Annotated in this window: 46 protein-coding genes and 1 pseudogene; 44 read left to right on the top strand and 3 right to left on the bottom strand. The window is 27.4% G+C overall.

Translation table 11 applies throughout. The features are described 5' to 3' along the window. The first annotated feature begins 197 nt into the window (after positions 1-197). From ABGF45_RS07230 to ABGF45_RS07180, 11 genes are all read left to right on the top strand, one after another. Positions 198-326: a Flp family type IVb pilin gene (locus ABGF45_RS07230; RefSeq protein WP_408125234.1), complete on the top strand. Its 129-nt coding sequence runs from the start codon at positions 198-200 to the stop codon at positions 324-326. 421 nt (positions 327-747) lie between these two features. After that, positions 748-1305, top strand: coding sequence for a TadE/TadG family type IV pilus assembly protein (locus ABGF45_RS07225; protein ID WP_408112771.1), 558 nt, complete (start codon positions 748-750; stop codon positions 1303-1305). Further along, a complete protein-coding gene (locus ABGF45_RS07220) occupies positions 1295-1801 on the top strand; it encodes a TadE/TadG family type IV pilus assembly protein (protein ID WP_408112772.1) in 507 nt (168 codons plus the stop codon). The genes ABGF45_RS07225 and ABGF45_RS07220 overlap by 11 nt, the downstream gene beginning before the upstream one ends. A gap of 197 nt (positions 1802-1998) precedes the next feature. Then, positions 1999-2316 carry a hypothetical protein gene (locus ABGF45_RS07215; protein ID WP_408112773.1) on the top strand — a complete coding sequence of 106 codons (318 nt, stop codon included), beginning with the start codon at positions 1999-2001 and terminating at the stop codon, positions 2314-2316. Between the two features lie 18 nt (positions 2317-2334). Further along, positions 2335-3123, top strand: a complete 789-nt coding sequence (gene cpaB / locus ABGF45_RS07210) for a Flp pilus assembly protein CpaB (RefSeq protein ID WP_408112774.1) — start codon at positions 2335-2337, stop codon at positions 3121-3123. A gap of 11 nt (positions 3124-3134) precedes the next feature. Next, positions 3135-4343, top strand: a complete 1209-nt coding sequence (locus tag ABGF45_RS07205; RefSeq protein WP_134711897.1) for an AAA family ATPase — start codon at positions 3135-3137, stop codon at positions 4341-4343. After that, positions 4343-5692 carry a CpaF family protein gene (locus tag ABGF45_RS07200; RefSeq protein WP_134768856.1) on the top strand — a complete coding sequence of 450 codons (1350 nt, stop codon included), beginning with the start codon at positions 4343-4345 and terminating at the stop codon, positions 5690-5692. The genes ABGF45_RS07205 and ABGF45_RS07200 overlap by 1 nt, the downstream gene beginning before the upstream one ends. Positions 5693-5700: 8 nt before the next feature. Further along, a complete protein-coding gene (locus tag ABGF45_RS07195; protein WP_134768857.1) occupies positions 5701-6630 on the top strand; it encodes a type II secretion system F family protein in 930 nt (309 codons plus the stop codon). An 8-nt stretch (positions 6631-6638) separates the two neighbouring features. Beyond that, a complete protein-coding gene (locus tag ABGF45_RS07190; RefSeq protein ID WP_408112775.1) occupies positions 6639-7571 on the top strand; it encodes a type II secretion system F family protein in 933 nt (310 codons plus the stop codon). After that, a complete protein-coding gene (locus ABGF45_RS07185) occupies positions 7568-7903 on the top strand; it encodes a DUF192 domain-containing protein (RefSeq protein ID WP_134711893.1) in 336 nt (111 codons plus the stop codon). The genes ABGF45_RS07190 and ABGF45_RS07185 overlap by 4 nt, the downstream gene beginning before the upstream one ends. 11 nt (positions 7904-7914) lie before the next feature. Continuing rightward, positions 7915-8976, top strand: a complete 1062-nt coding sequence (locus tag ABGF45_RS07180) for a hypothetical protein (RefSeq protein WP_408112776.1) — start codon at positions 7915-7917, stop codon at positions 8974-8976. 1248 nt (positions 8977-10224) lie between these two features. Here the strand turns inward: ABGF45_RS07180 and ABGF45_RS07175 are convergent. Beyond that, positions 10225-11565: an MATE family efflux transporter gene (locus ABGF45_RS07175; RefSeq protein WP_134711891.1), complete on the bottom strand. Its 1341-nt coding sequence runs from the start codon at positions 11563-11565 to the stop codon at positions 10225-10227. Between the two features lie 79 nt (positions 11566-11644). Next, the gene (locus ABGF45_RS07170) at positions 11645-12088 is read right to left on the bottom strand and encodes a nucleoside 2-deoxyribosyltransferase (protein ID WP_134711890.1); all 444 of its coding nucleotides are present in this window, start codon (positions 12086-12088) and stop codon (positions 11645-11647) included. Between the two features lie 275 nt (positions 12089-12363). On the opposite strand from ABGF45_RS07170, the pseudogene ABGF45_RS07165 reads away from it, so the two are divergent. The 9 genes and pseudogenes from ABGF45_RS07165 to ABGF45_RS07125 form a co-directional block, all read left to right on the top strand. Then, positions 12364-12450, top strand: a pseudogene (locus ABGF45_RS07165) (IS200/IS605 family transposase); the annotation flags it as partial. A gap of 112 nt (positions 12451-12562) precedes the next feature. After that, positions 12563-13744: a cation:proton antiporter gene (locus tag ABGF45_RS07160; RefSeq protein WP_408112777.1), complete on the top strand. Its 1182-nt coding sequence runs from the start codon at positions 12563-12565 to the stop codon at positions 13742-13744. 65 nt (positions 13745-13809) lie between these two features. Beyond that, positions 13810-14487 (top strand): YczE/YyaS/YitT family protein, encoded by a 678-nt coding sequence (locus tag ABGF45_RS07155; RefSeq protein ID WP_408112778.1) that lies wholly within the window; start codon positions 13810-13812, stop codon positions 14485-14487. An 11-nt stretch (positions 14488-14498) separates the two neighbouring features. After that, complete coding sequence (locus ABGF45_RS07150) at positions 14499-15500, top strand: aromatic acid exporter family protein (RefSeq protein ID WP_408112779.1); 1002 nt, start codon at positions 14499-14501, stop codon at positions 15498-15500. Beyond that, positions 15497-15958 (top strand): tRNA (adenosine(37)-N6)-threonylcarbamoyltransferase complex ATPase subunit type 1 TsaE, encoded by a 462-nt coding sequence (gene tsaE, locus ABGF45_RS07145; protein ID WP_134744423.1) that lies wholly within the window; start codon positions 15497-15499, stop codon positions 15956-15958. Before ABGF45_RS07150 ends, tsaE begins: the two co-directional genes overlap by 4 nt. Further along, entirely contained in the window at positions 15939-16619 is a 681-nt protein-coding gene (gene tsaB / locus ABGF45_RS07140) for a tRNA (adenosine(37)-N6)-threonylcarbamoyltransferase complex dimerization subunit type 1 TsaB (RefSeq protein ID WP_134744422.1), read from the top strand. The genes tsaE and tsaB overlap by 20 nt, the downstream gene beginning before the upstream one ends. Positions 16620-16628: 9 nt before the next feature. Further along, the gene (rimI, locus tag ABGF45_RS07135) at positions 16629-17072 is read left to right on the top strand and encodes a ribosomal protein S18-alanine N-acetyltransferase (RefSeq protein ID WP_408112780.1); all 444 of its coding nucleotides are present in this window, start codon (positions 16629-16631) and stop codon (positions 17070-17072) included. Continuing rightward, a complete protein-coding gene (gene tsaD / locus ABGF45_RS07130) occupies positions 17069-18088 on the top strand; it encodes a tRNA (adenosine(37)-N6)-threonylcarbamoyltransferase complex transferase subunit TsaD (protein WP_134711883.1) in 1020 nt (339 codons plus the stop codon). Before rimI ends, tsaD begins: the two co-directional genes overlap by 4 nt. Beyond that, positions 18081-20285 carry an ATP-dependent helicase gene (locus ABGF45_RS07125; protein ID WP_408112781.1) on the top strand — a complete coding sequence of 735 codons (2205 nt, stop codon included), beginning with the start codon at positions 18081-18083 and terminating at the stop codon, positions 20283-20285. Before tsaD ends, ABGF45_RS07125 begins: the two co-directional genes overlap by 8 nt. A gap of 1026 nt (positions 20286-21311) precedes the next feature. Here ABGF45_RS07125 and ucpA read toward each other — a convergent pair. Next, complete coding sequence (ucpA, locus tag ABGF45_RS07120) at positions 21312-22109, bottom strand: SDR family oxidoreductase UcpA (RefSeq protein ID WP_134711881.1); 798 nt, start codon at positions 22107-22109, stop codon at positions 21312-21314. Positions 22110-22886: 777 nt separating this feature from the next. Between ucpA and ABGF45_RS07115 the strand changes: the two genes are divergently transcribed. The 24 genes from ABGF45_RS07115 (at position 22887) to ABGF45_RS07000 (ending at position 43862) form a co-directional block, all read left to right on the top strand. Then, complete coding sequence (locus ABGF45_RS07115; protein ID WP_134744541.1) at positions 22887-23207, top strand: hypothetical protein; 321 nt, start codon at positions 22887-22889, stop codon at positions 23205-23207. Between the two features lie 850 nt (positions 23208-24057). Further along, the gene (locus tag ABGF45_RS07110) at positions 24058-24264 is read left to right on the top strand and encodes a hypothetical protein (RefSeq protein ID WP_134744540.1); all 207 of its coding nucleotides are present in this window, start codon (positions 24058-24060) and stop codon (positions 24262-24264) included. Positions 24265-24274: 10 nt separating this feature from the next. After that, on the top strand, positions 24275-24445 hold the full coding sequence (locus tag ABGF45_RS07105) for a hypothetical protein (protein ID WP_167554119.1): 171 nt from the start codon (positions 24275-24277) through the stop codon (positions 24443-24445). A gap of 13 nt (positions 24446-24458) precedes the next feature. After that, entirely contained in the window at positions 24459-25082 is a 624-nt protein-coding gene (locus ABGF45_RS07100; RefSeq protein ID WP_134744539.1) for a hypothetical protein, read from the top strand. 571 nt (positions 25083-25653) lie between these two features. Beyond that, on the top strand, positions 25654-26118 hold the full coding sequence (locus ABGF45_RS07095) for a hypothetical protein (RefSeq protein WP_134744538.1): 465 nt from the start codon (positions 25654-25656) through the stop codon (positions 26116-26118). A gap of 102 nt (positions 26119-26220) precedes the next feature. Continuing rightward, positions 26221-26379: a hypothetical protein gene (locus ABGF45_RS07090; protein WP_167554120.1), complete on the top strand. Its 159-nt coding sequence runs from the start codon at positions 26221-26223 to the stop codon at positions 26377-26379. A 10-nt stretch (positions 26380-26389) separates the two neighbouring features. Further along, positions 26390-26569: a hypothetical protein gene (locus ABGF45_RS07085; RefSeq protein WP_134744537.1), complete on the top strand. Its 180-nt coding sequence runs from the start codon at positions 26390-26392 to the stop codon at positions 26567-26569. Continuing rightward, the gene (locus ABGF45_RS07080) at positions 26557-27096 is read left to right on the top strand and encodes a signal peptidase II (RefSeq protein WP_134744536.1); all 540 of its coding nucleotides are present in this window, start codon (positions 26557-26559) and stop codon (positions 27094-27096) included. The genes ABGF45_RS07085 and ABGF45_RS07080 overlap by 13 nt, the downstream gene beginning before the upstream one ends. A gap of 317 nt (positions 27097-27413) precedes the next feature. Further along, positions 27414-29624: a peptidase domain-containing ABC transporter gene (locus tag ABGF45_RS07075; RefSeq protein ID WP_209021625.1), complete on the top strand. Its 2211-nt coding sequence runs from the start codon at positions 27414-27416 to the stop codon at positions 29622-29624. Next, the gene (locus tag ABGF45_RS07070) at positions 29624-31174 is read left to right on the top strand and encodes an efflux RND transporter periplasmic adaptor subunit (protein WP_408112785.1); all 1551 of its coding nucleotides are present in this window, start codon (positions 29624-29626) and stop codon (positions 31172-31174) included. Before ABGF45_RS07075 ends, ABGF45_RS07070 begins: the two co-directional genes overlap by 1 nt. Before the next feature lie 71 nt (positions 31175-31245). Then, on the top strand, positions 31246-32124 hold the full coding sequence (locus tag ABGF45_RS07065; RefSeq protein WP_134711871.1) for a helix-turn-helix transcriptional regulator: 879 nt from the start codon (positions 31246-31248) through the stop codon (positions 32122-32124). 201 nt (positions 32125-32325) lie between these two features. Next, a complete protein-coding gene (locus tag ABGF45_RS07060; RefSeq protein WP_134711869.1) occupies positions 32326-32523 on the top strand; it encodes a hypothetical protein in 198 nt (65 codons plus the stop codon). A 28-nt stretch (positions 32524-32551) separates the two neighbouring features. After that, positions 32552-32944, top strand: coding sequence for a hypothetical protein (locus ABGF45_RS07055; RefSeq protein WP_134744546.1), 393 nt, complete (start codon positions 32552-32554; stop codon positions 32942-32944). Positions 32945-33664: 720 nt separating this feature from the next. Further along, positions 33665-35662 carry an NAD-dependent DNA ligase LigA gene (gene ligA / locus ABGF45_RS07050; RefSeq protein WP_134744545.1) on the top strand — a complete coding sequence of 666 codons (1998 nt, stop codon included), beginning with the start codon at positions 33665-33667 and terminating at the stop codon, positions 35660-35662. Next, the gene (locus tag ABGF45_RS07045; protein ID WP_134711866.1) at positions 35662-35943 is read left to right on the top strand and encodes an aspartyl/glutamyl-tRNA amidotransferase subunit C; all 282 of its coding nucleotides are present in this window, start codon (positions 35662-35664) and stop codon (positions 35941-35943) included. The genes ligA and ABGF45_RS07045 overlap by 1 nt, the downstream gene beginning before the upstream one ends. Before the next feature lie 7 nt (positions 35944-35950). Beyond that, positions 35951-37345 carry an amidase family protein gene (locus ABGF45_RS07040; protein WP_134711865.1) on the top strand — a complete coding sequence of 465 codons (1395 nt, stop codon included), beginning with the start codon at positions 35951-35953 and terminating at the stop codon, positions 37343-37345. Next, positions 37342-38763, top strand: a complete 1422-nt coding sequence (gene gatB, locus ABGF45_RS07035) for an Asp-tRNA(Asn)/Glu-tRNA(Gln) amidotransferase subunit GatB (RefSeq protein WP_134744544.1) — start codon at positions 37342-37344, stop codon at positions 38761-38763. Before ABGF45_RS07040 ends, gatB begins: the two co-directional genes overlap by 4 nt. Continuing rightward, on the top strand, positions 38760-39356 hold the full coding sequence (gene rdgB, locus ABGF45_RS07030; RefSeq protein WP_134711863.1) for an RdgB/HAM1 family non-canonical purine NTP pyrophosphatase: 597 nt from the start codon (positions 38760-38762) through the stop codon (positions 39354-39356). The genes gatB and rdgB overlap by 4 nt, the downstream gene beginning before the upstream one ends. A gap of 1 nt (position 39357) precedes the next feature. Continuing rightward, a complete protein-coding gene (locus ABGF45_RS07025; RefSeq protein WP_134711862.1) occupies positions 39358-39834 on the top strand; it encodes a metallophosphoesterase family protein in 477 nt (158 codons plus the stop codon). 52 nt (positions 39835-39886) lie between these two features. Beyond that, on the top strand, positions 39887-40864 hold the full coding sequence (locus ABGF45_RS07020) for an aldose epimerase family protein (protein WP_134711861.1): 978 nt from the start codon (positions 39887-39889) through the stop codon (positions 40862-40864). Positions 40865-41186: 322 nt separating this feature from the next. After that, positions 41187-41660, top strand: a complete 474-nt coding sequence (locus ABGF45_RS07015; RefSeq protein ID WP_134744543.1) for a hypothetical protein — start codon at positions 41187-41189, stop codon at positions 41658-41660. Positions 41661-41678: 18 nt separating this feature from the next. Next, positions 41679-42683 carry a hypothetical protein gene (locus ABGF45_RS07010; RefSeq protein WP_408112366.1) on the top strand — a complete coding sequence of 335 codons (1005 nt, stop codon included), beginning with the start codon at positions 41679-41681 and terminating at the stop codon, positions 42681-42683. Continuing rightward, positions 42680-43678, top strand: a complete 999-nt coding sequence (locus tag ABGF45_RS07005) for a hypothetical protein (RefSeq protein WP_408132176.1) — start codon at positions 42680-42682, stop codon at positions 43676-43678. The genes ABGF45_RS07010 and ABGF45_RS07005 overlap by 4 nt, the downstream gene beginning before the upstream one ends. A 7-nt stretch (positions 43679-43685) precedes the next feature. Beyond that, a complete protein-coding gene (locus tag ABGF45_RS07000; RefSeq protein ID WP_134744603.1) occupies positions 43686-43862 on the top strand; it encodes an ATP-binding cassette domain-containing protein in 177 nt (58 codons plus the stop codon). Positions 43863-43966: the final 104 nt, after the last annotated feature.

The following is a 43966-nucleotide window of genomic DNA, read 5'->3' as shown; positions in this document are numbered from 1 at the left end:
GGGGGGGAAGAAGATAGGCAAGGCATGGAAATCTTAGCATTAATCTCAGTAGCTGTAATAGCAGTTTTAACATTAGTAGGTGGAGAATTAAAAAATATTTTTACTAGAATCTCAACTGATTTAGGAAATGCATCAAAAGCACAATAACCCCGCAAGAGCAAAAAGAGAAAAAGGTGTGTGGAGAAGATAGGTAAGGCTTGAGAATCTTAGCATTAATCTCAGTAGCTGTAATAGTTGTATTGACATTAATGGGAGAAAAGTTAAATGAAATTTTCAAACAAATTTCTGATAAATTAGGTACAGCAGCAAAACCACAAGGAAGATAACCCCGCAAGAGCAAAAAGAGAAAAAGGGAGTGGGGAGAAGATATGTAAGGCTTAGAAAATCTTAGCATTAATCGCAGTAGTTGTGATAGCAGCATTGACATTAGTAGGGGAACAAATTAAAACAGTCTTTAATAATATTGCTGGAAAATTAACAGAAGTAACAAAAGCAAATCCAGGACACTAATAACCCCGCAAGAGAAAAGAGTGTGGGGAGAGATAGGAAAGGCTAGATAATCTTAGCATTAATCTCAGTAGTGGTAATAGCTATATTGGGTTCAATAGGTGGAGAATTAAATAAAAAATTTCAATCAGTATTAAGTGCATTACAAGGAAATGGAAGACACTAACCCCGCAAGAGCAAAAAGAGAAAAACAAACAAGTATATTTAATAACATTATTAAAATAAGTAAAAGGAGGGAATTTGAAAAATAAATTAAAAAAAGATTTAATAAAGAATGAAAGCGGACAATCCTTAGTTGAGTTTGCTTTAATACTGCCTATTTTAATAATTTTATTAAGTATGGTGGTGGACGTATGGCGAGTATATGACACTAAACTTTTATTACAATCAGTGGCATCAGAATGTGCCATACATTTAGCTGAAAAAGATGATGTATATAAATTAAGAAATAAAGAACTTGAATTAAAACAAAATTTAAATGAATTGATTGACAAACAATATGGCAATAGACTTGACAGTAGAAAGAGAAATGTAACCGTTTCTTTAAAAGATGAAATTATTGAAGAAAAATTCACATATCATGTAGATAATAATACTAATTACAGAGGTAATGGGCCTAAAAATGGACTTGCTCAAACAAAAGAAATTACTAAAAAATACAAAGATGCTTCAATAAAAGTAACCTATGATGTAGATTTCTGGATGCCATTAACAAGATTATTTTATGGAGGAGATAAGGCGAGTGTTTCATCCGAAATTACAACAAGATTATCCGAAGGAGATGAAAATGCTAGATAAACTATTTAGATTAAAAAAATCAGAAAAAGGGCAGGGCATGGTAGAGTTTGCACTTGTATTTCCTATGTTCATATTTATTTGTCTTTTTATAATAGAAGTAGGCTGGATAGCATATAATTATATTTCGTTTGATTATACCTATAGAGTAGCATCATGGGAGATTAGACCTCAATATGATAGAGAATCTAAATATCCAAGTCCATTATATAATCATAATGTTGAAGATTTAATTTATACAAAACTAAAAGAAAATGGTTTAAGTACTTCAGGGATAAAAATTACTAGTGCATCTATAACATTTGAGACAAAAGATGAAGATGTTGTAACGATTAATGGATATACTGATAAATCCAGAAAATATTATATGGAAATAAAGGGGAATATGACGAAAAAAGTTCCTTTGATTACACCCGTAGGAAAGATGTTTATGGGAAGTAGTTTCCCTTTAACTAAAAAATTGGATAAGTTAAGACTTTTAGAATCAAAGGCTTTATAGGAGGGATAGTGATAAAAAGATTAAGAAAAGAAGAGAGAGGCGATATCCTTGTTATATTCGCCGTCATGTTTACCGTCCTTATCATGATCATCGCCCTATCGACAGATGTTGCCATTTTATATGCTCGAAGAGCTCGCATATACGAAATCGGAAACGTCATGAGAAGGACACGTTTCACAAAGGGGCAGGAGTTTTTCATGAATAGTGATAATCCCGGAAAAGAATATGCAGATGCCTTTAATGATTATGCTTCAAAAAATGGATTTAATGGAGAGTTAAAAGTTACTTATAATGAAAAAACATCTAGTTATGATAAACGAGAATTTGATATTAATATGGAATTTGAGGAAAAAGTAGAAACTAGTGTATTAAAGTTTGTAGGTATAAAAGAGGTCCCTATAAAAGTAGTTATAAAAGGATCGGGACATAAAGATAGAAGTAATATCTGGAAACCTAAAGGTGAAGATTGGAAAAAATACACAGCAATATACAAAAATGGAGAAAAAATAAATTAAATTTAAAAGGTGGTAAAAATGAAGAGAGTAAAAATCATAGCAATAGTATCAGCAGTTTTATTTATGCTGTTTACATGGATATATATATCAGGATTGACAAATAAAAAAAATAATGAAAATTTAGTGGAAATAATCGTTCCTAATAAAAACATTGTAGCTAATACAATTGTAAATGGGGAATCATTGAAGAAAATCAAGGTAGCAAAAAATAGTGTAAATAAAAATGCTATCAAGGATACAAAGGATATAGTAGGCAAAATGGCTAAGGATACTTTATATGAAAATGAACCTATAATAAAAGAAAGAGTTATAAATAAGGAAGAAAAAGCTCCAAATTATGGTTTGGCATATGTTATATCTGAAGGTAAAAGAGGTATGAGTATCGCTGTAGGGCTACCTGAAGGGGTATCAAACTTCTTAAAAGTAGGAAACTATATCGATGTATTTCATATCGGAAAATTTGATTATCACGTAGTTGGTAAAAATGGTTCGGAAAATGATTCTAAACTAACAAAACAATATTCGACAATACTTTTACAAGATGTTAAAATAATCGGTTTGGAAACAGCAATAGAAAAAACATCAGATAAAAAAGATGCAAAACCTACTGCATATAAAACAGTTACACTTGAATTAAAACCTGAAGAGTTTTTAAAATTAACATTGGCAATTAAGAGTGGTGATGTATGGTTGGGATTAAGACCTGAAGGTGACCACAAAAAAGTAGATGCAACAGATATGTTATTGGATAATATAATTGATAAGGCTAAGTTGATTAAGTCGATTAAGCAAGAGTTTGAGCGTTAAAAGGGGGAAAAATGGCTATAAAAGTATTATTAGTTGGAGAAAAAATCGATGAACTTGAAAAAATAAGTAAAAAGTTAGTAGATGATAGTTTTGAAATTGTAGGAGCATCGATGGATTTATCAAATATTTCAGATGAAATATTTCAAAATAATCCTGATGTAGTTATAATGTCCTGCTCAGATTTGAGTTGGGTATTTAGAGCATGTCAAAAAATTTATCTTTTACACCCAAGTGTTGTAACAGTAATGGTATCAGATGAAAAATCATACGACATTGTAAAAAAATCTATTGATGCAGGTGCGACAGCTTACATTTCATTATCGGAACCGGTTGACAAATTTAATGAAGAGTTAAAGAAAGTTTATTTCAATGAAAAATCAAGAAGAAAAATGATAGTTGATAATTCATCATTAAAAAGAAATGCAGAGATAATAACCGTATTCGGTACTAAAGGTGGTATGGGTAAAACAGCCCTAGCTGTAAATTTAGCAGTTGAATTATCTAAGAAAAAAGCTAAAGTTGCGTTTTTAGATTTGGATTTAATGTTTGGTGATGCCCACACTTATTTAGGATTGGAAGCTAAGGAAACTATTGTAGAGTTGTTACAGGAAAGAAAGATACCTACTATTGACAGTATTAGAAGCTATTTTGTATCCCATTCATCAGGATTACAATTGCTATGTGCACCGTCAAGTCCGGAATATTCCGATTCAGTTTCCGGAGTATTGATTGAACCTATAATCAACGCATTGAGAACACATTTTGATTATATCGTAATTGATACAAATGTAGGATTCTCCGATTTAAATGTTTTAATTTTAGAAGAGTCAAGTACCATCCTATACTTTACAGGATTAGATATTTCGATATTAAATAATTCTAAAAAAGGTTTAATGTACATGAATTCAATAAATGTTAGTGAAAAAGTTAAACTTGTAATCGGTAAGTCAATCAAGGGCGATATTACAAAAGAAGACGTAGAAAATATAATGAACAAACCGGTGTTTGCTTCTATTAGTGAAGATTATGAAGAATCTGTAAAAGCCTTAAATGAAGGTGTGCCTATAGTAACATCAAATTCAAAATTACAAGTTGCTAAAGATATAATTGAAATCGCCGATTCATTTAACAGTTCAGAAGTAAAAGAAGATGAAGAAAGCAAAAACTCGATATTTTCAAAGTTGAATTTTAGTAAATTTAAATTTGGAGGTAAGAAATAATGCCTTCATTACAAGAAAGATTAGAACAAGCCAGAAGAGTTTCAAAATCTGATGTTAATAGCTTAAGAAGATTAAATAGCAATACTCAGGATATTTATCTTGATGAATATGTTGATTTTAAAAATAATGTTCATAAAGAGATTTTATCAAGAATCACACTTGGAAGTATTATAAATGCTGATGACAAGCAAGAAATTCTTGAAAATATTAAAGATATATCGGATCTTTTGGGAGAAAATATACCAAATACAATTAGAAAAAAATTAATAGAACAAATTTATGATGAAACAATCGGACTTGGACCATTGGAAGTATTATTAAAGGATGATTCAATCTCTGAAATAATGGTTAATGGACCGGATCAAATTTATGTAGAAAGAAAAGGTAAGCTTGAGCTTACTCCTATAAAATTTAGAGATAATAATCACGTATTAAATATTATAGATAGAATTATCTCCCCAATCGGTAGAAGATGTGATGAAAGCACACCTATGGTTGATGCCAGATTACAGGATGGTTCTCGTGTGAATGCGATTATTCCTCCGGTTTCATTAGTAGGGCCTTCGATTACTATAAGAAAGTTTTCTAAGACTCCTTTAGCAATTGCCGATTTAATAAAATACAATTCACTTTCATATCAAATGGCTTCATTTTTGGAAGCTTGTGTTATAGGAAAAGCAAACATCATGGTATTTGGGGGAACTGGTAGTGGTAAGACTACGTTGTTAAATACTTTATCCGGCTTCATTCCGGAAAATGAACGTATAGTTACCATAGAAGATGCTGCCGAATTACAATTAAAGCAACCACATACCATAACATTGGAAAGTAGACCTGAAAATGTAGAAGGTACAGGTGCTATTACGATTCGTGACTTAGTAAAAAACTCACTTCGTATGAGACCTGATAGAATTGTTGTAGGGGAAGTACGTGCCGGGGAGGCATTAGACATGCTTCAGGCTATGAATACAGGACACGACGGGTCATTGACAACTGCCCACGCAAATACAACAAGAGATTTATTAAGCCGTTTGGAAACAATGGTACTTATGGCTGGTATGGGACTTCCATCAAGAGCCATCAGAGAGCAAATTTCATCTGCATTTCACATTATCGTGCATCAATCAAGATTGAGAGATGGTAGTAGAAAGATAATGAAAATCTCCGAAATTTTAGGTATGGAATCTGATACAATTATTTTACAAGATATATTTGTATTTAATCAAGACGGTTATGATACAAATGGTAATATCAAAGGAAAATTTGTATCAACAGGAATTAGACCTAAAATTTTAGAAAGACTTGCTGATGAAGGAGTAGTAATTAACGATGATTGGTTTAAAGTATAGGAGATGATATGAATTTATTTAATTTAATAATAATGTTTTTAATGGGATTATCCTTATATTTTATCATTGTTGCTTTATTTAACGCTAAGGACTCAAAAAAGTCTTTTCTAAAAAAAAGATTAGCAAAAATTTCAAATTTGAATAATAAGGCAGATGCCTCAAAAAACAAAAAAAGCATACTTTCGTTTATATTAGTTTCAAATGATTTCAAAAAAGATTTAAGAGCTTCAGGCATTAAGCTAAAAGCAGAAGAGTATGTTGCAATATGGGTTGCATTTACTGTTTTACCGATTTTACTACATTCATTATTAAATGGATTTAGTGTAATTTCCGTAATATTTGGAATTTTAGGTTTTTTTGTAGTCCCATTTTGGACAAAAATTTCTAAAAAGAAGAGAAAACAGGCATTCAATAATCAACTTAATGATGCTTTGATGATTATCGCCAACTCTTTGAGAAGTGGTTTTACCTTTAGACATGCTATAGCAAGAGTATCAGAAGATTTGCCTGATCCTATAGGAGAAGAATTAAAAAGAGTTATAAGAGAAGTTAACTATGGGGTAAATTTAGAAAAATCTCTTAGAGAATTAGCGGAAAAAATGGAAAGTAGAGAGCTGGATATGGTTACATCTGCCGTTTCTATACAACAAAGATCAGGTGGTAACCTTGCTGAAATTTTAGATAAAGTATCTAAGACAATTTCAGATAGAATTAATATGAAGAAAAAAATAAGAGCTCTTACAGCTCAAGGTAGAGTAGGTGGAATTGTTATAGCAATGATACCTCCATTCATCGCTTTGGCATTAAGTTTTATAAATCCGCAGTATTTGAGTCCGTTTTTTAATACCGCAGGAGGAATAGCAATTTTGATATTTTCAGTAATTTGGGAAATTTTAGGATTTATTGTTATTAATAAAATGGTAGATATAGAATATTAGGAGTACGGATGTTATATATAATAGTGTTTTTAATGGGTGTTTTGGCTTATTCCTTAGTAATAATATTACTTGGGAAAAAGTCTTACAGAACACAGATGTTAAAAGATAGAATAGATAAATATAGAAAAGTAAGTTTAGATAAGAAAGATGATTTTGATGAAGATTTACCTTTTTCTGAAAGAATTATAAAGCCTATTGCTGAAGAAATAATCAAGGCAATATCAAATATATTTCCAAAAGGTGAAAATGAACAAAATCAATTACAAGAAACTTTATTCCAAGCGGGGATTAAAATGCCTGCTAGAGAATATAATATAATGAAAATATTAGTTTCTTTATTATTTGGTGTATTTGGATCAGTATTTTTTTCATTTAACGGTGGAGTTAATATATTTAAAAATATCCTAGGATTTATCGGTGGTACACTTTTCGGATATATAATAATGGTTTATTTATTACAAAGAAGATTAAGAATAAGACAAGAAAATATGGAAAAGCAATTTCCGGAGTTTTTAGATTTATTATGTGTTTGTATTGAATCGGGATTAGGATTTGACCAAGCGGTACAATATGTTGTAAAAGAGTATAAATCAGAGTTATCCGATGAGTTTAAGACCGTTGTAAGAGATATTTCTTTAGGTAGTACAAGAAAAAACGCATTGCTTGAATTACAAAAAAGAGCAACATTTGAACAGTTAAAAACATTTAACTCAGCAGTTATTCAAGCTGACGAAATGGGAATTTCACTAAAGAAGATTTTAAATGCTCAGTCATATAATGCAAGAGAAACAAGAAAACAAAAAATTGAAGAAGAAGTTCAAAAGCTTCCGGTAAAAATACTGTTTCCAATGTTGTTTTTCATATTTCCAATAATATTTGTAGTATTGCTATATCCTGCAATCACATCAGTTTTAGGTACTTTGTCAGGAACAAGTATATGATAGTTAATGTTTACAGCAATACTAAAAAATTAGAAGGTCCTATATTTTTAGCTGATAGTTTCTTTTCAAGATTTAAGGGTTTGATGTTGAAAAAAAGTATCAAAGATGAAGAAGGAATATTTTTTGAAAAAGTTAATAGAATTCATACATGTTTTATGAGATTTACAATAGATGTTATTTATTTTGACGAAAATTATAAAGTTTTATATATAGAAGAGGTGAAACCCTGGAAAATCGGTTCCAAGGTAAAAGGAGCTCATCATTTATTAGAATTGAATAGTGGAATGGGAAAATATTTTAGAATAGGTGAGTTTGTAAAGATTGAGAGATAAGGAGAAGTGTTATGTCTGATAAGGATGAAAAGTTAGATTCGGAATTGACTAATGAAGAAGAAAAAAAATCAAATGCTTCTAATATTAGTATTTTTGAAAAAATTAAGAACAGAAGTTTAGATAATTTGTTGGAAAATAAGTTAGATACAGTCTATTTCAAAAAGGGATATTCTAAAGAAAGTGTTAAGAGTTATGTAAAAAGTTTACTTGATGAAAAAGAATATCAAAAAGATAATTTTGACGAAAGATATAATGAATTACTAGAAGAAAAAGACAATTTATTAAAAGAAAAGGAAGTTTTGGAAGCACATCTATCCGAAACATCACAATTATTGGAAAAATTTGAAAAAAACAGTTCCTTAGAAAAACAAAAAGAAAACGAAATAATAGAACAATTAAATGAAGAAATAAACAGTATCAATAAGAAAAAAGAAGAATCAGATAATAAGGTCAAAGAGTTACAAGTAATTATTGATGATATAGAAAAAGAGTACAAAGAATTTCTAGCAAAACAAGACAATCATATAGAAGAAAAGTTAAACCAAAAGATAAAGAAATTAGAATCTGAAAATAAAAAACTGAAAAAAGATATAAAAACTTTTGGTGAAAATGCACAAAATTTATCAACAAATGATTTAAGTATTTTAAGAAATGAGTTATCCTCAAAAACTTTAGAATTGGAAAAAGTAATTTCTAAGTTAAACGAAGTAGAAAATGACTTAGAAATAATGAGTGCAAAAAATAAAGAATCAGAAGCCGAAGTTAAGTTATTAAATAAAAAAGTAAACACTTTAACCGAAGAAAAAAATAAATTAAACTTAGAAATCATTGATTTCGAGAAAAAATTAGCAGAAGAAAAAAGTAATCATCTACTAGAAATCAAAAAATTAGTAGAAGACTTTGAAAATGAAAGAAAATATTACAAAAACATTTTAGATGAAAAAAATGCCGAAATAGTAAAATTAAAAGAAACAAATAGTGAAATTACAAGAGAAAACAAATCTCTTAAACAAAAAATTTCCACATATGTTTCCGCAATTAAGCAATTTGTAAAAAACATTGATTTGATTTAATCATTTATACAAAATTTTAAGAAAAAACCAAAGACAGAGATAAGGATTCGGTTCTCCGAAAATACCCCTTGACTCTGTCTTTGGTTTTTATTGTCTTTTTTAAAAAATAAAAAAAAGACAAGAATTGACCTTTTTAAAAAATAAAAAAAAGACAAGAGGAAAAACACCTCAACTCTGTCTTTGGCTTTTATTGTCCATTAACTATAATCATAATCACAAAATAAGCGGTAATTATGATTTCAATATTTAACTATGGTGTTAATGATAAAATAACAATGTTATATTAAATTCTATATTAATTTTGAAATCGAAAATAATAAATCATGTAATTTTTATGTTTTTTTGATTTACAGGTAATGTGAGCTCGGCAGCCTTCGGCAATTCATGCATTGAGATTATTTTTCAATATTACAGGTAATGCCATCCGCACAAATTCATGTATCTCAAATATTTTTACAATTTACAGGTAATGCGAGCTCGGCAACCCTCGGCAATTCATGTATTGCAAATTTCTCTTTCATTTACAGGTAATGGCTGCCCCGCAAATTCATGTATCTCAAATATTTGTACAATTTACAGGTAATCTGAACTCGGCAGCCTTCGGCAATTCATGTACTGCGATTATTTTTTAATATTACAGGTAATGGCTGTCTCACAAATTCATGTATCTCAAATATTTTTACAATTTACAGGTAATGTGAGCTCGGCAGCCTTCGGCAATTCATGTATTGCAAATTTCTCTTTCATTTACAGGTAATGGCTGCCCCGCAAATTCATGTATATCAAATATTTTTACAATTTACAGGTAATGTGAGTCGCCTTGTTCATGTATAATGAATATTTCTTTGATTTACAGGTAATGTGAGCTCTTAAACGACTAAAACTACTACTAAAACCACTACTTAAAACTACTACTAAACCACAATCTTTAAGCAAGACAGATAAAATGATATTTTGGCTATATATTTAAGAGATGATTCCTTAAAATTTTTCCTAAAAATTTTGCCTTTGAGCATTTTAACAGTCTAACCATTAACATCTAAGCATTTATAGAAAATCAGTGTATCTGCCCATTTTAAAATCACATTTAACAGTCTAACCATTAACATCTAAGCATTTTATAGAAAATCAGTGTATCTGCCAATTTTAAAGTCACATTTAAAATCACATTTAACAGCCTAACCATTAACATCTAAGCATTTATAGAAAATAAGTGTATTTGCTCATTTTTAAATTACTCTTAATGGCCTAGATTTTAATATCTACCCATTTACCTTGCTTAAATCTGTGTCTTAAAAGGATGTATCTTGAAAGTTGGTCGAATGTTATACCTATCCAAATTCCCATTAAGCCAAGGCCTAATACAGAGGTAAATAGTATTGTTGCACCCGTTCTAATTATAGTAACAGATATTATTGATGTTATAAGTGTATATTTTACATCTCCGCCTGCTCTTAGGCATCCGCCATAAATTATTTGAGAAATTTGTAAAATAAGAATGATCATGATAAATCTGATGGTCATTATGCCCATTTGAATTATATTTTCCTCTTTAAAAAAGTTCATCATTATTTCTCGTGAAAAAATAAATAGTATTATTGATAAAATAATGGATATTGCAAAACCGATTCTTTGACATATATGGCCAAATTTGAATGCCAGATTTTTATCTTCTTTTCCTAATGCGTTGCCTGATAGTGCAACTGCTGCAACTTGCATTCCGTCACCAAATGAGAAGCTTACTGATAATAAGCCCATAGCTGCATTGTGTGCTGCAAATGGTGCAGTACCTAATTTGGCAGCTGTGATTGCTGTAGCTAAGAAACCTATTCTCATAAATATGTTTTCAATAAATAAACTTATACTTAAATTAAAAATTGATTTAGCAGCGTCAATTTTTGGTTTAATTTTATGCTTTATAATATATTTAACATTTACAAAACTTATAATTTTAAAAATAGAGGAAATACTCATGAAGCATGCGACTAATGAGCCTAATACTGTTGCATAAGCTGCACCTTTTATGCCTAATTTTGGAAATCCAAAATTACCATTTATCAATAGAAAATTAAAAATCACATTAATTATTGATGATGTAAGATTTGTTGAAAATGCTATTTTTGTATTTCCTGTACCTCTTTGGGCTGCATTTATACACATTGCGATAATGTTAAAAAACATGCCGGCAATTATTATGTCAAAATAAGTTTTAGCCGGGATATGTGTATCGGAATTGCTTCCTGCGAAAATCATTAAATCATTTGAAAAATAAATCGTAACAATTGTTATAAGTATACACAAGATAATGCTTATAGAGATTGCTGTTATGAAAACTCTATTTGCACCTTTTCTATCATTTTGACCTTTTCTTCTGGCTATTAAAGCAGATACTGCTGTATTTATCGCAAAAAATATAGCATATGCTATAAATTTGGGTTGATTTGTTAAGCCTACTGAAGCAATCGCATAACTTCCAAGAGTCGCAACCATCATGGTATCTATTAGAGCTGCCATTGCTAGGAAAAAACTTTCTAAAACAGAAGGCCATGCCATTTGTAATGCTCTCTTGTAGTACAATTTATCTTTCATTTCATTCCTCTTTCTTTTGTTAACAATATATAATAATACACCTAAAATTTTTAATTATCAAATATAAAAAATAATTGTATTAATTTATAAAGTTTTTTATAATCTCGATTGCCTCATCAAAATTTTTTACAAAATGTCCGTGCTTTAAAATAGCTCCAAGTACATAGTGGTTCATACCATATGTGGGAATGTCATATTTATTTGAAGAGCTAAGTCTAATATCGGAATTAATTCCGATGATTAGTTTTGTGTTAGTATATATTGCAATTCCAAGTTCCACCATCACCCCCGGATCTTCATTTGTAAGATCAGCGATAAATATATCGGCTTCTTCTACGGCTTTGGTATCACCTTCGAATATTGATATTGGGGTTGGCAAGCTTTGCTTATTTTCATTAAATGGTTGATCGATTGGGTTAAAAATGTCTAATTGTGGAAAATTTTCCCTTAACAATTTTCCTTCTAGTTTTCTTTGAGCAACTTCGGCTTCATTAAAAAGTGAGCCTGCAACGTATAATTTCATATATCCTCCGAAAATTTATTTACAATAATTTTATCATATAAGAGATTAAAAAATAATTAAAATTTTGAAATACAATTTAATTTTTTTAAAATATAAATGAAAATTATTGTGATTTTATTAAAACCTGCGAAAACAAAAGTTGTTTAGTTGTGGGTTGACCACAATAAAACTGCCGGATATCGGGAAAATTATTAGTCTAATCTCCAAGTAAAAAACTCCTAATGTGATAATATGTAGTCTACCAAACTGCACAATAACACAAAAGGAGTTATCATATGAATAATAACAGTTTATCACATACAAGTTAGAATTGTAAGTACCATATAGTATTTTCACCAAAATATAGAAGAGAAATAATATATGATGGAGGAATAGTGTACATTCTTATATAATCAAATTTGTACATTTTTATGTTGTAATTTTTGTACATTTTTTAAGATAATATATAGTATAATAATGCTTATGGAGGATATTATGATTATATCATTAGCAATTATTTTTTTATGTGGTCTAATTTTTGCTAAGATTTCAGAAATATTTAAGTTACCTAGATTGCTAGGTATGCTTATAGCTGGGATTTTGATTGGGCCTTTTGTTTTTAATTTAATTGACTTAAGTGTTTTAAGGATTTCATCAGATTTTAGAAAAATTGCTTTAGTTGTAATTTTGATAAGAGCGGGATTGACTTTAGATTTTAAGAAAGTGGTAGAGGTGGGACGCCCTGCGTTACTTATGTCGTTTTTACCGGCAACATTTGAAATTTTGGCATATACATTTTTAGCAAAATTTATATTTGGAATTGATGTGTTAAGTGCTGCTATTATGGGAGCGATTTTGTCAGCTGTTTCGCCTGCTGTTGTAGTACCGGGAATGATAAATGTTATAGAAAAAGGTTATGGAAACAAAAAAGGGATAAGTCAATTAGTTTTAGCCGGTGCCTCATTGGATGATGTATTTGTATTGGCTATTTTTTCAAGTTTGATTGGTTTTAGTACGGGAGGGAATTTCTCGGTATATAAATTATTGGATATTCCCATTTCTATAGTTAGCGGAATTTTTATAGGTGCTATTATAGGATATGTATTAAGTATCGTTTTATCAAAGATAGAATTAACTAATAATATTAAAGTTTTATTTATTTTTTCCACATCTATATTACTCGTTGGACTTAAAAATGAAATAGGGAAGTTATTTGCTTTTTCAGAAATGTTGAGCGTTATGACTCTTGCACTTGTATATTCACTAAAATCTGAAAATGATGTTATCTATTCTCTTAAAAATGGATTTAGTGGAATATGGAGTGGATTCGAGGTGTTATTATTTGTATTGATCGGAGCACAGGTTGATATAAGATATACTCTTGGAGCGGGTGCGTTAGGATTATTATTAATTTTTGCTACGCTTGTGTTTAGAACCTTGGCAGTAAATATTTGTTTGATTGGTACAAATCTAAACCTTAAAGAAAGAATGTTTTGTATGATTTCGTATTTGCCAAAAGCAACGGTACAAGCCGCTATTGGGGCAATACCGCTATCACTGGGGCTACCTAATGGCACATTAATTTTATCTATTGCAGTATTGGGGATTTTAATTACGGCACCCGTTGGAGCTATTGGGATAGAAACTACCTATCGAAAGTTGCTTAGAAATGATTAAGATTACAGCGTTAAAGTGGTATTACAATTTCTTTTTTGATATAATTTAATAGATAGGAGAGATAGATGTTTAAAAGATTTTTAGCTATGTTAGTTTGTATTTGTGTTATAGGGATGGCAATTGCATTGTCGATAAAAGCAGGAATAGGATTAGGACCGTATGATGCATTGTCTACGACATTATCTAATATTTCACTTATAAAAGTCGGCAGTATAACTATTATTATAAACGGCATGTGTATTTTATTACAGATATTGCTTTTAGGGAAAAAGTTTAATAAATTACAGTATTTACAATTAGTTGTAATATTTGTATTGGGATATGTAATTAATATTTTTTATTATAATGTATTTACTTTTGAAGTAACATCATATTTTAGTAGAGTATTATTATTTGTTTTAGCTACGGCTATATGCGGATTTGCGGTAGGAGCTATTATGAATATAAATGTAGTTTATACAGCTCTTGAAGGATTTTTAGATGCTTTGGCATTAAGAACCCATGGGGATTTTCTCAAGTATAGATGGGCATTTGACGTATTTGCGGTTGTGATGTGCTTGCTGTTGTCATTTATATTTAATTCTCAATATATAATAAGGGAAGGAACCATTATTGCGTTGGTGATTTTTTCTCCAATATTGGGAGTTTCTATGAAGTTTCAATATCCCTATTTCAAAAAATGGGGCTTGTTACCTGAAAATAAAAAAGATATGTTAGATGAATTGGAAGAGAAAACAATTTAGATTGAGGAAATATGGAAAGATTTAAGAAGTTTGATTTATTATTAAATGTACAAATAGCAATCGCCTTCAGTTTATCTATAATATTTTCTCAATTTTTTAATCTGGAAAATTCAATTACAGCAGGAGTGATAACTTTACTTTCAATTCAGATAACAAAAAAACAAACAATAGTTATTGCTATAAAAAGAGTATTTGGATTTTTTTTGATGTTGGCTTTGATATTAATATTTTTTAATTTCATAGGGTATAATTTGTATTCATTTGGGTTATTTGTATTTGTATTTGCGATACTGAATTCTTTTTTTAATATCTCTGTTGGACTTGCACCAAATGTTGTTATGGCAGGCCATTTTTATGTGAAGATGAGTACCGAATTTAATTTCATAATTAATGAATTAGCTATCTATTTAATTGGTTTAACAATGGCGATTGCTGTAAACTTAATAATTCCAATAACTAAAAAAGATAGTAATACTGATAGAAATAAATTAGATAATCATGTCAAAAAGTTACTGTTTTATATATCTGATTTATTAAAACAATCATATATGATAAATAGTAAAGTTATTGATCGAGAAATATATCAAATGTATATAGATAAAAAAATTAAAATTATAAATGAATTTATAAACGATTTAGAAATTAAAACTATTAGAAATTTTGAAAATACACTATTTAACAATGATGTCTATGATATAGAATATTTACAGATGAGAAAAAAACAGATAAATATTTTGACTAAAATATATTTTGAGTCAAAAAGATTAGATTCAAATTTTGAACAAACACATGTAATTTCAGAGTTTATTTTAGAAATTATTGATGATTTTGATGAGCAAAATACTGTTGTTGGATTGATTACTAAAGCTAAATTGTTAATTAGTGAATTTAAGAGTAATGATTTGCCTAAAACAAGAAATGAATTTGAAAATAGGGCAATTTTATATGTTATAATGAAAGACTTAATAGAATTTTTGAGAGAAAAATATATTTTTAAAAATAGGAAGTTATGAAAAGAGAAATAAAAGATTTAAGAGAATTAGAAAATTTTGGAAAAAAATTAGCAAAAGAATTAAAATTTGGGGATGTCATATCCTTAAAAGGTGATTTGGGAGCGGGTAAAACTACACTGGTTCAATTTGTTGCAAAGGAATTAGGCGTTGAGGATTATGTTACATCTCCAACATTTTCTATCGTAAATATATATGAGGGACAACAAAAAATTTATCATATGGATTTATATAGATTGGAAGATCCGGAAGAATTGGAACAAATAGATTTTGAAAATTATTTCTATCCTGAGGGCATTACTTTTATTGAATGGGCGGAAAAAGGGGGATATTATCTACCTGAAGATATGATTGAAATTTCAATAGAAATAGGATTGAATAAGAGAATTATTTATATAGAAGAAAATAATATTAGAGCTAAAGAAATTGGAGAAAAATTAAATGAAGATTTTGGCGATTGATACATCAACTATGATGTCATCAATAACTATCATGGAAGATAATAGAATAATTGGAGATTTTAGTATTAGTCAAGAAGAAACTCATTCAGAAATGCTTGTACCATTAGTTAAAAGAATGCTTGAAGATTTGAAGATTAATTTATCCGAAATTGATGTTTATGCTGTTGCTAAAGGACCGGGTTCATTTACAGGATTGAGAATTGGGGTTGCTTCAATAAAAGCAATGGCTCAAGTTTTTGATAAGCCAATTATAGGAATTTCAACATTAGAAGCTATGGCATTTTCAATATTAAATGATAATAAAATCTTATCTATAATTGATGCTAGAGGAAAGAGATATTTTACCGGACTTTATCAATATGTTAATGGAAAATTAGTTTGTTATTTTGAAGACATAATTCAAGAAAATAAGTTAATGCAAATTGTTGAAGAAAATGAAAAAATAACCATTGTTGGTGAAGCTATCGGAAAACTCCCGGATACACTTAAAAATAGCGAAAAGGTAGTTTTAGCACCTGCCAGTTTAAATAATGCAATAGGGAGAAATTTATGTGTAATTGCAAAGCAAAGGTTTAAATCTGGAGAAATTGAAAGTTATTTTGATATTGCACCAAATTACTTGAGAAAATCTCAAGCAGAAGTTAATTTGATTAATAAATAAGAGGAAGTTTTGAGTAATAGAGAATTTGTAGAAATAGATGAAAAATACATAGATTTTTTAGTAGAAATGGAAAAAGATTTTCAAAATCCTTGGCCGTTAGAAGGTTTTTTCTTGGAAATGGAAAATGAATATACCAGATCAATCGGGTTATGTATTGATGGTATTTTAATTGGATATATGTTTTATAGTGAGTATATGGATGAAATCAATATAAATCATTTTGTAGTTGATATTAATTATAGAAAAAAAGGTTATGCAAGTGAAATCATGCAAGAATTATTTAATAGATTAACCAAAAAACAATTAATTTATTTAGAAGTTAGAACTGACAATACTGCTGCTATAAATTTATATAAAAAATTTGGATTAGAAATTATTAATACCAGAAAAAATTATTACACTGATGGACAAGATGCATATATTATGCAAAGGGATAGAAAGGAAGAATTATGAGAATTATGGGAATCGAGTCATCATGCGATGAAACAAGTATTTCAATAATTGAAGATGGAAGAAAAATTTTATCGAATGTGATTTTTACTCAAATTGATACTCATAAGGTATATGGTGGAGTTGTACCGGAAATTGCATCAAGAGAGCATATTAAAGCGATTAGTTATGTTGCAAAGCAAGCTTTGGAAGAAGCAAAATTAGGATTTGAAGATATTGATTTGATTGCGGTTACAAAAGGCCCCGGCTTAGTAGGAGCATTATTGGTAGGTATTTCATATGCAAAGGGATTATCCTTAGCACTCGATAAACCTTTAATCGGTGTGAATCATATGCAAGGGCATATTTGTGCCAATTATTTAGAATTTCCTGATTTAGAGCCGCCGTTTATTTCTTTAGTTGTTTCAGGTGGACATACATATTTAGTAGATGTGTTATCATATACAGATTATAAAGTTATCGGAAAGACTAGAGATGATGCAGCCGGGGAGAGTTTTGACAAGGTTTCAAGAGCTTTAGGATTTGGATATCCGGGAGGCCCCGCAATTCAAAATGCAAGCTATAAAGGTAATAAGGATGCAATATTTTTTCCAAGAGTAATGTTAGAAAAAGATTCTTACGATTTTAGTTTTAGTGGATTAAAAACCTCTGTTTTAAATTATTTAAATCAAGAAAAAATGGCAGGAAATGATATAAATCCTTATGATGTTGCAGCAAGTTTTCAAAAAGCTGTTAATGATGTTTTAGTTGAAAAATCGCTAAGACTTTTAAGAGAAACTCGAAGAGATAAATTTGTGTTATCAGGTGGGGTTGCGGCAAATAAAGACTTAAGAGAAAATTTAAAATCACAACTATCTGAAATGAATGTTAAATTATATTATCCATCATTAAAATTATGTACTGATAATGCGGCAATGATTGCATCTGCGGGATATTATAATTATCTAAAATATGGTGCTGATAATTTAAGAGTTAATGTAATTCCGAATTTAGGTTTAGAAAAGGAGAACAATGACTAATTTACTTAAAAATTTAAACGATCAACAACAAGAGGCTGTTATTACAACTAATGGACCTATTTTGATAGTTGCCGGAGCCGGTTCAGGAAAGACTACCGTTCTTACTAGAAAAATTGCATATTTAATAGAAGAAAAAAATATTAGTGAATTTAATATTTTAGCATTCACATTTACAAATAAAGCTGCTAATGAAATGAAAGAAAGAATAGGAAAAGAGCTGGATAAAGACATTAGTCATATGTGGATAGGTACATTTCATAGTATTTGCTCAAGGATTTTAAGAAGAAATATTGATAAAATAGGCTACAAAAGTAATTTTAGCATTTATGATACCTCAGAAACAAAAGCTTTAATTAAAGAAATAATGAAGGAATTAAATATTGATGAAAAATATAATCCGATAAATTCAATTATTTCGGCTATTTCAGATTATAAAAATAAATTTAAGACGCCGGAAGAAGTCATTGATAAAGCAATATACGAAAGACAGCGTAATATTGGAGAAATTTATAAGATTTATGAAAGAAGAAAAAAATCAAATAATGCTTTGGATTTTGATGACTTAATTCTAAAAACTGTCAGTTTACTAAAAAAAGATCAAGAAACAAGAGATTATTATGCTGAAAAATTTAAGTATGTATTTGTAGATGAATATCAAGACACAAATAGATCTCAGTATGAACTGATTAAATTATTTGCCGGAAAATATCAAAATATTTGCGTTGTAGGCGATAGTGACCAATCCATTTATTCATGGAGAGGGGCAGATATTACAAATATTCTTAATTTTGAAAAAGATTTTAAAAATGCTTCGGTTATATTATTGGAGCAAAATTACAGATCTACAAAAAATATTTTGAATACGGCTAATGATTTAATTAAAAATAATATTGAGAGAAAAGAGAAAATATTATGGTCTGAAAATCATGATGGGCACAGCATAGTATATAGAAATTCTTCATCCGAATATGATGAAGCGGATGATATTGTAATGAAAATACATCAAATGTATAGTGCCGGATATAACTATAAAGATATGGCGATACTTTATAGAACTAACTCCCAATCTCGTGTGTTGGAAGAAAAATTGATGGCTGAACGCATACCTAATAAAGTTGTCGGTGGGCTTAAATTCTATGATAGACGTGAAGTTAAAGATATACTTTCGTATTTGGCATTTATAGCAAATCCTGATGATGACTTGTCATTTAAGAGGATAGTAAACATTCCTAAAAGAGGAATAGGAGCTACTACAATTTCTAAATTAGATATTTTTGCAAAGAAAACAAATCAAAGCATCTTTGATGCAATTTATTCTGAACAGTTAGAAAAAGAGATTTCAAAAGCATCTGTTACAAAATTGAGAAGTTTTGCTGATGAAATGTTGTCATTTATAAATCTAGTCGATGATTATTTGATAACGGATTTAGTTGAAGATGTTTATGTAAAAACCGGATATAAGAAAATGTTGGAATCTTCTATAAAAATAGAGGATAGAGCCAGAATAGAAAATATCTCTCAACTTGCAACCGCCGTTGCTGAATTTGAAAGTAAAAATCAGTCTGCTAAATTACACGATTACTTACAAAGTGTTAACTTGCTTTCAGATATTGATAAAACCAATGATGAAGACGGAGTGAGTTTAATGACCATTCATGCAGCTAAAGGGCTTGAATATGATGTAGTATTTTTAAGCGGTATGGAAGAGGGGATATTTCCAAGTTTAAGAACAGTAGAAGAAGGTGGATTAGAAGAGGAAAGAAGACTTGCCTATGTAGCAATTACCAGAGCCAAAGAACGTCTATTTATTTCATCAGCCTCAACAAGAATGGTATTTGGCAGATCTCAATATTCTAAAAAATCCAGATTTATTGATGAAATAAAATCTCATTTAGACGAAGAAACCCCAAAATCTTTTGATGATCAACCAAAAGGCTTTAATTATGCTAACTTTTATGGAACATTTGAAGAAAAAAGAGAGCGAATTAAACGAGAAGTTTTGGACAAAAAACAACAATTTGATGATTCATTAAATATGAATTTTAATATTGGAGATAAAGTATCTCATAAAAAATTTGGAAATGGAATGGTTATATCTGTGACTCCAAAACATGATGGCGACGAACTTTTAGTAAGCTTTGATAATAACGGACTAAAAAGATTAAATGCTAAATTAGCGAGATTAAAAAAAATATAAAACAAAATTACAAAAATATATTGCTTTACGTAATTCTTTTTGTGATTATATAAAAAGGAATTCCCAAGATATAGAAAATTTAGGGAATTCCTTTTGAATTTTTAGAAGAAAGAATTAGCTATATATTTTGTATTATATTTTTCTCTAATTTTATTTTGTAAATGCCCTATAAAAAGATAGAAACATAGAAAAGTTGGGATTTAATTTAAATAATGAAGTAATAGGTGGTTTTAAGGAAATAAGAAAGTGGTAAAAAGCTGAGGTGAAATTTTGTTGGAAAATTGAAGTATAGCCCTAGCAAATTTCGGATATTGAAAAAAGCAGGGGTCAAATTTTATTGGAAAATTGAAGAATAGCCCTAGCAAATTTCGGATATGGAAAAAAGAAGGGGTCGAATTTTGTTGGAAAATTGAAGAATAGCCCTAGCAAATTTCGGATATGGAAAAAAGGAGGGGCCAAATTTTGTTGGAAAATTGAAGGGATAGCCCTAGCAAATTTCGGATATGGAAAAAAGAAGGGGTCGAATTTTGTTGGAAAATTGAAGAATAGCCCTAGCAAATTTCGGATATGGAAAAAAGAAGGGGTCGAATTTTGTTGGAAAATTGAAGAATAGCCCTAGCAAATTTCGGATATGGAAAAAAGAAGGGGTCGAATTTTGTTGGAAAATTGAAGAATAGCCCTAGCAAATTTCGGATATGGAAAAAAGGATGGGCCGAATTTTGTTGGAAAATTGAAGTATAGCCCTAGCAAATTTCGGATATGGAAAAAAGCAGGGGTCGAATTTTGTTGGAAAATTGAAGAATAGCCCTAGCAAATTTCGGATATGGAAAAAAGCAGGGGCCACAATGAAAAAATGTAGATAAAAATAGCCCTAGCTAATTTTGAATATAAAAAAAGCTAGGGCGAATTATTGTTTTTTATACTTTTTATGGCCTATCTAACTTTGGATATAGAAAAAAGCTAGTACTAATTTCAATTAAAATGCTACCTTTAGTAATTCTCTTTTTTATAAAAAATTTACCAATTTTAATTTGTGCCGATTGACATTGTTTCAGGAAGTGTTGCACCTCCATCAATTACAATTTGTTCTCCGGTTATATATGAGGCCTCGTCACTACCTAAGAATGCAAATAATTCACCAACTTCTGTAGGTCTAGCTAAACGTTTCATTGGTACGCCTACTGCTATATCATTAATTGCTGCTTCTGGATTTTCAGGATTTGATTCAACAGCCATTTTTTCAACCATAGGAGTTCTTGCATAACCTAATTGTGAACAGTTAACTCTTATATTTCTGTTTGCATATTCTATCGCTAAACATTTTGTTAATCCGACTAATGCTGATTTTGTCATGGCATATGCTGCTTCACCTGCGTCTGCAACGATATCTCCTGTTACAGAGGAGGCTATAACTATTGCCCCTTTTCCTTGTTTTAACATATATGGAATAACTGCTTGACATGTGTTCCATACACCTTTAATATTTACATCAATATGAAAATCCCTCATTTCGTCAGTGAATTCTTCAAATGGAGCTAATCTACATACTCCTGCATTACAGCATGCTATATCCAATTTTCCAAATTTTTCAACCCCATTTTTAGCTGCTTCAATCATTTGAGCTTTATCAGCAACGTTTCCTATATATGTAACTATTTCTGTATTGTATGTTTCTCTGATTTTTTCGGCTGTTTCTTCGACAATCGGATCTAAGTCAACCATTATTAATTTTGCACCATATTTCGCATATACCTGTGCAATTCCTTCACCTAAACCTAATGCAGCACCGGTTATTAGTGCAACCTTACCTTCTAATTTTTTCATTAAAATCCCCCCTCAAATTTTTATATTTAGTGTAAGTAGGAACATTCACGTATATTATAGTACTTAAAACATTATTTGTAAACGTATTTCTAAGTTTTAAGTAGCTTTAATATAATTTTGATATAAATTTTAAGAATCAATTGATAGGGATGATTGTTATTCGGCGTGATTAAAACTATGTATTTTAGGCAATTTATTTTAAGACTATTATAAATAATAATTTTCAATGAAAAAAATATAATGGTTTAGTGTTTTATGATAAAAACATAGAAAACGTTGATAAAATATGCATATTATGCTATCTGACTTTTTTATTTAGATATAAAAATATGGTGCTAAAACCTATGGATTATTAATTCATACTTAAAGTGTTTATGCGGTGTAACTAGTTTTTGTTTTTCTTCGGATAATTAGTTATAGATGTATTCGATATTTTTATTGGATATAAATTTGTAATTCCTACTTATAAAATTATGGCAGAAATGTGATAAAATGTTAATGCCAATATTGTTACATTTTTTTTATAATTAAAAGCAGACAGATTTCAAAATTTTCCATGTTTTGTCCGTAAAATTTTGAATATTTTGAAGAAAATAGCAGACAAAAAGCCTTTATTCGGCATTTTTGTCCGTAAATTTTAAGTAGGAATGTGAATTGCTTCGATAAAAGCAGATGAAATTAATGAAATTGAACATTTCATCCGTAAAATAGTCAAAAATAGGGATGAAATTTTTTAGTGCTGATTTAATGAAAAATTATATACATCAAAAAGCTTAGGTGTTACTTCTTTTAGATGTTTTTGAAAATTTAACAGTTGAAGAAGTAAATAACAAAACAACTGAAGTAATTGGAAAAGATTATAAAGTAGTTAAAACGGATATATCGGATGATGGAAAAACAATAATAATAAGTGTAGTAAAAGTTGTTGTTGAAAAACCAGAGGAACCAAAGAAACCGGAAGAACCAAAGAAACCACATGTAGACAATCCTGAAACAGGAGATGCATTTAATCCAAGCGTATATGCAGGTATTATGTCCGTTGTGGGAGGTTTATTAACATTCCTTGGAATAAAAAAAGAAAAGAAGATTAAAAAATAAGTAAGAAAAATTTTTAATCACAATATGAGATTAAAAATAGGTTAACTAAAAAAATAACGATATTTTATTTATACATCAAATGATTAAAAAGTAAGAATTTAATTAATATTCTTAAAAAAATATTATTCTATAAATATAGATACATATATAATTAAGAGGTATTTAATTTAGTTTTTTAGTCAAATACTAACAATACAAGTAGCATTGGCAAAGAATTAAAGTAACACATAGAGAGAATTAGAGTGTAAAAATTCTAATTCTCTTTTGTATTCATACAAGAAAAAATAAGTTTTTTACCATTTCAATCTTTGTTTAGTTTAAAGTTTTTCAAAGCTTTTTGACAAAGTGAATTTATCTGCCAACACTATTTGTTCACTATGGTTATTTATTGTAGAATTCTATAATATAAAATAGCTTAAATATAATTAGATAAGATTTAAATACAAGTAAAAATAATATATAAAAAGCTATAATTAGCCTAATAAAAAATAAGTGGGACAAACAAGTACCAGCCTAATTATTGATAATAAAAAAATAATAATTTAACATAGTATATATTAAATTATAAATTTTAATTAAGTATTAATCTTAGAAAATGAACTAAAAAATATATTGAAGAAAATGGATTTATACAAAAAACACCAGTATATACAGTAACAATAACAGATTTAAGTAAAATAAAAACGATAGATGAGTTAGAAAAAGTAGAAATAGACATATATGTTGGAGTTGAAAGAAAAAATTAAAACTACAACATTTATAAAATTTTATTATGGTATTAAATGCAGTTGTTCAGGTCGACATGATTAATTGCTTAATATAAAAATATAATTTAAAAGAGAGGTATATTATGGTAAATAATACATTTGTAGAATTAAATAATTTTGAAACAGAAAATCTGGATGGGGGAAAAAACATAGCAAATGTTATTGGTGGAACAGCCGGGATAGTTGGTATTGCATGGGCACCAGTTGTTGCTTTAACTCTAGGACCGGTAGCAGGTGTTGGAGTAGGAGTTGCAGGAATAGGAGCACTTATAAATTTAATTAGTAAATAGGAGGGGGAATATGGTAGAGTTAAAAAGTAGTGAATTATATATAGTTAATGGTGGAGATAATTTAGGGAATGGATTTTTACTTGTTGGAACTATTATTGCATCAATCGGGACAGGTGGGGTTCCAGGAATTTTAATTGGTGCAGGGATAAGGATAGCTGGATATTTAAGCACTTTTGAATAAATAAGGATTGTTTATGATTTTGGAAAATAAAAAATATTATGGGTATTATAAGAAAAATCTGAAACAATTAATTAGACCTATATTATTTATATTAGGTTTATTTATCATATTTCTTTATGCTAAGTACATTGGAGAATTCAAACATAGAAATATATATATTTTTTTAATGGAAATTTTTTTAGTTACTTTTTTATATGATATGTTTTGGAAAATTTTTAAAAATAATAAAACGAACTATATCATATCAGATTCAAGTAAAAAGTCAATAAAAATGTTTAAGAAATTGATAGCTTTAGCTTATATCTTGTTGATATCAGTATTTGTTTTAAGTTTAATTTATAAAATAGAAAACAATATTTTTACACTAATAGTCATATTTACATTTGCACCAGCTGCTATTTACTTTCAATTACTAATAGTTATTTTTTTTGACGAATATTATTATTCTGGAGAATATAAAATATTTTATAAAGAAATAGATAGATTAAAAATTCTAAAAGAAGTAAGTTCAACTGATGGTTTAGCAGTATATTTTGAACTAAAAAAAGGGAATGAAGTAATAGGATATGATAAAATGATGCTTGATAATTTTTTGTTATTAAAATCTAAAATTGAAGAAAATAATAAAAAAATTTAGCAAATGAGTAGCATGAAGTATATATTATATACTAAGTTGCAAATTTGTGTTTTCCCAAAAATTTGTACTATCTATACGCTATCATGGGCATTTCATAATTCTGTATATGTGATTGTTAAAGATAAAAGTAAATAATAACAACATACTTAGTTTATATTTAAAAAAATTAATATAAGAGAAATGTTAAAAAATAGAGTACAGAGGTATTTTTGATTTAATAAATGAAGAAATTTATAAAATCACAGTCTAATTATATTAAGATAGTTGGTGATTAATAATTGCGTTATTTTATATAAGTTTGGATATATTTTAGAAAAGTTTTTGCAAATATATAAATTATAAAATAAATAATAATTTATACATAATAGCCTCATATAAAAGTGAGGCTATTATAATACAAAAAAATAGATATCATAAAATTTAAAATGGGACAAACAAGTACCATCCCAAGTATTGACAAAAGAAAAATAATCATCTATCATACAATTATAAAATAAAAAAAATTATATTTATTCCATATTTAATGAATCAGAATATATGTGACAACAAATTTAAATTAAAGGAAAGACATATGATTTTAGAAAATCAAAAATTTCAGGCAACTAATGTTTTGAGTTTTAGGGCAAAAATGACAGTTGATGACTTTAATAATAAAATATTAGAATTACAAAATTACATAAAAAAAAATAACTTACAAGAGATAGGGCATAAATTTTCTACTGTATATTTATTTGATAGTTCGATTATAGATATGGAAGTATTTGTTCCGGTAGATAGAAAAATAGATGTAAGAGATAACTATAATTTTATCGAAGAGTTTACTTTAGAAAATGCACTAAAATATAAAATGGTAGGAAATCCAAATAAAAGTCAAGATGCATTTAATAAACTAAAAAATTATATTGAAGAAAATGGATTTATACAAAAAACACCAGTATATACAGTAACAATAACAGATTTAAGTAAAATAAAAACGATAGATGAGTTAGAAAAAGTAGAAATAGACATATATGTTGGAGTTGAAAGAAAAAATTAAAACTACAACATTTATAAAATTTTATTATGGTATTAAATGCAGTTGTTCAGGTCGACATGATTAATTGCTTAATATAAAAATATAAAATAAGGAGATAATAATATGGAAAACAAAAATTTTGTGGAATTGAAGGAGAATGCTTTATTCGAAGTTCAAGGTGGAGAAGTTGTAACTGCAATAGTAGGTTTTGTAATAATAGGTTTTTTACTTGGGAACGTAAGAGGTTGTGCAGCTGAAGATAAAAAGAATGGGTATAAATAAGGAGAATTTTATGGAAAAGAAATCATTTGCAAATTTAACTAATGAAGAATTAGATATAGTAAATGGCGGAGGAATAGATATAAAAATTGATTTTGGAAAAATAAGTCCTTGGGAATGGGGGAATCAATTTGGTAGAGATGTTTTATATCCTTACATTTGGAGACCTATAAGTCGTTTATGGAGAAAATAAAAAAAAGTAATTTATTAGTACTAATGTTAGTATTTATTGACCAATTTAGCAAAATTATTGTAAATACTTTTTTAAAAAATAATTCTTTTAGAATATTTGGTGGAAAAATAGGATTTGATTTATATTTAAATAAAGATTATATGTCTGTTTTTAATCATGATTTAAATCTTAATTTAAGCATGTTTACATTAATTATAATAAATATTTTTATCTTGGTATTTTTAGTTACTTCCTATACATATGTACTAAAAAATAAAGGATTAAATAATTTATTGAGAATTTTATTACTTATATCGATAGCTGGAGCTATATGTTCTTTAATTGACAAAATCTTTTGGGGAGGTAGTTTAGATTTTATAGTATTCTTTGGTTATATAATTGATCTTAAAGATATTATGCTTTATATTGGATTGGTATTATTTTATATAATCTATTTATTTAAGTACGAGATAAAAAAAATAGATTTGAATGAAATTCAATCCTTGAGTATTAAGGGTTATTTTCAATATCTTAGAAATATATTTTAAAAAATAAAATTAAAGACGCTTTTTTATCTTAAAGATTTAAAGCGTTTTTAATTTGTAGATTAAAAATAATTATTTGAACTAAATAAACTTTTTCAAGATAAGACTTCAGAAAATTGGTAAAAAACTTTCTTCCCTATAGATGGAAAAAAGAATGTTGATAATTAAATTAGTACAAGGTTAGGATAGTTTACACAAAACGTTTGATACTACCATTATTATAAGTTTAAATTAATTTATGAATAATTTTTAGTGGTTAGAATTATTACTTTAAATTATCTATAAAAAATCAAGTACTCTATTTAAACGGAGAAATGAACATGAAATATTACTGTATTAAACAACATGATATAACTGATTGTGGAGCAGCATGTTTGGCAACAATCAGTAAACAAAATGGATATAAAATTGGAATTACAAAAATAAGAGAAGTTGCAGGCACTGATAAACAAGGTACAAATGCATATGGAATTATAAAAGCAGCTGAACAATTAGGTTTTAGTGCTAAGGGAGTTAAAGGAAATAAAGAAGCTTTCTTTACAGAGTTTCCACTCCCATGTATTGCTCATGTAGTAGTAAATGGAAGTTTACTGCATTATGTTGTTATTCACAAAATAACAAAAAAACAAGTAATAATTGCAGACCCTGGTAGTGGTATAGTTAAACTTAGACCGGAAGAATTTTTTGGTGAGGTTTATGAAAATGGGAAACCACCTAAATATCAATGGACTGGCGTTTTAATATTACTTGTAAAAAGTGAAAATTTTAAAAAGGGAGATGAAACAAAAGGATTATTTTCGAGATTTTTTAGCTTGTTAATACCACAAAAAGCCTTAATTTTTAATATTTTTATTGCATCACTTATATATACATTTTTAGGTATATTAGGAGCTTTTTATTTTAAAGAATTGTTAGATAATGTATTACCGAATGCATTATATAAAACACTTATGACATTATCTATAGGTGTTATTTTGCTAAATATATTTAAGGTATTATTAAATGCTTTTAGGACACATTTATTATTATATTTAAGTCAAAAATTAGATATAGCATTACTCTTAGGATACTACAGACATGTAATTGATTTACCTATGAACTTTTTTGGAACTAGAAAGGTAGGGGAAATTATATCCAGGTTTAATGATGCGGGAAAAGTAAGAGATGCAATATCCGGAGCTACCCTTACAATTATGATTGATACCTTGATGGCTATTGCCGGAGCTATTATATTATTTAATCAAAATTCTAAGCTATTTTTCATTACTATAATTATGATTATTTTATATGTTATTATTGTAGTTCTATTTAATAAATGGTATGAAAAATTAAACAGAAATCAGATGGAAGATAATGCACAGCTTACATCGTATATGGTAGAGTCGTTAAATGGTATTCAAACTGTAAAAGCATATAATTCTGAAAGAAAAGTTAAGCAAGAAACAGAAACTAAATTTATTAAGTTATTAAAAAGTGTATTTAACTTAAGCTGGGTAAGTAATTTTCAAACATCATTAAAAACATTTGTTGAATTAATAGGTGGAGTTGTTATTATTTGGGTTGGAGGAATTAGTGTAATTAATGGGGAAATGACAATAGGTTCATTGATTACATTTAACTCACTTTTAGTATATTTTTTAGATCCTGTGAAAAATTTAGTTAATCTACAACCACAAATGCAAACTGCTGTAGTTGCTGCTGATAGACTTGGGGAAATATTAGATTTGGAAGCTGAAAAAACAGAAAAAGAATATAAAAAGTTAAAACCTGATAGTTTATCTGGAGATATAGAAATAAAAAATGTTAATTTTAGATATGGCACAAGAAAGTTAGTATTAGAAAATATAAATATTGATATTAAAAAAGGACAAAAGATTGCATTTGTTGGAGAAAGTGGTTCAGGAAAAACTACTTTGTCTAAATTATTATTAAATTTATATGAGTCTGAATCAGGAGATATTTTAATAAATGGAAATAATATAAAGGATATACAGTTAGAAAAATTAAGAGAAAAAATAGCCTATATACCACAAGAAACATTTTTATTCAGTGGAAGTATTTTAGAAAACCTTGCATTAGGATTAGACACTTATACATTAGAAGATATATATAAGGCATCAAAAATGGCACAAGCTCATGATTTTATAAATGAGTTACCACTTAGATATGAAACTAGACTTGAAGAAAATGGCTCTAATTTATCTGGAGGACAAAGGCAAAGACTTGCAATAGCTAGAGCTATGTTAAAAAATCCTGATATATTAATTTTAGATGAGGCTACAAGTAATCTAGATTCTATTACAGAAAAAGCACTGGATAGGACAATTCATGAGTTTGCAAAAGATATTACAACAATTTTTATTGCTCATAGATTAAGCACTATAAAAGATAGTGATATGATATATGTATTTGAAAAAGGAAAAATAATTGAGAGAGGAACTCATGAAGAACTAATAAAACTTGGTGGAAAATATTCTGAATTATCTAAACAACAGTCTTTAGAGCTTGAAGGAAGAGAGGAGGATTTATAATGAAACCTATAATAATTGATACGGATAAAATGTCAGATAGTACAGAGGTTTATAATTCAAAACCAAATCCTTTTCTAATATATTTTATTTATTTCGTATTGCTTATGATTTTAATAGCATTTGGATGGATGTATTTCTTAAAAATAGATGTAGTTGTAAAGGCAAATGGAATTTTTAGAAGTAGTGTTGAGCAAACAGAGTTAAGTAGTGAAATAAGTGGAAAAGTTGTTAAAGTTGATATGTCAGAAGGAAAATATGTAAAAAAAGGAAATGTTTTAATTGCATTAGATTCATCTTCTATTGATAAAAATATTAATGATAGAAAAAGTATAGGAGATGATATCGAAAAGAGATTGGAAATATTAAAAGCCTATGAAAAATATTTAAATGGAGATATAAATTCATTAGACGAGTATAAAAATAATAAATATTATGATGAATTTATTAATAAAAAGAAGTTATTGGAACTAAGTATAAAAAATAATAAAGATAATAGTGTTGAAAATACTAAATCTCAACATAAATCTGAAGTAAATACTCTTAAAAATGAAAATGAAAAAAATAATTTTGAAATAACAAATTTAAGAAAAGTGCAGAAAAATATAGAAAATGGAGTTAATAAATTTGATAAATCGCAAATTTATTACTATAGTATTGTAAATAGGTATTTATCAAATTATAACTCAAATAAAATTAATTTTGATAATAAAATTTCTTTATTAAATGATGAAATTAAAAGTTTAGAAAATCAAAAGTTAAATTTAGAGAACAATGACAATATTTATGAGATAGATAAAAAAATAAATAGTTTAAATGAAAATATCAAAAATATAAAAAATGAAAAAGAAATTTTATTAAAAAATTTAAAAATTGAACAAATTGCAGCTATTGAAGAACAAATAAAAATTTTAGAAAATAAAAATGACTCATTAAATTCAAGAAAAATATTATTAAGTGAACAAATAAATCAGATAGATAATTCTGAAAGAAAAGATTTAAAGGAAATTAGTAAATTAAGCGAATTAAAAAATATATCACAAGAGATTTTATCATATGAAAATAAAAATAAGGAGAATAATATACAATTAGAACAATATAATAAAGAAAAAGAAAAGTATATTATAAAAGCAAAATCATCAGGATATATTTATATTAATCAAGAATTAAAAGAAGGAAGTTTTGTAACGCAAGGAGCAAATATATGTAGAATATTATCTGAAAATTCAGGGGAATTTTTTGCTGAAATTTATGTTGAAAATAAAGATATAGGTAAAATTAATAATTCACAAAACATAAAATTGGAGATTCCGTCATATCCATCACAGGAATATGGATATTTTGAGGGGGAAATAAATTATGTATCAAAAGATGTAAAATTTGATAAAAATTCTGGAAAATCTTATTATTTAATAAGAGTCAATTTTAAAAACGAAGATTTAATAAGTAAAAATATTAAACTTATAAATGGCATGTTTGTTAAATCTAACATAATTTTGGAGCAAAAAAATATTTTGTTATATATTCTTAATAAATTAAATTTTTTTGATTAATAACGATAATGATTGATGTTATAATTGAAATAAATTATTATATAATTATATAGTACTAAAGGGAGTGTTTTATGATGGAAGAACAGAATTTTAGAATATATATAAAAAATTTAAGAATGCAAAACAATCTATCAATAACCGAAGCTGCAAAGTTAGCATATATGAATAGAAAGACTTTATCTAGGCTGGAAGATGGAAATACAAAAATATCTATAGATAATTTAATTGCTTTATCAGCTGTTTATAAGAAAGACTTAATTCAAAAATATAATGATTACATGCATTATGTTGATGATGAAATTATGGAAAAAATGAATATTATTGAAAATAAATTGGTAGATATGGAATATAACGATTTATTAGATGATTTAAAAATTTTTGAAAAATTTTTAAATAAAAATTTGTATATTATTCAATATTATAATTTTATAAAAGGAGTTTATTATTTAAGATCTAAAGAAAAAAATATAGATTTAGCATATAAATTATTTTTAGAAGTATTAACCACAAGTAACAAAAATTTTAATTTAGATAATTATTTAAATTTTAAATATTCAATATTGGAATTTAGATGTCTAAAGGAGATAGCAATTTGTTTTGAAATTAAAAAAAATAAAAAAAAATATCAAGATATAATATATTTTTGTAATAAAAATGTTATACCTATTTCAAACACATATTTTTCTATAAAATTAAATTATATAATAATTCAATTAAACAAAAATAAATTCTTAGAATGTATAAATGAAATCGAAGATTGTATATGCAAGATGAACAAATATTCATACCGTGATTATTTACCTTATTTTTATTATCTGAAATATCAGGTTTATGATAAAATGAATGATAAACAAAATGCAGCTAAATCCTTAGATAATGCAATTTCAGCATGTGATTTGTTTAATAAATTAAATTTGAAAAAAATAATATTTAAGAAACATGGTATTTAATAATAAAAAAAATAAAAAGTTGTTTCAAAATCAAATAATAAGGCAAATACAAAAAGTTGGAATTAAATTTAAGATTATTTGACAAATACCCAAAGGGCAAAAGTGGTGCAGGATGGTATGGTGCATTAGGAATGCTTGGAGAAGGAATCACATTACTTGGTAAATTGAAGAAGTAAGATAAAAAATGATTAGGAGGCTAAAATGGAACTATTATTGGAAGAGGATTTATTACTTATAGAAGGTGGTAAAAATTGGTTGTATATTATAGGTGGAACTATAACTGCTGTAGCAGGAGTAGCAGGAACCGTATTAGGACCTGAACTCGGATCAAAAGGTCTTGGAGTTGCGGGAGTAATAGGTGGTGTAACTACCGTGATTGAGGGATGGAATGCTGATTAAATATTACATAAGTTGAATAGAGGTAATTATGAAAATAAAGAATGTATATAAGACTAATGTAGTATTTGCTTGTATTTATTTTACAGTAGTTTCTTTAAGTACAGTAGGAGCTGCTTTAACTGGAAACATTAATTCTAACAATTTAGAAATAAGAACGATTTTTTGTTTTATATTTTCAGCAATCATGTTATTTATAAGTTTAGAAAATTATAAAAATCAAAGAAATATTTTAAATGAAAGCATAAATTCTATATTGCTTAAAATTGCAATTATATTATTTTATATTTATATTTTGTTTTCATGTGCATTTTATATTTATGAAACCATATCGACAACTATGGACGTCGGAGCTCGTCATATGGCTTTCGGGGCTTTAATTATGTTGCATGCTGTAAATAGTACTATAAAAAAGAATAATTAATTTTAAATATGTATGTATTAAGAACTATTATATTAATATTTTAATCATTAATTGCTGAAAAGATAAATCAAGTTTCTCTAAAAATAGATACAAATAATAAAAAGATTGATTTTCTTATGAAAGAGTATTTTCTGTTATTCAAAAATCATTAGAGCTACTTTACAAAAAAGATATTATGATTCTTTGCCCGAATATATCACAAAGGATAATAGAACTAGCCTTAGAAGAATTACAGGACAATGAAAAGATAAGCAGTGGTCGTTCAACAAAATATATAAAGATTTAAATTCCATGTAAAAAGTAAAACAGCTAAAATAATAAGCACTTAAAAATGAGTAAAAATTAATCTCAAAAATTTAAGTGCTTTTTTAATATCAATTACTTGACATTTACAGCATACATGAAAATCTTCTAAAAACGCGCTCTCATAGATTTGTCAAACACCCATAGGGTATGAGTGGTGAAGGATAATTTATCCACCAACACTACTTGTGCACTATGGGTATTTATTGTAGGACAATTAAACTTAAGGCATTTAAGAAACTAAGTGTTGTTTATATGTTAATCATAGATGTTTATTTTAATAACATCATTATATTTTCCTATTTTAAGATATGTTTGACAACTCTAAAAATATATTGTTTTCAATTGATAAGCACGTTTTATATATCAATATAATGTGCTATAATAATAGTGTTGATTAATCTAAATGGAGATATTATGAGTGATATTGAAATAAAAATTAAAAATTTAATAGAGCGTATTAAGGAGCTTAATTATCATTATTATACACTTGATGAACCTTTAATTTCTGATAAGGAATATGATAAATTGTATGATGAACTTAAGAAATTGGAAGAGGAAAGTGGGCTAGTTTTTGAAGATTCACCAACTCAGATTGTTGGGGATAAGGTGCTTGAAAAATTTGTAAAACATGAGCATTTGGGAAGATTGTATTCACTAGATAAGGCTCAATCTTTTGAAGAAATTGAAGATTGGATGAATAGAGCTGAAAAGTTGAGATTACAATATAATGCCGGGGCAAATGATATTCTTCCTGAAATTGAGTATATTGTAGAGCTAAAATTTGATGGACTTACAATAAATTTAACATATAAAGATGGAAAACTTGAAAATGCAGCAACTAGAGGAACTGGAGTAATTGGGGAGGAAATTTTACCACAAGTTTTAACTATTGATTCAATTCCTAGGACTATTGATTTTAAGGGTATTGTTGAAGTTTCGGGGGAGGGTGTTATGCCTTTATCATCTCTTGAAAAATATAATAATACGCATGAAGATAAGTTAAAAAATGCGAGAAATGCGGCAGCCGGGGCTTTGAGAAATCTTGATGCATCAGTTACACGAAGTAGACATTTAGAATGCTATTTATATAATATTGGATTTATTGACCAAGATGTAATAAATTCACAGGACGAAGTGTTTGAATTTCTTGTATATAACAAATTTAATACATTTCCATTTAGAAAAAAGGTTCATACTTTTCAAGAACTGGTTCAGGTAATTACAGAGATTGGAGAATATAGAAAGACGATTGATGTATTAACTGATGGAGTTGTTATTAAGATTAATGATTTTAGAACTAGGGATGTTTTGGGATATACAAATAAGTTTCCAAGATGGGCTATAGCATATAAGTTTGAAGCTGAACAGTATGTGACAAAAATTAAAGAAGTAATATGGAATGTAGGTCGTACAGGGAAAGTTACACCTGTTGCAATTTTAGAGCCTGTTGATATTGAGGGAGTTACTGTTTCAAGGGCAACATTGAATAATTTTGATGATATTCAGAGAAAAAAAGTAAAAATCGGGTCTGATGTATTGATTAGAAGATCTAATGATGTAATTCCGGAAATATTAACTGCAATAGATGAAGATAACAGCAATACTGTAGATATTGAAAAACCTCTATTTTGTCCGTATTGTCATTCAGAGCTGTTTTATGATAATGTGCATATTTACTGTCAAAATTCACTAAATTGTAAACCTCAGTTAAATGCCAGACTTACTCATTTTGCTTCAAGAGAAGCTATGAATATTGAGGGATTGTCTGAAAAGACAATTGATAAAATGATAGAAGTTCTTGATATTAGTGAAATTGATGAACTTTATGATATTACTAAAGAGGAATTATTTAAGCTTGAAGGATTTAAGGATAAAAAAGCTGATAATATTTTGGAGGCTATTGAAAAATCAAAAGAAGTTAAATTAAAATCTTTCATATATGCACTGGGAATTCCAAATGTAGGGGTAAAGACTGCATCAGATTTGGCAGATGAGTTTAAAACTTTAGATAAACTAAAAGAGGCTAAATTTGAAGATTTAATAAATGTTTCCGATATAGGAGAAATTACTGCAAATGCAATAGTTGAATTTTTCCATGACGAAAGGATAAAAAATGGATTAGATGATTTAATTTCAAAAGGGATTAAATTTATTGAAACAAGTGAAACAAAAACTGAGGAATTAAAGGATTTAGTAATGGTTGTAACAGGTACTATTGAGGGTTATAATCGAAAAGAAATAGAAGAAAAATTAAAATTGAAGGGTGCAAAAGTTACATCATCTGTATCAAAGAGTACAGATATTTTGCTTGCCGGAGAAAAGGCAGGTTCAAAATTAGCTAAGGCACAGCAAAATAATGTAAAAATTTATCAAGGTGAAGAATTAATAAAGTTTTTAGAAGGATTAGAATAATGAATGTAGAAAGATATTATAAAAAGGCATATTTGGATTTGCCAAGTGATGAATCTGAAAGAAAAATTGAAATCGAAAAGTTTGAAAAAGTTGTAAAAATGGCAGATAAATTATTAGATGTTGATACTTCTGAAATGCAAACATATGAAATTACATCAGAATTAATTTCTCCTCTTAGAGATGATGAAATTAAAGAATCAACTGATAGAGAGTTAATATTTGCAAATACACAACATAGAGAATATGGGTATTTTAAATTAGATAATATTATGGAAGATTAGGTGAAGCATGGATATTAAGACATTACACAAAAAATATAGAGATGGTGAATTTACAGTTGAATTATACATTTCAAGTCTTTATGATTTAATTGAAAAAAATAATTATAATACTTATCTTACATTAAATAAAGAAAAAGCGTTAGAAAAAGCAAAAAAATTAGATGAAAAGATTAAAAATAAAGCTGAAATAAGTGGATTATTTGGTGTTCCGGTAGCTGTTAAGGATAATATTCTTACTAAGGATTTGAGAACAACAGCATCTTCAAAATCATTAAAAGATTTTGTGCCATTTTTTGATGCGGTAATAATGGAAAGACTTAAAAGTACAGATGCAATTATAATTGGTAAGACAAATATGGACGAATATGCAATGGGTGGCTCATCAGAAACTTCGTATTTTGGGGCGACAATAAATCCATTTGACAACACCGTAACTCCCGGTGGTTCATCATCAGGCTCAGGTGCAGCACTTGCAGCTGAAGAAGCAGTAGTAGCTTTCGGTAGTGATACCGGAGGTTCTGTGAGAAATCCGGCTGACTTTTGTCACGTTATGGGATTTGCACCTACATACGGAGCAATTCCAAGATATGGAGTAATCTCAATGTCAAATAGTTTGGATAGAGTAGGGGTAATGGGTACTACAGTTTCAGATATTAGAGAATTATTTAATATTGCAAGAGGAAAATCAGAGCTTGATTTTACTTCATTAGATATTGAAGAATTTAATGGAAAAGTTGAACTGAAAGATTTAAAAATAGCCGTTATAGAATTAAAGGATGAATATAATGTAAATCCACAAATTAAAGAATTATTTGATGAAACAATTGAAAAATTGAAATCCTTAGGGGCAAACATTGATATCGTGTCATTAAATTATTTGGATTTAATTAATGATGTATATACTGTAATCATGGCGATTGAAGTAGAATCAAATATTGCTAAAATAGATGGATTAAGGTATGGACAAAGCGTAGAAAAATATGATTCAACAGAAGATTTTTATGTGAAAAATAGAACAGATAATTTTGGGGAAGAAGTTAGAAGAAGGATTGCACTTGGTAATTTCTTTGCTTCAAAAGATAATGACCAAAAATACTATAAACAAGCTATGAAAATAAGAGGTGCTGTAAGAAGTCAAATTGATAAATTATTTGAAAATTACGATGCATTAATTACACCTACAACAATTGATTTACCTAAAAAAGTAGGAGAATCAAGTGCTGATTCATATGCATCATTTGATGTAGGTATGTTTAATATGCTAACAAATTTATCTGATATTCCATCAATATCCATTCCTATGAAAGAAGGAGTATTAGGTTCAATTCAAATTGCAGGTAAGAGATATGATGATATGAGACTATTAGCAATTGCTGAAGAAGTAGAAGGAGGTTTAAAGTGAAAACAATTGTAGGTTTAGAAATACATACAGAACTTTTAACAAAAACAAAAATGTTTTGTTCATGTAAAAATGAATTCGGACAAGCTCCAAATACTTTAGTCTGCCCTGTATGTCTTGGTATTGTAGGGACATTTCCACGAATTAATAAAAAAGCACTAGAATTAGCTATTAGGGCAGGTATTGCATTTGATTGTGATATCAGACAAGTAATGAAATTTGATAGAAAAAAATATTTTTATCCGGATTTAACAAAAGGATTTCAAATTACTCAACAAGATGAGCCATTTGCAGAACACGGATTTTTAGAAATTGAATCAGGTGAAGAATTAAAGAAAATTAGAATCCAAAGAATACACGTTGAAGAAGATACAGGAAAATCAACACATACAGATGATGGAAAGACTCTTTTAGACTTTAATAGAGCAGGTGTTCCACTTATAGAGATAGTTACTGAACCTGACATTTCAAGTGCTGAAGAAGCAAGAGCGTTCTTGGAAAATCTGAGACAAAGACTTAGATATATTGAAGCATCTGATGGAAAAATGGAAGAGGGTTCATTAAGATGTGATGTTAATGTAAATATTAAGGATGATGAGGGAAATAGACACGCAATAGTTGAAGTTAAAAATCTTAATTCATTCAGAGCTGTTGAAAGGGCTATTCAATATGAAGAAAAAAGACAGGCTGAAAACTTGAAAAAAGGAATTACATCTTCAAAAGAAACAAGAAGATGGGATGAAGCATCAGGTACAACAATTCTAATGAGAAAGAAAGATGAAGAAAATGATTATAGATTTACTGTTGAATCAGATATGCCAAGAGTAAGTTTATCAGATGAATTTATTAAGGAAATTAGAGATAATTTACCGGAATTACCAAGAGCAAAGAAAGAAAGATTTATTAAAGAGTATAAATTAACTGAATATGACGCTAATGTTTTATCCAAAGATAAAGAACTTTCAATGTACTTTGAAGATTTAGTTTCTGAATTTAATGAACCTACATTAGTTTCGTCATGGATATTAACTGAAATGATGAGAAGACTTAAAGAATATGAAATTGAAATCTCACAGGTGAAATTATCTAAAGAAAATTTTGCAAAATTATTAAAATTAGTGAAAGATGGCAAAGTTTCAAATAATTCAGGGAAGAAGATATTTAGAGAAATTTTTGAATCAAATGAAGATCCGCAAAAAGTTATGGTTGAATTAGGATTGGAACAAAATAACGATTCTGATTTCTTAGTAAATCTGGTAAATGAAGTACTTAATGCAAATCCTCAATCAATCGAAGATTTTAAAGCCGGTAGGGATAGAGCATTAGGATTCTTGATGGGTCAAGTTATGAAGCAATCAAAAGGCAAAGCTAATCCACAAGAAGCAAGCAAGATGATTAAAGAGGAGTTAGAAAAACGATGAGATTAATTCTTTCAAGTTCAAATAAAGATAAAATAAAAGAAATAAAAAAAATAATCGGACACAATCATGAACTTCTTTTGAAGTCAGACCTTGATTTAGAAGATTTTGATGTTGAAGAAACAGGGAAAACTTTAAGAGAAAATGCTTATATCAAAGCAAAGGCTTTATTTGATTTAACTCATGAAAATGTAATAGCTGATGATACAGGATTATTTGTAGAAGCTTTAGGTGGCAAGCCGGGAGTTTTTACAGCAAGATTTGCAGGTGAAAATGCAACTTATGATGATAATAATGAAAAAATGCTTAAAGAATTAAGTCATTTGGAAAATTTAAATGACAGAAGAGCATATTTCATGACAATCATTTGTTTAATAACAAGAGATGGAAAAGTGCACTATGTTGAGGGTAAATTAGATGGATTCATTTCTCCTGAAAAAAGAGGGGATAATAAATTTGGATATAATCCAATATTCATTGTAAAAGATTTCAATAGAACTTTAGCACAAATGAGTGATGAGGAGAGAACATCTATAAATCACAGAAGACGAGCTATTGAGAATCTTAAATTTATCCTTGAAGAATTGGAAGCATGATATGAAAGTTTTAATTGTTTCGGATACTCATTATAGAGTAGATGCGTTTATAAGTGAACTTGATAAACATAAAGATGCTGAACTAATAATTCATTTGGGTGATATGGTCGATGATGCGATATATATTAAAAATCATACAGATATACCTGTTGAAATGGTTAGAGGTAATAACGATTATAATGCAATATATGTTCCTTATCATAATTTAATAAGATTAAAAGGTCATAGAATTCTTTTAACTCATGGCCATCTTGAAAAAGTTTATTTTGGAAATACACATTTGATATATAAAGCAAAAGAATGTGAAGCGGATATAGTAATGTATGGGCATACTCATATATTTAATAATGAAGTTATAGATGGAATAACAATTATAAATCCGGGTTCAGCAGGATATGATAGAGGTGGAGAATATGAATCATATGTTGTGATGAATATTGATGAAGAAAATGTAGAATTTGAAAGAGTAAAATTATAATTATGATCCAGATTAGGCTTGACCTTTTCTGGATTTTTACATAGGAGATATTATGTCAGATATAAAAAAATATACTATAAAAAATGACAGACTAAAATTAACAGTTTTAAATATTGGAGCGAGTATTTACGAATTACAATATAAAAATGTAAATTGTGTTTTAAGCTATGAAAATATAGAGCAATATATTGAAAATCCAATATGTTTAGGAGCTATGGTTGGTAGAGTTGCAGGAAGAATTTCAAATGCAAAATTTGAACTTAATGGAAAAATATATCAATTAGACAATAATGAGAATGATTACAGCATTCATGGTGGCTATATTAATTTAACTAAAAAGTATTGGGATTTAGTAGAAATTAGCGAAAAAGATGTAAATCCATACATTATCTTAAAAACAAAACTTAATGATGGAGACTCTGGATATCCCGGAAATATTGATATAAAAGTAAAATACATTATAGTCAATGCAACACTTAGAATAGAAATATTTGCAGTATCAGATAAGGATACAATAGTAAATATCACAAATCATGCATATTTCAATTTAAATGCAGATAAAACCAAGAGTATAAAAAATCATGAATTACGAATAAATTCAGATAAATTCTTAGCTGCTGCTGATAATTGTGTACCAATTTCAATAGAAGATGCAAAAAACACAGACTTTGATTTATTAACACCAAAATCCTTAAGTATTTTAGATAATTTAACCCATGTACAAACATTGAAATTTGGTGGATATGACCATACATTTATATTAAATGGAAATCTTCCATATGTTACCTTAAAAAATAAATCTCAAAATATTTCCATGGAAGTATACACATCATATCCTTCAGTAGTAGTATATTCTGGAAATGCAATAGGAAATAACATTAATATGATTGGCTCAAAATCCTTTAATCATCAAGGAATTTGTTTCGAAGCACAATACGAACCGGATTTTATAAATAAAGACTTTTTACCAAATTACATCTTAAGAAAAGATGAAGAATTTATGAATGTGATTGAGTTTAAATTTAATTAAAAAATCAAAAACTTCTTCTTACGCCACTAGTCCTCGGATTTCATCCTGCGGAGGTGGCTACGAAGAAGTTTTTGATTTTTTATTATTATGTATGTTGGTGATAATATAAAAATGAATAAAAATATATTGACATAAAAAGTTGAATGTATTATCCTTTTAGTAAAAGTTAACGTTTTCTTTTAGTTTTATAAATGATGAATTATATGATTAAAGTTAGTATTTATAACTATAGATTAAATATTAAAATAAATATATATAAGAAAGGAAATAAAATTATAAAAAAAATTTTAATCTTGCATTAGTTTTTTCATTATTAGTTATAATGGAAAGTGTGTCATTTGCATCTGTAATGACTTTATGGCAGGCAACATCAACTACACATGTTAAAAGTGAGCATCCAGATCATTTTTTTGCTGATACTTATTATGGTACAGCTTCAGTAAGGGGAGCGGATAGAGTAAAAGAGAATCATGTGATTTATTGTTATAATTGGACAAAAATCACATATGATGTTCAAGGCGATAAATATTCTACTACTGCAAATTCTTATGGAAAAGATAATACAAATCAAGTTGTAAGAGAAATTACTGTAAAAGATAAATGGAACTATGGACCAAAAACAGGAGTTTATTATGATTATTCAGAATCTACTCTAGGAAGCTATTTTTCTTTTAGAAGTGCATTATCAGATGATAAAAATGAAATTATAAGAAGTGGACAACTTATTGATAATAAATCAATTATAGAAAATGTTGAAATATTAAATGAAGGGAAAGATATTCTTAAAAATAAATAACTTAATTGTGAGAAGATTATGAAGTATGATAGAAAAATTTATTTTTTTATTTTCATTGTTAATATAGCTTTATTGATGGGATTAAATTATTTAGTAAGTTCTGTAGGACAAAATAATAAATATAATTTGCCTATTAATTATTTAGAGTTTGAAAAAGTTAAACAAACAGGATTTAATTTAGATAAGTTTAAGGAGATGAACAATATTATAATTAGTGAAACTACTAATGATAATATAATAGGTATATATGATCCGAATTATAAATATTATGTAAATTCTACTAAAATAATTAACCCCTTTGTTTATAGATATTTTTCAAATGATGATTATATGAATAATAAAGATGTAGCTATATATATAGGTTCAATTGATGATATTCTTAGGAAATCTAATTTTGATTTTAAGAGTATCGGTAAAAGATATAATACTGAAATTATAAATTATTTTGATTTTAAGTCTGATATTTATGAATATCCAGTTATATTAGTTAAAAATTTATTTTCAATTAAACCAGAGCAAATAACAAAAATTTTTATATCAAGTGATAAGGAAAATAAAATTAATTATGAATTAATAAGTAAGACACTAGGAGATAATTTTAAATTAATAGAAAGAAGTGATACAAAGACAATAAAGGATGCTATTAGTTTGATTATAAATGGAAGATTGTATGAAAAAATAATTGCATCAAGTTTGATTTCAGTAGTACTAATCTTAATAATAAGTATTACAATGTACATAAAGAACGATTATTTTGATGTATATGTTAGTAAAATATTTGGTGCTAATAAAATGAATTATATGTTGAATTTTATCAAAATAAATATAATTAAACTTGTGTCTACTGTATTTATTTCTAGTTTTACTATTGTAATGTATCTAAAATTTATAAATCATATGAATTTAAACATGAATATTATTATATATGAAAATTTGGTGTTATTATTGTTAATATTGATAATATCTTTATTAAATATAAATCATATATTTAATTCCAGTTCTAATTATGAGGTTTATTTATGATCTATAACATTTTTCAGTTAGGATTAAGAGACGTAAAAAACAATATAAAAAAAATATTTGTTTTTAATATTATAATTTTACTAATTACTGTACCTATAATAAGTTCAATTGATTCTACAGTAAGAATTTTATTTAATTCTGATAATAAAGTAGCAAATAAAGTAGTTGAAAAAAATTTAGTACCAATATCTTTTGAAAATATAAGTGATAATATGAAATATAGGCTTTTTGATTACTATAAAAATTATACTAAAACATACTATAGAAGCCATTATTTTTCAAAAATATTTAATCAAGATATTATATACATAGATGGCAGAAGTGATAAATTATTAAAAAATAAAGGATATCTTTTATCACAAAAGTATATCACCTCAAATTTTATTGAAAGAGTAGAAAATAAAATTATATATGATAATATCTTAAGTTTTATAAATATTTCAGATGATTTAAAATTATCAAATACATATATATTTGAGATTACTAATAATTCAAAAATATTAGAATCTTTCAAAAAAATGAATAAGAGTGAGTTATTTGAAATGATAAATAATACAAAAACTAGTAATTTAGATTTAATGTTAAAATTGAAAGGAATATTTAAGAATAGTTTTGTAGAATTGGAAGTAAATGATAACATTAAAAACAAGGAGATTAAGTTTATTTTTGAATATATACATTTATATAATATTTTAATTTTTGTATTATTAATTTTTAGTTTATATTATTTTTATGAAGAAATATTTGTTAAATTAAGAAAAGAATATAAGGTGCACTATATTTCTGGTTCATCTTTAAAATTAATTTTTATTAGAAATTTTTTCATTGACATTAGTATTATTCTAAATAATTTTATATTATTAAATATTTTAAATAGATTTTATATAAATAATATATTTTATATAATAATTACTATTTCGTTAATTTATATGATAGTATTTTTTTTTAATAATATCATATTTTTCAAAAAAATAAAAAATTTAATTTTTAGTTGAGGACAAAATGATTAACATATTGATTTCAAAAAAAGAGTATGAAAATAATAATATATTAATTTTAGAAAATACAAGTATTAAAATTAATAAAGGAGATAAAATTTTATTAGAAGGGGAAAATGGTTCTGGAAAAACGACTACATTAAATATAATTGGTTTATTAGATAGTACTTTTAGGACTTGACCCTAATGCTAAAAACATTTACAGGTATTTTAAGAAAAAATATTACCTGTAAATATTAATGCCAAAAAAATTTACAGGTGTCCGAGAAAAAGTATTACCTGTAA

The sequence above is a fragment of the Helcococcus sp. KG196 genome, assembly GCF_046035495.1.
Taxonomy (GTDB): Bacteria; Bacillota; Clostridia; order Tissierellales; family Peptoniphilaceae; genus Helcococcus; species Helcococcus ovis.
This window is presented reverse-complemented; position numbering and strand designations above follow the sequence as displayed.

Coding starts and splice junctions, on each gene's coding strand:
- ABGF45_RS07220 (WP_408112772.1), top strand. CDS start 1,295: ATGCTAGATAAACTATTTAGATTAAAAAAATCAGAAAAAGGGCAGGGC.
- ABGF45_RS07215 (WP_408112773.1), top strand. CDS start 1,999: ATGAATAGTGATAATCCCGGAAAAGAATATGCAGATGCCTTTAATGAT.
- cpaB (WP_408112774.1), top strand. CDS start 2,335: ATGAAGAGAGTAAAAATCATAGCAATAGTATCAGCAGTTTTATTTATG.
- ABGF45_RS07205 (WP_134711897.1), top strand. CDS start 3,135: ATGGCTATAAAAGTATTATTAGTTGGAGAAAAAATCGATGAACTTGAA.
- ABGF45_RS07200 (WP_134768856.1), top strand. CDS start 4,343: ATGCCTTCATTACAAGAAAGATTAGAACAAGCCAGAAGAGTTTCAAAA.
- ABGF45_RS07195 (WP_134768857.1), top strand. CDS start 5,701: ATGAATTTATTTAATTTAATAATAATGTTTTTAATGGGATTATCCTTA.
- ABGF45_RS07190 (WP_408112775.1), top strand. CDS start 6,639: ATGTTATATATAATAGTGTTTTTAATGGGTGTTTTGGCTTATTCCTTA.
- ABGF45_RS07185 (WP_134711893.1), top strand. CDS start 7,568: ATGATAGTTAATGTTTACAGCAATACTAAAAAATTAGAAGGTCCTATA.
- ABGF45_RS07180 (WP_408112776.1), top strand. CDS start 7,915: ATGTCTGATAAGGATGAAAAGTTAGATTCGGAATTGACTAATGAAGAA.
- ABGF45_RS07175 (WP_134711891.1), bottom strand. CDS start 11,565: ATGAAAGATAAATTGTACTACAAGAGAGCATTACAAATGGCATGGCCT.
- ABGF45_RS07170 (WP_134711890.1), bottom strand. CDS start 12,088: ATGAAATTATACGTTGCAGGCTCACTTTTTAATGAAGCCGAAGTTGCT.
- ABGF45_RS07160 (WP_408112777.1), top strand. CDS start 12,563: ATGATTATATCATTAGCAATTATTTTTTTATGTGGTCTAATTTTTGCT.
- ABGF45_RS07155 (WP_408112778.1), top strand. CDS start 13,810: ATGTTTAAAAGATTTTTAGCTATGTTAGTTTGTATTTGTGTTATAGGG.
- ABGF45_RS07150 (WP_408112779.1), top strand. CDS start 14,499: ATGGAAAGATTTAAGAAGTTTGATTTATTATTAAATGTACAAATAGCA.
- tsaE (WP_134744423.1), top strand. CDS start 15,497: ATGAAAAGAGAAATAAAAGATTTAAGAGAATTAGAAAATTTTGGAAAA.
- tsaB (WP_134744422.1), top strand. CDS start 15,939: ATGAAGATTTTGGCGATTGATACATCAACTATGATGTCATCAATAACT.
- tsaD (WP_134711883.1), top strand. CDS start 17,069: ATGAGAATTATGGGAATCGAGTCATCATGCGATGAAACAAGTATTTCA.
- ABGF45_RS07125 (WP_408112781.1), top strand. CDS start 18,081: ATGACTAATTTACTTAAAAATTTAAACGATCAACAACAAGAGGCTGTT.
- ucpA (WP_134711881.1), bottom strand. CDS start 22,109: ATGAAAAAATTAGAAGGTAAGGTTGCACTAATAACCGGTGCTGCATTA.
- ABGF45_RS07110 (WP_134744540.1), top strand. CDS start 24,058: ATGGTAAATAATACATTTGTAGAATTAAATAATTTTGAAACAGAAAAT.
- ABGF45_RS07105 (WP_167554119.1), top strand. CDS start 24,275: ATGGTAGAGTTAAAAAGTAGTGAATTATATATAGTTAATGGTGGAGAT.
- ABGF45_RS07100 (WP_134744539.1), top strand. CDS start 24,459: ATGATTTTGGAAAATAAAAAATATTATGGGTATTATAAGAAAAATCTG.
- ABGF45_RS07095 (WP_134744538.1), top strand. CDS start 25,654: ATGATTTTAGAAAATCAAAAATTTCAGGCAACTAATGTTTTGAGTTTT.
- ABGF45_RS07090 (WP_167554120.1), top strand. CDS start 26,221: ATGGAAAACAAAAATTTTGTGGAATTGAAGGAGAATGCTTTATTCGAA.
- ABGF45_RS07085 (WP_134744537.1), top strand. CDS start 26,390: ATGGAAAAGAAATCATTTGCAAATTTAACTAATGAAGAATTAGATATA.
- ABGF45_RS07080 (WP_134744536.1), top strand. CDS start 26,557: ATGGAGAAAATAAAAAAAAGTAATTTATTAGTACTAATGTTAGTATTT.
- ABGF45_RS07075 (WP_209021625.1), top strand. CDS start 27,414: ATGAAATATTACTGTATTAAACAACATGATATAACTGATTGTGGAGCA.
- ABGF45_RS07070 (WP_408112785.1), top strand. CDS start 29,624: ATGAAACCTATAATAATTGATACGGATAAAATGTCAGATAGTACAGAG.
- ABGF45_RS07065 (WP_134711871.1), top strand. CDS start 31,246: ATGATGGAAGAACAGAATTTTAGAATATATATAAAAAATTTAAGAATG.
- ABGF45_RS07060 (WP_134711869.1), top strand. CDS start 32,326: ATGGAACTATTATTGGAAGAGGATTTATTACTTATAGAAGGTGGTAAA.
- ABGF45_RS07055 (WP_134744546.1), top strand. CDS start 32,552: ATGAAAATAAAGAATGTATATAAGACTAATGTAGTATTTGCTTGTATT.
- ligA (WP_134744545.1), top strand. CDS start 33,665: ATGAGTGATATTGAAATAAAAATTAAAAATTTAATAGAGCGTATTAAG.
- ABGF45_RS07045 (WP_134711866.1), top strand. CDS start 35,662: ATGAATGTAGAAAGATATTATAAAAAGGCATATTTGGATTTGCCAAGT.
- ABGF45_RS07040 (WP_134711865.1), top strand. CDS start 35,951: ATGGATATTAAGACATTACACAAAAAATATAGAGATGGTGAATTTACA.
- rdgB (WP_134711863.1), top strand. CDS start 38,760: ATGAGATTAATTCTTTCAAGTTCAAATAAAGATAAAATAAAAGAAATA.
- ABGF45_RS07025 (WP_134711862.1), top strand. CDS start 39,358: ATGAAAGTTTTAATTGTTTCGGATACTCATTATAGAGTAGATGCGTTT.
- ABGF45_RS07020 (WP_134711861.1), top strand. CDS start 39,887: ATGTCAGATATAAAAAAATATACTATAAAAAATGACAGACTAAAATTA.
- ABGF45_RS07015 (WP_134744543.1), top strand. CDS start 41,187: ATGGAAAGTGTGTCATTTGCATCTGTAATGACTTTATGGCAGGCAACA.
- ABGF45_RS07010 (WP_408112366.1), top strand. CDS start 41,679: ATGAAGTATGATAGAAAAATTTATTTTTTTATTTTCATTGTTAATATA.
- ABGF45_RS07005 (WP_408132176.1), top strand. CDS start 42,680: ATGATCTATAACATTTTTCAGTTAGGATTAAGAGACGTAAAAAACAAT.
- ABGF45_RS07000 (WP_134744603.1), top strand. CDS start 43,686: ATGATTAACATATTGATTTCAAAAAAAGAGTATGAAAATAATAATATA.